The sequence below is a fragment of the Segetibacter sp. genome, assembly GCF_025963695.1.
Lineage (GTDB): Bacteria > Bacteroidota > Bacteroidia > Chitinophagales > Chitinophagaceae > Segetibacter.
In genome coordinates, this window is the sequence record NZ_JAOQAH010000118.1 from 1 (window position 1) to 41,515 (window position 41,515).

Sequence of the window (41,515 nt, forward strand, 5' to 3'; positions counted from 1 at the left end):
TCTTTGCCTAACTCACCTAATGCCCAATCGTCGTAGCTGTTTCCTAAAGTCACTGCAACCGCCTGTCTTTTTTCGAAGCCGTGCACCTGCTTCACGGTATCCTTTTCCCCCGGATGTAAAGCAGGGAAATAACCATTTGCATGATAAAAATCATCGAGTACAGTCTTAGGACCATTTACCCATGGAAGCATCGTAGCTTCCATAGCGTTTTTTTTCATTCCTTGATAAGCCTTCTGAATATCGAAGTTTTTTAACCCTTTTCGGTAAGCATCCAAAAAAACGATGGAAGAATGAAAACCATTCATACAAGGATTGTCGCCAAATAAAACCGGGAACGTTGGCATCCATCCGCTTTGTTCGTACATTTTTACGTACGAGTTAAGCATGTCCTCTTCCAGGGCAGGATTTAAAATTGTTCGTAGCGGATGCAGTGCCAGGTAAGTGTCCCACGACCAATCGTCTACATAAAACGAACGGCTATCTTTATTCACTTTTTTATTATAGCCACTATAATAAGATGAGTCTTCAGATATGTTAACCATTCTTTCGTAACACCTATACAGTGCGGTATAAAAAGATCGTTTCTGGGCTTCTGTGCCTCCTTCGACCTTTATTTGAGACAGCACAGTTTCCCATGTTTTCCTGCCATTTTCGGCTACAGCCTGAAAACTTTCAGACTTAATTTCTTTATCAAAATTCCTTTTTGCCTGTTCAGGACTTACATAACTTATCGCGTACTTAAACTCGACCTGCTTGGCGGTTTCAGGAAAACTGATAAAAGCTTTGGATCCCCTGTCTTCTATAAAATCGCCACTTTTAATTTCACCGTTTTTTATAAAACCTGTTTTTCCGGCCGTATTAAAAACTCCGTACAGGTAAACTTTGATATCGCCGTGATAACTTTCTATTCCTGTTACTTCAGTGGCAGACACAAATTTCCATTGAGAGGTTCCACCATTATAAACATTAAATAATATCGACTTATCTCTTATTGCAGGAAATGTAAAACGATAAATACCTGTTTTTTTGCCAGGTGTAAATTCAACAGTAACGCCATCATCAATTAAATAAGTGGAGTAATACCAAGGCCGATTTACCTCTAGTTGATGGTCGTACGTCATTCTTGTACGCCAGGCAGCCACTGTTACCGGTTTGGTGCTTGGTTTAATTGAAAAGACTTCTCCTAACCGGTGAGAGACAATATTTAATGGGAAACTTGATATCTGGTCATCGAGGTAATCTTTTCTCTGCGGAGCAACGCGAATCATTTGGTTTGGTAAATGAATGGTTGGCTTCGTTGGTTCGAGCAACTGGCCAACGTTTCCGATGGTAGGATCGATATAGTCGAGATTAGATTTTTGTAGCTTTTTACCTTTTTGGGCAAAGAGGGAATTACTGTAAGAAAAAATTAAAAGAAAAACAGAGAGGATAAACTGGTTAGGTAGATATGAACGCAAAGATTTGCCCATGCCAAAAAGTCCTACCTCTTTTGATCGGGCTTTTATAGAAGACAGTCTTTTTGCAGGAAGGTTTTTTTTTGGGCTATAGAAAAAACCAGCAAAAAATTGATGTGGCAAACGGATCATACAGGCAATCGTCTCGTTAATTAGAGTGCAATTAACCCGGCAGGCACTAATACAACCCTTAACAAACCCATTAATTGTCAAATTAATTTCACTCTTTCCTGTAATTATCCACAAAAAGAACAATTTAGAGCGTGCGTACGGGGGTTAGATCAATCGGCGTTGATTTATTATGATTTGATTTTACAACCATTGTCGTAAAAATATGAAGAGCATTAACGGAATTTAATCTGGAAAAGCGGGTGGAGAAAGGAAGAAAATGTAGAATTGGGGAACAGGGGCGCGGTGAACAGAAAGTACAAGAGTGCGACGCAATGGCAGCCAAATAGATAATTATAGCCTGGACAATAGAAATCCTTCATTCAAAAAACAGCTTGTAAATAAAGCCTAATGCCCAATGATGGCGGAAAATGACCGCTCAAATTCGAGCCCGTAATTTTCTTTGTACTCTTTTGTAAACTTTAAATAAGCGTCGCGGGCCATTCCGTGCCGGCCAATTGATACCAGTCCCCGGCACTTATATTCGAGGGCTTCTTCGTTTAGCTGGTCAAAGTAAAAAATACAATTAGCGAGTTTTATGATCCACTCTGCTTCAGTAAGAATGTCGGTAACAGAAATGTGCTTTAATACGGTATCAATTACAAACCCGGTAATGCCGGATTTGATATCATCGAGCCAATTATATTGTGCCTCTGGTAAAAATGCCCCTCGGCTGATAGTGTTGTAAAGATCTGTTATGTAGCTTTTATCGGTGGGCTGTTTGTTAGCCGCCAATTCTGAAAAGCGTTGGTAGTCGATCTTAACTGAATTATTTAAAATTTCAAACTTCCATTTCCCTGTTTCTTTACCTATATGATACTCGCCTACTTTATCAAGGACACCTTTAAGCTTTACAATGTTTACTGAAAAATTGTTTCGTGCATCTTTGACCGATTTATCACTCCAAAGTATTTCGTACAACTTTTCGGAAGAGATACCCTTTCCGTCTTTATAAGTATAGATAATAAGGAGAAGAAACAGTTCCCTTACCAACGGCGTAAACTGTTTGGTGATGTCAATCCCATTTTTATCAATTACCTCAAACTGGCCGAAAAAATAGATAGAGGAGGTTACAGGCAGTTGGCGGACGGTTTCAGAAACAGGTTCGACAACTTCAGCGGGTACAGGTGCAACCGGCTGTTCTTCTTTAACGGCATTAGGTGCCTGCCTGTTTTCTCAAACCGGTTTCGATTTTCTTTTAAACCTAAAAAAGAAAAATATTGCAGCGGCAATAACGCCAATTGCAACAAAGAAGTAAAGTAGATAAGAAGTCTTTGTGGTTTCAACTTTTGTAGCTGCTGTAAGAGAGTTAGGCGGAAAATCAAGCGTATATATTTTTACACTGGTTACATTGTTTTTAGAACTAAATAAAGTGACGGCAATCAACTTCTGGCTGGAAGGACAATAAAAAAGATCGGCAAAAGACTCAATATCATGAAATGCGTAGGGAATACTGTCGCCAACTGATTCGTAACCGGGGGCTGTCAGCGAACCTTTTATTAATTGCAATGATGAATGAAACCGGTCAATTGGATAAATTAAGGAATAAAAGTCGTTTGTGCCGGGAATGATGATCAAACTGTTTGCAAAACAAAACTGCTTACCGGGTTGATCCAATTGGTAGATTTTCTTAAACGAACTATCCCTGACGCTATAGGCCGTCAGCTCATAGTTATACTTTGGGTTAATTGTTTGATCGCCGGTATTACTTCCATAGCCACCGATAATGTAAGCTGTATCGGTCGCTGCATTTGTTCCAAGTGCTGCCAGGTATCGCGGCATGAAAAAATCACCACGTGTCTTAACCACCTGCCATTTTTTGCCCGGGAAGGAATACCGTTGAACCAGGTTTTTATATTGCAACTGCCCATAGCCAGCAATTACATATAGTGAAGAGTCTGCTGTGGAAACAAATTTATTAGCCTGCCAAAATTCGGTTAGGGCTGTGGCAGTAAAATTATCTGTCCAACTTTGGATAGCAGGCTTGTAAGTACTTACTTTCCTTTCGTCTATGTAAAAATTGTACAACTGGTTGGTTGCAGCATCAAATACAGATTGATTTCCGCGGGGTAAGTATTCGTGGCTTCTCAGGAGTTTTTGCCCGGCAAATTGCCCGCTTTTAAAAGATAATTGGTACAACGAGTCGCGGGATACAATGTAAAGGACCTCGTTGTTTTTATCGAAGGCAATGCTTGCAGTTGCAGTAGTTTCAAACGAACGTACCTGTTGCCAGTTCTGGTGTTTCGGCTTGATCCAAACAGGATTTTTTACGGTTGCAATATTGTTTTCAATATCGTCTGCTGTTTGCCCGCCAAAACTGTCAGCTAAGGGATAGAAATATCTTCGTTTTTTGCCTTCGTTAATCCTGATGTCTTTGACCCTCATAGGAGGGATATCAACAGTTTTAAAACCTTCAAAATCGTTGGTTCCAAAAAAAATCTTACAACAGGTGGAGTTAGTAAAAGCAAATTTTTGCTTGCAAATCAACTGGTCGTTGAGGTAAAAAAAGACTTCCTGCGACTTTTGATTAAACCGGATCTTACAGTGGTTCCATTTGTTGTATAACTGAGCCTGGTTTATTTTAAAAACAAATGAAAAATTTTCTCCGATAACAAAATTAAAATTGAGTAATCTCTGGTTGTAAACAATGTCAATATTCCGGTTGTCGTTAGTGATTAACCTTATAATATATCCGAAGTAGGTTTCGTAGTTTGGAGAAAAGTTGAAGTCGAAAGATATTTCGGTGTCGGCGCTTAAGCACAGAGGTTCGGTAGGGGTTAAATTTAGCGAAGTACGTTTTTCCGGCACAACCTCGTGACTTGAGAATTGTAATCCATGTGACTGTTCAAAAGCAATAACGGAAGAGAAAAGAAACCAAAGTAACAACAAAAGGTATTTACCCATACTTGATAAAACAGCTAATAATGCACAAAATAGCTATTTCTACCAGAAGCAACTGTTATTAATGTTATGGGAAATCATGTTGCAAAAAAGATGTTTTCGAATTTGAACCGTTGATTTTTATTACACCTGTAGATGGGTAAATCTATTTATCAAGGACTGACAACCACCCGCTTTACAAAAGCATTTGACTGTATTATGTTTTGGCTTATCGGCTTTCCATCCAATGTAATACCTTCAAATTTTACGTCTTCGATAGAGTGTGCGTCGTCATAACCCACTAGTGCTATCGACATTGGCATTTTACCGTTTACCTTAATATTTTTAAATGTCACTCCATTAATGTTACCTCGTTCTGCATCCCGAGACCAGACGGCCTTACCTATCCACACCGAAATAAACTTTTTCGTTTCATCCACCCTGATATTTTCGAAACGTATGTTGCTGATTTTTGCAGCGTCACAATGGTAAATCCTCATTGACCACTCCCTTCCGATATCGTGTATTATGTCGTTGTCTGTAAAAAGTACATCGTCAACATCTTCCCTTATTTCGGCTCCCACACTTAAAGCATGTGCTACCTGGTTCCAAAGAACACAATTCTTCACAAGCACACCTTTTACCACGCCTTGTCCTTTATCAGACTTAATGACAACCAGGTCGTCGAGGGTACGTATAAAACAATTTGAAACGGTAACATTTCTACTGTTACAGATATCAATGCCATCAGAGTTAGCCCTATAGCCCAAAATTTTAATATTTTCAATGCTTACGTTGTCCGACCGGCGAACAGGCACTGTCCATAAAGGCGGGTCCCTTAGTATAATTCCTTCCATTTTAATATTTAGCCCCGTTACCATAATCATATTGCGTGCGTGTGTTGGGCAAGCACTACCATCAATAATACCACGACCCCGAATGGTAATATTCTTTCCAGCCAACCGAATGGAAGGTGCATAGTTTCGTAACCCTGTCTCTTTATTTGTTGTAAATTTTTCTTCCGGTTTAATGATGGCCCGCACGATGGCCCCACCAGCTATATACACCGTTTTATTGTCACCAACAGCTAGTTCCCCTATATCATGAATGCCTGGACCAAAATAAATAACGTTAGGATCGTTTTTGGCAGGAATCCCTTTTTCCGGAGGATTTACAAATAAGTGCAAAGATTTAATGATTTCGCCGTTTACTTCAACAGTAAAACTGCCGGTACGAGTTACGGTAAACGATACAGATTTGTTTTTTATGGAAGGGATAATATTTGCAGATGCGGGTAGTATTTTAGCTGAGGTAACATGGGTTGGTGCAGACACTGTAACTACTACAGATCCACTCAACAGCTCAAATGAAGCAAAAGCCGCAAGGTCAAAAAAATCTGCAGAACGCTGTTTGTCATCCATACCCTTAAACCGGCTTTTTTCGTCGGCCGAAGCTACTTTCGTAATATAAACCGGTACTTTTTTGCCTGCAACAGCCACTGTAAATAGTTCGCTTAGTACTTCCCCTTTGGGTGCAGGATAAATTTTTACTTTGCCCGCCGCCTCGCCAAACATAACGTTAAACAATATAAGGAAGCTAAGGATCGAAGATGCTTTTAGCAAAAGGGAAATTTTCATGAAAAAGATGGACTTGGGAATAAAGTTCAGAATGAAGAACCGGATCAAAGATATTAGTTGCACTGCTTCCTATCATCATGCTTTACTAATTTACTCCAACCAACCAACCACCTTTTCACCGGCACTTTATGTTTTACAGTTAATTTTTGGTAGCCTGCATTTTAGCGTATTGCAACTTTTATTGCGTCGCACACTGCATCTCTTTTTCCTATAATCGGCGCCTGTTTCAACTTCAAAGGTTTTTTTTGCTGCGTAGCTTTCAACTGTACAAGTGAGTGACACAACAGTGCTTAATAGTAATTCTGAAGCCAGAACAACAAAAACAGCAAATTCTAATCCCTACGGATATTAGTGTACGCTTACTAACTCATACGTTTTGCCGGCCCGGGTAGCAAAGTCAAACAATTTCGTTTCTTTTAGATCCAATTTATTCAGCCTGGCTTTGTCGGAAATAATAGGTGCAGGCGTTTCACTTATAGCATAAAAGGTATTGGGGTTTTTGCCTGACGCAGGTTTTAGCGATGCACTGTTATTAATTTTTAGAGCGTTGGACACACGCAAACGACAGTTGCCGCCCAAGGTAGATTTAATAACGAGTTTTGCCAGTTTGCCATTTTTCCATTCCATTTTTGTTATTTCAAATCCGCCTCTTGCCTTTAAGCCACCGACACTTCCGCTCTTCAAGGCATCAGGTAAAGCAGGCAACAGGTGAATACTTCCGTCATGACTTTGCATCAGCATTTCAGCGATACCGGCAGTGCACCCAAAATTGCCATCAATCTGAAACGGCGGATGTGCATCGAACAAGTTGGGATAAGTGCCGCCTCCACTATTTGCGCCTTTATTTACGCCAACGGGAGTAAGCTGATTTTGGATGAGCTTATAAGCGTGGTTACCATCGAGGAAACGCGCCCACAAATTTACTTTCCAACCCATCGACCATCCTGTTGAAATATCACCGCGGTAGTTGAGAGAAGTACGTGCAGCATCAAAAAGTTCGGGCGTACGATAAGGTGAAACCTGGTTACCGGGAAATACTCCAAACAAATGAGAAACGTGCCTGTGTTGGTCCTTCGGGTTGTCCCAGTCTTCGAGCCATTCCTGCAACTGGCTGTATTGGCCAATCTGCATCGGGGGCAGTCGCATCAGCTTCGCTTTTAGTTGTTCAACAAAACTTTTGTCGGTATGTAAAAGCTCGGCAGTACGAATTGTATTATGAAAAAGCTCGAATACGATTTGGTTATCCATCGTAGCGCCGGCGGCAATTGACACTTTTGGATTTACAGAAGGATTATTTTCAGGAGACATCGATGGGGAGACAACCAGCCATTTGTGAGTCGGCTCCTCCACCAGGAAATCAACATAGAACTGTGCAGCACCTTTCAAAGCCTCATACACCGATTGAAGGTATTTTTTGTCGCCGTTGTACAGGTATTTTTCGAATAAGTGACGGCTGAGCCAGGCACCGCCCATTGGCCACATGGCAGAATAAATGGCATCGACCGGACCAGTAATTCGCCACAAATCGGTGTTGTGATGTGCAACCCATCCGCCTGCACCGTACATTACTTTTGCCGTTTCCCGGCCTGTTTCCGAAAGTTCCTTTACCATTTTTACCAGCGGCTCATGCATTTCGGTGAGGTTCGTTACCTCTGCAGGCCAGTAGTTCATTTCGGTGTTGATGTTAATCGTATACTTACTGCCCCAGGGCGGACTCATTTTGTCGTTCCATATGCCTTGTAAGTTCGCCGGCTGACCTCCCGGCTGAGAGGAAGAAATTAACAGGTACCGGCCAAATTGAAAATACAACGAGACTAGTTGAGGATCGTTGCCGGCAGCAAAATCCCTTATTCTTATATCAGTTGGATTTTTGACTGAATCTGTTGTACCCAAATCTAAACTTACCCTTTTAAAATATTTTTGATACGCAGCAACGTGGTTTTGCAACAGTTGTTGATAAGGCTTCTGCAGCACTTTGTTTAGATAACCCACTGCTTTTTTAGTTTCATCGCCGGTAATGTCTTTATAGTTAATGAAATTGGTAGCGATGGAAATGTAAACAGTAACAGCATCGGCCTTTGTTACGCTGACATTGTCATTGTTGGAAGTGACGGTGCCGCCTTCCGGTTTCATTCTTGCCAAAGCCTTGAATTTTACTGCTCCTTGCACCCCATCTTTTTCACCACTTATGCCTGACAACACCAGTTCGTTTGTTCCATTGACTGTAAGTGTAGCTTTTTGCTTGCTGGACATAGAAGCATTGAATGTGATGCTGGAAGGTTTATCAGCAGTAAGACGCATAATAATGGCCTGGTCTGGTTGAGAAACGAATACAGTTCTGGTAAACCTAACTCCATCGACTATATAAGAAGTTTTTGCGACGGCTGTTTCGATGTTCAATTCTCGATAATAGTTTTCGAATTGATCATGCCCGGGAAAGTCCAGAGTAAGATCGCCGGCAAGCTGGTAGTTCATGCCGTTATTTTTATTCGCCTTTATCTTTTGTGCTGCAAGTTTGCTCGCATCTGCGTACTTCCCTTCAAAGATCAGCCTTCTTACTTCTGGCAAAGCAGCTAGTGCTTCCGGTCCATTGTTGCGACTCGGTCCACCGGACCAAATCGTTGCTTCATTTAATTTAAGCACTTCTTTTTCCGGGTTGCCAAAAACCATTGCCGCCAACCTTCCGTTACCTATAGGAAGGGCTGCTTCCCAAACTTTACCGGCCGGTGTATTATACCAAAGCTTCATATGGGTAGTCTGCCCCTTTAAGGAAACGGCAAACGTCATAAAAAACAAAATAATTAAGTTCCTCTTGCTACAAAGACCAGAAAAACTTTTCAGTGCCTTATTTATCATGGGTTATAGTGTTCTTTTAACAGCTTTTGTATTATTAATTTTTCTTCTTATTTTTTTTCTTCCAGGCAGCGGTTATACGAATTTTCAGGAGCGCGTTACCCGACTGAGAGCTGAACCTTTACCAACGGCAAGGCTGGTGATCGTTTTATTCGGTTAAAAGACTTCGTGCAATATAATTTGCTGAAGCGGGAAAACTGCATAAAATTGTAATGAGGAAAATACATGACCCCGGAGATTTGATTGGGGCGCTATTTGACCACGATTTTGTTAGGACTATCGGTGAACAGAAAGCAACACGAGAAAAAGGAGTAAGTTTTTTTATTGATTTATAGCGTTTTTGTTTTAGCGCCAATGTTTAAAAATTTTTTAGAATGTTAGAATTTTTGGATGTCCTATTGTTTACTTACCTCTTAATAAAAGTGCGTCACCGAAGATTTTATAAAGTATGAAAGGTCTTTTTGCCGTTGGAACGATTGCTTCGATAATAGCTTTGGCAGTTATGCTACATCGGGGATATCAAAGGGAGTCTTCATAGAAAGATAAGAAATGCTAAAAGACTACCTGTTACAAAACGCCTGGTCTTTACATTTATAATCATCGTCAGGCACAGAGAGCAAAATACAGAGTCTTCGTAATTGGATGAAATAGTCTGAAAATGGAAAAAGAATGCTCTGTTCAATTTATCTTCTTTGCCCTTTGGGTGCAGTAAAACGTTGAAAAATACAACGTTTTGTAGTAAAAAACACCAGTTAAACAAAAGACCTAAAATTAGTGCTAGCTGGTTATCAGGCTTTTATGCCACTTTTTGGTTCCGGCATATTTTTCATAGTATAGGAGTACAAACATTTAGTTTTCTATAATTAAAAAAAGTAATCATGAAAAAAGTAATTGTTGCCTCTGTCGCCCTATTTTTTGCGGCAATCTCAACTGTGAACGCTCAAACAACTACTACTAATACTGGTAAAGAAACAACTGCCAATACCGGTAAAGTAGTTACGACAGGTGTACAACAAGACACGACAGTCAAAAAAACGCCTGTTGTAATAACAGATCTTCCTGCTCCGGTACAGCAAACACTTACTGGAGATGATTACAAAGGATGGACTCCCAGTAGTGCATTTTTGGTGACTTCCAAGGATAAGGAATATTACGAGGTTAAGCTAGCTAAAGAAGGTAGCACACCAAATGTAGTGAAGCTGAATAAAGAAGGTAAAAAAGTAGATTAAGCTATCACATTCGATATTTGTAAGAGACCAGGCTTAGCCTGGTCTTTTTGTTTTTAGCATAACTTTATCCACGCCTTACTAGTAGTTACAATTTTAAATTATGACTTTGCGTGAGGGATAGAAGCGGAAAGCCCGGAACGCAGCGTAGTGCAACGAAGCGAAGTGAGGACTTGCAGCGGATAGCCCGGCCCCTTGCGCAGCTTGGGGACACGCCCTCATGAATTTTATTTGAATTAACTAATTTCTGCTTAACTGTTTTTATAGCGTGCATGATATGAGTAACATTTTGTTGGTGGAGGATGACAGGACTTTTTCTAAAATACTAGAAGCTTTTCTTTCTAAAAGCGGATTTAACGTTGAGGCGAAATATGATGTGAAGACGGGTTTGGGTGCCATGAGTGAAAATAACTTTGATGTGTTGTTGCTTGATTATCGCTTACCCGATGGGACTGGTTTAGACTTTCTTACTTCATGCGAAAAGAAATGCCTTAATGTGCCGACCATCATTATGACCAGTTTTAATGATGTTAGAACCGCTGTAAAAGCCATGCGCTCAGGTGCTTTTGAATACATTATTAAGCCGCTTAACCCTGAGGAATTATTAATGGTTATTAATGAAGCGCTTAACAAAGACAAACAAAAAGCATCTGGTTTGCCATCACCCAGCGCATTTATTGAAGGGCAAAGCAAAGTTGCACAGAAACTGGCTGACCACATAAACCTGGTTGCCCCTACCGATATGTCTGTTCTAATTATTGGCGAAAGTGGAACGGGTAAAGAATATGTAGCAAAATCAATACACGAATTAAGCAAAAGAAAAAACCAGCCTTTTGTTGCAATTGATAGCGGTACGCTGTCGAATGACCTGGCAGCAAGCGAATTGTTTGGACATGTAAAAGGGGCTTTTACAGGTGCGTTGAGCGATAAGAAAGGCGTGTTTGAAATGGCTAATGGAGGTACTGTTTTTTTGGATGAAATAGGTAACCTTGGCTACGACGTGCAGGTAAAACTGCTGCGAATGTTGCAGGAGCGAACGATACAACCGGTAGGAAGCAATAAACTGATAGAGGTTGATATAAGATTGGTTTGTGCAACAAACGAGAATTTAGTTGCAAGTATTTCAAAAGGCGATTTCAGGGAAGATATTTACCATAGAATAAACGAGTTCAAAATACAGGTGCCCTCGTTAAGGGAACGTGAGGAAGACCTTGAATTATTTGTTACGCATTTTATACAACTTGCGAACAAAGAATTGGGCAAAGCAGTGAAAAGTGTGACGGATGAAGTGATGGACATCTTTAAGAATTACGACTGGCCCGGAAACCTACGGGAACTAAAAAATGTAATTAAAAGGATGGTGTTGCTTTCGAAAATGACAATAGCCGGTGAAGATACCCTGCCTGATGAAATGATTGACTCAATAAACGAACAACCGAAAAAACAAATAATGGATTTGAAGGCCATACAGGAAGCAGGTGAAAAAGAGACAATATCAAAAGTGTTGCAACAAACAAAGTATAACAAAACCAAGGCTGCCAGGCTTTTGAACATTGATAGAAAAACACTGTACTACAAAATGGAATTATATGGAATAGAATAAACCTTTTTAAACTGTTTTAAGGTCGCTTTCAAGTGTTTTCAAGAAGGTATTTAGCTCGCTCATAATACTATTAATATCGTCGGTAAAACCTTCTACTTCATTATCTCTTCTTATAGTTGCTTCACTTTTTCGCAAATGAGCAGCCAGTTTTCTATCCCCCAATTGCCCCATTCTTCCGGCAAGGCGATGAATAATTAAACTTGTTTTTTCTATATCATTTTTTTCAACTGCATCCCGCAACTCATCCATGTCGTACATCGTATCCTCATGACACTGTTTTAAAATTGAATTTACCTCATGCGAATCGCCTACCATTTCCTCCAGCTTCCGTACGTTCGGGCCCCCGCCTGTAACTTTTGCTTTGGTGTTTCGACCGAGTACATCAACCAATTCTTGTTCAGTAAAAGGCTTTAAAAGCAATTCATTAAATCCGCCTTTTAAAATGGATTCTTTTTCTTCAGGCAATACCTGCGCGGTCAGCGCAACTATCCTGGTATCGGCAGGTATTTTTCTTCTAAGTAGTACACAGAGTTCTGCACCGCTTATACCCGGCAACCTCATATCGGCAAAAACACATTTTACATCATTATCCCACGGTTCATCCAGAAGCTTTTCTGCGCTGTTGAAACAAGTGTGTTTAATATTATGCTTTGTAAGTATTATAGAACTAAGGCGGAGAATAAGTTCATCGTCATCTACTAACCAAACCTTTCCTACAAAAAATAGGGCATTGGCAGCGGGCTTAATCATTGTATCAGGAGGCAATTGGGCCGTGTATTCAAAAGGTATTACAACTTCGAATCGGGAGCCTTTGCCAGGTTGGCTTTGTACAGTAACCGAACCTTGCTGTGCCTCTGCAAGTTCTTTTACGATACTAAGCCCAAGGCCTGTACCATACTGACCTTTTGCAGAGCTGTTGCCGACTTGTTCAAACTGGTTAAAAATGTGCTTTACCTCTTCTTCGTTCATTCCTATGCCAGTATCTTCAACCACGAAAGACATCATTATCTGCCCGTCATTCCTGGTAGCTTCAACACTTAGTTTTACGCTTCCTTTTTCTGTAAATTTTATTGCATTACTTAATAAATTAAATAACACCTGTTTTAAGCGAAAGGCATCTCCTTTAACCTGTTCTGCTGATCCGGGCAAACTAACATCTAATTCCAGTTGCAATGTCTTTTCATCTGCAAGTAACCTCAAACCAGAAAAAACTTCTGTAATCACTTTTCTAACTGAAAAAATATTGCTCTCAAAACTAAACTTACCCGATGTAATTCTGCTATAGTCCAATACTTCATTTACAATTTGAAGTAAGTGTTGCGAAGAGTTATAGACAGCATTGATATTTTCGGAGTTATATTTCCCGTTCTTTAATTGTTGTTCCGAATAACCGATAATAGATTGTAAAGGCGTTCTGATCTCGTGACTCATATTGGCCAAAAACCTTTGCTTCGACATGCTTTGGTATTCCGCTTCTGCTTTAGCCACTTCCAATTCTTTTCGGTATGTACGGCTCCTTGTTACGTCTATTAAAATCAGGACGGCAAATACCGTTGCTATCAAAATGAACATAATAGTGATGAGTCGTGTATGATTGATTGTTTCACCGGCAAGCAAAACAGTCCACTCCGTTTTTTTCTTCACCTGTTCCAATTCCTGCTTTTCAACCTCAGTCAGTAGATTTAATAATTGATGTATTAATACGTTGTTTGCTTTCGACAAATCCTCTTCGCTCTCAACTAACCGGTTTAATTTTTGTACCCTCCGGCTTTCTATTTTTCTTAACGAAGCACCTAGTCTCGCCGAAGAAGTATCGCTTTTAGCAATTGAAACAGTATCAGTATGGTTTTTTACTTCTTCCTCAATAATAACCTGTGGTAGTTGCTGTGCCGCTACTTCTTTTTCTTTTTTTGGTTTTCTGAAAATCCTTTTTATCCACGATGATTTTTTTTGCGTTGGTTCAAACACTGTTTTAACAGTATCAGGGGGAATGATTGTAGTTGTTTTTATCTTCTTTTCACTGCTAATTACATCGCGGTCTACCTTCAACTTTTGAGTATCCATTTTTGCAGATAAATCTTTCAACTGGCGCTCAAAACTTTTATTCTGTTCAATCTGGTAACGGAGCTGTAAATAATCCAGGAACAGTTTATTGTCTGAACGTAACAGGCTGGAGATAGAATCAATACGAACCAATTGAAGGGGCTCGCCAGCTAAGAATTGCCGGAGTGTTTTAATGCTTTTATTAAGTTCTTTTGTGCTGTTTATAAATTCCTGCGAGGGTTTATCTCTTCCTTTTATAACCTCCGTCTGTTGCAAATGCGGAAGGCTGGATATATCCGTGAAAAGCTTTCTTGATATGCTTAATTTTTCATTAGGCATCGAAAGTTCCTTAACTATTGAGGTGATTTTTTCAAAAGCCAACCTGTTGACCGCCCACATCACTACCAAAGAAATAAATATCAAAGTAAATACAACGATAATTTTTCTTTTCATCGTTTCTACCAATGTAAAATGTCTTTCCATTCCGGCCTTTTATCATTTAATAGCAAGTGCTTTAACCAGCTATTCAAAAATAACTTTTAATCGGCAGGTTGGGTTTCAGACAGAAGACTTATATAATGATGAGTTGTTAAACTTGGAAGGGGCTGTAAGCAGAAAGCGATCAAATAAACCAACACCGGCACGAGACATGGAAGCAGTTGAACCGTAGGAAAGATTAACGTTAGCCATTTTGGTTTTTATGTTACCGGCTTCATTGCCTTCATTTAACATTGTTGCGTCGCACTTTTGTACTGAATCGCCTGGTGGAACAATTTTCGGGCACCTGCTACAAATGCTATGAAAGAAGACCGTAACATAGCATTTGTAGCACTATACCTTACAGATGTGTTCTATTTTATTAGTCATAGTTCAACCCAAAGCATGCATAAATAATTAAGGTCTGCCCTGCGGGTGCTCCTTTCTTAGTATGTTGTAATAGCAGAGACCTACGCATTTGTTGAAGAAACTACAACAGTACAAGGGTGCGACGCAACGAGGCACCATAGTAGTACTTGGGCTAAGTACAAAAACCTTCTAATTGCCTGTAAAGCGTAGAGCCTGATCTTATTCAGGAACTGCGCTACCTGAACGATAAGCGTTGATAGCGTTTACTAAAGATGTATGGAGCACACCGGAACCATACAAGTCTTTTTTTAACTGCTTACAACTTCGTTGCTACGCGTCATACTGTTTACAGCCATAAAAAATGCGAAAATTCTCCAATAGAAGTACAGTGAGAGACATAGCCATGTTACAAAAAACAGCTACTGATAATGGAAATTACATATTGTTGAAGCAGACTTTGCCAACTTATTTTGTCTCCCCCACAACTAATCCTTGTCCCGGAACCCATTTATCGTATTCCATCATTTCAGCGATTCTACGGGCTTCATCAGCTCCCTTCAGTTTTGCAATCAGGTGGAGCGCTCCATCAATACCTGCGGAGATACCGGCAGTTGTAATCACTTTCCCATTATCAACATATCGAACTCCGGTTAAAACCCTGGTTTTTGGAAAAGAGCGCCTGAGGTCTTCAATACTTAAATGAAATGTGGTGGCCGTTAAACTATCGAGTAAACCGGCTCTGCCAAAAATGAAAGCACCGGTACAAACAGAAAAAAAGTAACGTGTGTTTTGTTTCCTTGCTTTTATCCAATCAATCACCTCAGGATCCCTGGATGTGGGGGATGCATTACCACCAAAAACGGCCAGGATATCATAAGGTGGTGCATCCTTAATACTAAAATCGGGTGTTACGGTTAGTATGCCTTGCGACTTTATAGGCTGGGTTGTTTTTGAGACAGTAAAAACTTTGAAACCAGCATAGGAAAAAGCCTCCATCGGGCCGGCAAAATCAAGAACTTCAACACCATCCTGCAAATAAAAACAGATGATCATCTTTTCCTGGTTTTCTTGTGCATCAACAGCTGGTTTAGTAATTAACGTCATAGTGCAATGAGTACATTTTCCGGCGTGTGTATAGACAGAATCGTCGCATGTGCCACCACACGGAGGACATACATAGAGGGTGTTGCTGGAGGTGTTACTTTTTCCATAGGTTACCTTGGAAAGGATGAATAGCAGGATGACGACAGTATAAAAAAACTTTTGCATGATATCTTTTTCCAAAGGTCTGCATTAGCCTTTGCACGCACAAGGACAACTATGTGTACTATCAGGACAACTTATTGAAGACCGAAGGCAAAGCACCTGCATGCTTTTGTATAATGTTTCTTAATTGTGCCGCTGTAGTAAAGCCACACGCTGTAGCTACCGTTGCTACTTTGTTATTTTGCTGTAATAGTTGCATTGCTTTTTCTACCCGCAGCTTTTCAATATACTGTCCTATGGTAATTCCTGTAGTTGCTTTAAACAGTCGCGTAAGGTTTCTCGGACTGCTATGTATGATAGCAGCCAGTTCATCGAGGTTACATTTTGTATGTAGGTTTTGTGAAAGCCAGTCTTGCAGTACGTGTACACTCGTGCTCATGTGCTGCCGGTGTTGCAGGTAGATGCTTTGCTGCACTTCGTCACCATTACGCCGCATGTACACAACCATTTCTCTTGCCAGCTTAAAGGCAAACTCGGCCCCATGTCTCTGTTCTATAATATATAAGGCAACATCTATCCCGGTGGTTACACCCGCACTGGTAAAAATATTATTGTGTTGAACAAAGACTTTGTCCTTTTCAACTAAAAGCTTTGGATATCTTGATTGAAATTCATCCAGGTATTTCCAGTGAGTCGTACACTTACCGCCGTCCAGTAGACCTGCTGCTGCCAGCGCAAATGATCCTGTACAAACCGAGCAAAGAATAGCCCCTTGCTGGTGTGCATGTGTTAACCATCGAAAGAAAGCGGCATGATTGCCTTTGGTGAAAGTCTTCACTTCAAAGCCTGGAATGATAACGATATCTTCTGCCGTTATATCAACATTATTTAAAGGTCTGAGCTGATGTAGGTGCAATTTGGATGATAACCTTTGTTCAGGCTTTTCCGACACATAAATAATGTCGTAAGGAATACCATAAGTCTCCGCTTCATAAAATACCTGCAAGGGACCTGCAAGATCAAGTACATGTACATCTTCATTAATCACGAAAATAGCCCTGTTGCTGCTCATGCGTTTGTTGTTGGGCCAACTAAAGTAAGGTAGATCTCCTGGATATTGCTAATGTGTAATTTGATGTTGACATACATGCAGTTTTGAAATAAAGGGGTAAAGAATTAAACATTCAAACAAAGTTAGGCTTAGGCTGGTTAGTGCAAAGAAAGACTGCGGCATACACGCAAAAGCCTATTACCACCGGCTTCATTTTCCGTTACCTTTTTTGCCTGGATTGCCCTAAGCCTAATGATGCTTTCTAATTAATTTACAAGTTTAAATTAAGAGTTACCGAAAGCATTATGCACGATACAATGTTGTCGGAATATCATTCGCGGTTGAAGTGATTTGAGTATTGCGAAGCTCAATTTTTAGCTCTAATTTGTTTAAGGAGAACCGGCTTTAATAACGGAATATTAATATTAAGGTTATCATAGCTTAATCTACCGACTCTACTTTCGCCTCTTACTAAAAATCGAAAATAAAACTAACTGTATGTTTAAAAGTCTATTCATTCTTCTATTAATATTATTTGGCATTCTTTTCTATGGAAGAGCCCAAACTACGCAGGCTTCAATCTCGGGCGTAGTATTGAACAATGAAAAAAAACCGCAAATTGGCGCATCGGTGACGGTGCGTAACGAATCTACTGGCTTTACCACAAAGGCTTTAACCAATGCTCAGGGTGAATATACTTTTAAAGAACTGCCTCTTGGCGGCCCTTATACACTAACTGTTACTTTCGTTGGTTATGGAGAGCAGAAAATAAGCGGTTATACACTTAACCAGGGAGACGCAGTCAGGGCTAACATCGACATGCAAATCAGGGAGAATACGCTGGAGGTGGTACAGGTCGTAGCGTCCGGATTGAAAAATAAAATAGAAAATATTGGCGCAGCTACTGCTATCTCTGCCCGTACAATGACGAGGCTACCTGTCAATGGTCGAAATTTTACTACGTTGATGGACCTTTCACCATTAACTCGCGGTGGCAACATAGCAGGGCAACTAGGTTCTTCCACCAATTATACTATTGATGGTATGAATGCAAAAAATCCTACTTCAGCAGGATCAACTACGAGCCGTAGTGGTGCTCCTTATTCCATATCAATAGAAGCTGTTCGAGAGTTTAAAGTAGTTACAAACCAATATGATGTTACTTACGGACGAAGTGGGGGAGGAACTGTTAGTGCTGTAACCAAGTCAGGCACTAATACGTTAAGCGGAAGCGCATTTAGTTATGTCAGAGATAACCGGTTGGCCAGCAGTTATGATATCAGGGGCAACAAGCGTAATAATAACTATTCTACTAATCAGTACGGATTTTCGTTAGGTGGCCCCATCATTAAAGATAAACTCCATTATTTTGTTGCATGGGATCACCAGCAGGATAAAAGATCATTAGTAATCGCCGACGTACAGTCGCCGGCAGATGAAACGAGGTTTAACGTAACAAAAGCAACACTTGATAATTTTGTAAGTACTGCACGTAGCAGGTATGGGGTTTCTGATAAAGCACAGTACGGTTCATTTGATAAAAACCGTGGTTCAGATGCTGCTTTTGCCCGTTTGGACTGGCAAATCAACAGCCGAAACTTACTGACCATCCGTGATAATTACACCAACGACAGAAACAAACTAGGTTTAACAGATAATACGGCTATTAACTTATACGAATCAACAGGCAACGACTTTAACAGGGATAATAGTTTGCTCGCTACCTTACGTACTTCAGTTAGTTCACGGGTTACAAACGAATTGAAAGTACAACATCTCTACACCTTTCAGTCCAGCGAACCGGGAGACGATCTGCCAGGTGCAAACATACCACGGGCAATTGTAGAAAACGTGACTTCAACAATTGGTGGAGCTACAAGGTCAACTAATATTCAAATTGGCGGTCACAGGTTTGCTCAGGAAGATTTTGAAAACAATGTGTTGCAGGTAGTAAATAACTTGTATTATAACACGAATAAAATCAAATATACGTTTGGGATAGACGGAATGAACACTCGTTCACATTCCCGTTATGGTAGCGAAGTAAATGGACGTTTTCATTATATTAATCTTGCAGCATTTGAAAACAATACACCTTACAGGTATTACCGGGAAGTACCTATTGTTGCAGACCCAAGTGTAGTAGGCAACATTCAAAATATTGGAGTGTATACTCAAATGCAGACTACCCTCGCCCCTGGCCTTGACTTTACTGCCGGTTTGAGGTTTGATTATGCCCACTATCCTTCATCTCCTTTAAATCAACTGGTACTGGATGAGTTGAATTTACGTACAGATCATAAACTTAAATCTTCTGTAATTCAACCCCGTTTTCAGTTTACCTGGGACGTAAATGAAAAGCGCACTGATTTCATTCGTTTTGGTGCAGGTGTTTTTGCTTCAGATATTAATAACTACGCGCTGATCAATAACCTCGTCTTTGACGGTAAACATTCTGCTACCGTCGATGTAAGAGCGCCTAATATTCCCGGCGTTGATTTCAATGCATATCGTGCTGACCCTTCTAAAATTCCTGCATTAACCGATTTTCAGCTACCTACTATAAACACGAACGGTCCCGATGCACAAGTTCCGGTCATGTATAAAGCGAACATTTCTTATAGCCACTATTTTACTGCAAAGCTAAAAATGGGCATTACCGGTTTTGCCACACTGGGACGACATAATTATATGTATGTAGACCGTAACATGGCATCCCAACCTTTTTTTACTTTGGCCAATGAAGATAGCCGTGGGGTGTATGTGCCCTTAAACACGATGCCGGCAAATGGGGCAGGTGATTGGCTGGAGGGTCGAATTAGCAAGAAGTTAGGGCGGGTACTAGAGTTAAACAGTAAAGGTAAAGTAAACCAGTTCGCTGTAGTTGTTGACGGTACCTACCAGTATTTCAGAGATGGAGATATATCTTTTAGCTATACATGGAACGATACAAGGGATAATACGTCATACAACGGGAATGTAGCAAATACAGCAACCCTTTCGCTGCCTGTGAAGGATGATCCACGTGATTTAAGTAAAATGAGTTACTCCGATAATCACTTTCGGCATAAAGTAGTGGTTTATGGTTCATTACCCACCTTTTACGGTGTAAGTATTGGCATTCGCTACTCGGGAATCGGGGGAACACGCTACAGCTTACTATCGGGTGCAAACAGCAACGCCGATTTTGTTTCAGGTACTAATGACCTGGCTTTTATTTTTGATCCTAATAATCCTACTGTACCGCAGAACGTTCGGACAGGATTAACTGCTATTTTAAATAATCCTGATGCAAGCCCCAGTATCAAGAATTTCATTACTGAACACTATGGTAAAATTGCCGAAAGGAATGGCGGGGTGAATAATTTTTATGGGATTATTGACGTAAGAGTAAGCAAAAAGTTTAAGCTTTATAAAACCCATAACCTTGAGTTGTCTGCTGACCTATTTAACGTGGCCAACGTATTCGACAGAAACCGCGGTGTTAATAAATCTTTAGGCAACCAAAATTTGTATGCTATTGGTATCCCTGCCACCAGTACAAGTCCTGCGCTTCCAGCTTTTGATGCAACAAACAGAAGATTTAATTATAGAGTAAATACGGCAGGCATAGTAACTCCTTCCGGAGATCCGTTCCAGGTCCAAATTGGGTTGCGGTATAATTTTTAAACCTGTATTTATACTTCGATCGCTTTGAGAAATGCTTTTTCATGAACGTGGGTAGAGGGCGACGAGGGCACTTGGCAAGGTTTGAATTATAGGTCTCGTAATGGTAAGTGATTTACGACAGGGATAAACATTGCTTCAAACACACTTGTCGTTTGAAAATGAACCGGGAATCCCGATGTGAACCCTGTATGTCGGAAGACCCTGACAGTTATATTTCCTGTTTATGAAAAATTAAGCATTGCCTTTATTCCTTAGTTCACTTTGCAGCGCATATCTCGCTGGTACTCTTAGGGAGCGAACTCAAATTATTCCAAGTAATGATAATCGTTCTGCATTACAAACTCCGCAAGTAAGAACCCTAAAAAATAAAAAACGTTTTAGTATAGTTGCTTACGTAAATGCCATCAGTTAATGAAGAATTATGAAGGGAATCTGTAAAGACAGAAGCTGGTATAAATATTATAAACCATCTTTTGTAGGACTAAGCCTCGATTAAATACAACCGGCTTCGTCCATTAATGTATGCAAAGTCTTTTCATTCAATACGTTTACCTCATCTTAATTATCCTGGCATTGGTAATGTTAGCCAATAAACTTCGATTGGCTTACCCGATTGTACTTGTATTAGGGGGCTTGTTACTTAGTTTAACCTCTGTATTTTCTCGTGTAACAATTGACCCCGAGTTGGTTTTCTTAATTTTTCTTCCGCCACTGTTATATGAAGCAGCATGGGTAACATCATGGAAAGAATTTTGGAAATGGAGAAGAGTAATCACCAGTTTTGCCTTTCCCATTGTAATTATAACTTCATGTGTGGTTGCATTTGTTTCTACTGCTCTTATACCGGGCTTCACATTAGCGCTGGGCTTTCTTTTAGGAGGCATTATCTCACCACCAGATGCAGTTTCAGCGACTACTATTATGCGAGGCGTCAAAGTGCCAAAATCGCTCAGCAGTATCATTGAAGGTGAAAGCCTGCTTAACGATGCTTCGTCGCTAATTGTATTTCGTTTTGCTTTGGCAGCTGTCATAACCGGGCAATTTCATTTTGGTCAAGCGGCTTCCAGCTTTTTTCTTGTGATAGTTATAGGCACAATAATCGGAGTTTTAGTTGCATTTATTTTTTACGCCATTCATCGTTGGCTACCTACTACGCCGGGCGTAGATATAGTTTTGACATTAGTAACTCCCTACTGCATGTATTATGCTGCAGAGCACTTTCATTTTTCAGGTGTGTTGGCGGTGGTTAGCGGCGGCCTTCTGTTATCAAGTAAACGACAAACTATGCTTAATTACAGAAGCCGGATTGAAGGAGTGAACGTATGGACCAGCTTCATCTTTGTTTTGAACGGACTGATATTTTTGCTTATTGGTCTTCAACTGCCGTCGATTGCAAAACAGCTTGGCGACATTAGTTTAGGCACGGCTATATGGTACGGTTTGGCAATCTCTTTACTACTGATTGCAACCCGCTTGCTTTGCACTTTTGGGGCTTCTGTTTTCACAAAAGTTATGAGCAATTTTATAACGGTAGCAGACCCTAACCCGGGATGGAAAGGTCCATTTGTAATTGGATGGGCCGGTATGCGTGGAGTGGTGTCTTTAGCAGCAGCACTTTCAATACCGATAATAATTAACCAAGGACAGCCGTTTCCCTATCGTAACCTTATACTCTTTATTACCTTCATCGTCATTTTGGTTACATTAGTCTTTCAAGGGCTCACCCTTCCGTGGCTGATACGTAAGATAAAGTTGGAAGATAAGTACCGGGTTATACCAGGAGAAGAACAGGAAATCATTATTCAAAAGAAAATTGCAAAGGCTTCACTTCAATTATTAGAAGAAAAGTATGGTAAGGAGAGGGAACTAAATCAGCACTTAAAACCACTGTTTTTAAAATTTAAAACTGATATAGCTTTTTTTGAACAAGATGCAGATAAAAAAATTACAGACGGCAATACATTGAGAAGCTATCAACACATTTATTTAGAATTATTAGAGCAGCAACGAAGCGTGCTTAATAACATGAACAAGCATTCTGAATATGATGAAGGTTTAATTAGAAAATACCTTTCGCTAATCGACCTTGAAGAACTTAAACTTCGGGGGCAACTATTACAGTAAGAACGATATACCCTGCACCCTTTTTAGCCCTGCAGGGTAATGTTTGGCAACCAAACAGACAAGTATAGCTTTAGCGTACACAAATACACAGGTTAATTAAAACCGGCCTCCATCCTTGAGTTATTAAGTAAGCACCTAAATAATGAAGCTTTTAAGACTTACGATGGAGCATAGCGATAAAATGTACAAGGGTGCGACGCAACAGAAGTTTCGTAGTTATACTAATGTGTGACACATAAGAAAAAATACTTTGTTACACTGCTTTTCACATAAACTGTCTTAACCATTTCTCTACTGTCTGTTTATATGAGAGTCTTCAATTTTATATTCTTTTTCAATACCCTACATTTGGTAGAAGCTCTTTAAGCATTTGCGTTTTATACAATTCAAAATTGTGCTGTTCTACTCGCTAGCTTTTTTTTAGGGCCAGAAAAAACGGGCGTATTAATTTATCTCAAAGAAGTTACTAATCCCTAACTTTCCCGGCAGGAAAAGGATAAGCAAAACGAGACACCAATAGCTTATCCTTTTCCTTTTAACTTACCTTCTTAAAGAGGGGGTAAAGTATTGAGACGAATTTTTCGTGCTTAAAAAATTACAAATTCAAAACTTATTAAAATGATTGTTTGCAGGTCTCCTAAACGTACGCTATCTGTTTTGCTTACGTTTTTCGTTTCTACATTGTTTGCACAAAGAAGCCAGATTATTACAATAGAAAGTCAACACAACGTTATTGCATTACAAGTGGGAAACGACTTAAGGGTGTCGACCGCCTACTTTGGAACGAAACTAAAAGACACAAGTGAGTATAGGTTTGTACGCCCTATGTATAAAAGGGGGGATGATTACTCTGGCATACTAAATTCGGCTTATACACCTGCAGGTTCGCGCAACCTTGTAGAACCTGCAATTGAGGTAACTCATGCAAATGGGAATACTTCGCTCGATTTACATTTTGTAAGTAGCGCTGTTGAAAAGACTGACGCCAATGTTTCGGTTACAACTATTTTGCTTAGAGACTCTGCTTATGCGCTGGAAGTAAGTTTGTTTTTTAAAGTTTATTATAAGGAAGATGTAGTGGAGCAATGGGCCGTTATTAAGAACAAAGAAAAGGGGAATGTGACTTTACAGAAGTTTGCCTCAGCAAATTTATACCTAACGGCCGACCAGTACTGGCTGAAGCAGTTTCATGGTGATTGGGCAAAAGAAATGCAACCTGAAGAAACGCGTTTAACCGCCGGGATAAAAGTGTTGGATTCTAAGTTAGGGACAAGGTCTCATTTGTACCAGCCACCGACATTTATGGTTTCATTAGATAAGCCGGCTACAGAGGATGAGGGAAAAGTTTTATTGGGGCAACTGGAGTGGTCGGGAAATTTTAAAGTAGACCTGGAAGTAGATCCATTGAATAATCTTCGGTTGATTGCGGGCATAAATCCATTTGCTTCTGAGTACGCCTTGAAGCCAAACCAACAGTTTGAAACACCTGCATTCGTATTTACTTTTTCGGATAAAGGAACCGGGGAAGCAAGCCGCAACCTGCATCGCTGGGCCAGAAATTACAAGCTGTATGACGGCAAAGGAAGCAGGATGACTTTGTTAAATAACTGGGAAGCCACATTTTTTAATTTTGATGAACCCATTTTGGCCGGTTTGCTGAAGGACACTAAAAAATTGGGGGTTGACCTGTTTTTATTGGATGATGGATGGTTTGGGAATAATTATCCCAGGAACAATGATAGGGCGGGTTTGGGTGACTGGCAGGAAAATGTAAAAAAGCTTCCTCATGGTGTTGGTTTCCTGGTAAAAGAAGCACAAAACAATGGGGTGAAATTTGGTATTTGGGTAGAGCCTGAAATGGTGAATCCAAAAAGTGATTTGTATGTAAAACATCCGGAGTGGGTGATTAAGCAACCCAACCGCGAGGAACATTTATATCGCAACCAGTTGGTGCTCGATCTAAGCAATCCTAAAGTGCAGGATTTTGTTTTTGGAATTTTAGACAACCTGTTTACTAAAAACCCTGATCTCGCTTTTATTAAGTGGGATTGTAACGCGGTTATTTACAATGCATATTCTTCTTTTCTTGAAAAGCAATCGCATTTATATGTCGATTATGTAAAGGGCCTTTACAAAGTGTTGGATAGGGTAAGAGCTAAATATCCTACAGTGGAGATGATGCTGTGTTCAGGCGGCGGCGGAAGAGTTGACTATGGGGCGCTAAAATACTTCAACGAGTTTTGGTTGAGCGACAATACTGATCCGCTGGAGAGGATATTTATTCAGTATGAATATTCTTATTTCTATCCCGCCATTTCGCATAGTAACCACGTTACAGACTGGGGAAAGCAACCGCTTAAATATCGCACCGACGTAGCAATGATGGGTAAGCTTGGTTTTGATATTGTGGTAAGTAAGCTATCTCCCAAAGATTTGGAATTTGCACAAAAGGCAGTTAAAACATATGATACAATCAAAAACATTGTTTGGCATGGCGACCTGTATCGCCTTGCAGATCCGCGGGAAAATTCCTATGCTTCTTTGATGTATGTAAACGAGTCGAAAGACAGCGCTGTAATGTTTAATTATATAACCAGCAACCGATACGGTAACGGTAGTTTGTCGCCGATCAGGCTGAAAGGTTTGGACGCCGGTAAAAAATATAAAGTAAGAGAGATCAATATTTACGAGGAGCCTCGTGTGGGAAAACGGCCAAATAACAGCTACTCGGGCGATTACCTGATGACGGTCGGTTACAACCCGGGAGTGAGTGCAAACCGGATGAGTGTAGTTTTGCAAATAGAGGAAGCGAGATAGAAGCTTTACCTACTCATTAGAAATTAATAAAAAAGCCACGAAGGATCAATCGACGATCATTTGTGGCTTTTTTGTGGTCAGTGCAGTAATGTCTTCTCCCGCCATTTCTCTCAATGTAGCTTCAATCATTCTACTTATTGCATTCAATGCAAGGTCGTTTGGCGCTTCACCAAATGGCTCTTCAATTTCGTTTACTATTGCATCAAAAGCCATAAAAGTGTAAGAGATAAATACGACTATAATAGGTGTCATCCAACCAATACTATCAACGAGACCAAAAGGCAGTAAGAAGCAGTACAGGTAAACGGTTCTGTGCAAAAGTACTTTGTAGGTAAACGGAATTGGCGTACTTGCAATTCTTTCGCATCCTCCAATTATGTTTGAAAGGCCGTTTAAGTTGTCATCAAACGCCGCTACCGTTATTGAGTCTATTCTTCCTTCCTGCTTTGCTGTTTGAATCCATTTGCCAAGCTCCCGCATTAAAATAACCGGTTTAAAATGTGCTTGTTCAACATGTTTGCTAAGTGATGCCGGCAATAAACGTTGCAAATCTTCTCGTGCATCCGTTTTCCTTAGTTGATGCTTTAGTGTGTATACAAGGGCAATTAGTAGGTGAACAAAACCTTTGATTTCCGGAGAATCCTGAGAATATCCACTAAAAGTTATGGCTTGCCGGCAAAGCGAACGGGTATCAATAAGCAGCAATCCCCATAATTTTCTCCCTTCCCAAAAACGATCATAACTGGCATTGTTATAAAAACCAATAAATATGGCCAAAACAACGCCTATTAAAGTAAAGGGTGCAGCATTTAGGGGAATTTTATAATGCCAGAGAGTACCATGATAATAAACCACTAAACCAGAGAGCATAAAAAGCACAATCAGCCTTGGAAGGATCTCTGGTAGTACAGATTCTTTCCAGACAAAAAGTAGTTTAAACCAGTTTTGTTTATCCCGGATGATCATAAGTTTCTAAAGATTGCCTGTGCAAAGGACGGTTAAGTGTAATATTAAAAGGCTTCTTTTTTGAATTGATTGTTCATGCTGTTGGAATAATTTTCATTCCATAACTGTTTCATTTCAACAACTTCTTCTCAAAAACGCTGGCAGCTTGTGTTGTTATTTACTCAAGATTCTACTGGCACTACTTTTATACAAATAAACATTTTTACATATCTGATTGTTCCCTCCACATCATCAAACTCTAATGTATGAGCAGTATTTCAATATGGAAAGACAAAGCCGAAGAAACTTCATTCGTCCCGCTTCGCACTGATATTACCGTTGATGTAGCAATCGTAGGAGGCGGGATTACGGGGCTAACAGCAGCCCATATTTTATCAAAGGCGGGTAAAAAAGTGGCTGTGCTCGAAGCCGGAAAAATTGGTGAAGGCGCAACAGGATCTTCTACCGGTAACCTTTATTGTACTATTGGCAGCCCGGGATTGCACAATCTAAAGTCAAAGTTCAACGAGCAAAAAATAAAAGAGGTCGTACAGTCAAGGGCTGCGGCGGTTGATTTTATTGAGACAGTAATTACAGATTTGAGTATTCAATGCGACTTTAAACGGGTGCCGTGGACCCTGTTTGCTGAAAGCGAAGCCGGAAAATCTTTTGTGGAAAAGGAGAGAAAAGCGGCAGAGGAGGCGGGGTTAACTGTTACTCGAAATTTTGCAATTCCTATAAATGTCGAAACAGGTTTTACCGTAAAAAGACAGGCGCAGTTTAATCCTTTGGAATATGTAAAAGCGCTTTCGAAGAAGATTCAATCACCCAACTGTTCTATTTACGAGTTAACCAAAGTAGACGATGTAACTGAAGGCGAACCATGTACAGTATCTACTGCCGGCGGAAAGGTAACAGCTTCGCAAGTAATTATGGCAACCCACAGCCCAAAAGGTATTTATGCGGTGCATATGAATATGGGGCCGTACCGGGAATACGCTGTCGGTGTTACCTTAAATGGAAATTATCCTGCTGACGGCGTTTGGTGGGATATGTTAGCCCAGGAGCATTATTCCATGCGGACGTACGAGACTTCAAAGGGCAAAATCCTGATGGTTTTAGGGGAAATTCATAAAGTAGGGCAAAAAGATAATAACCACGAATGTTACAACAACCTGGAGAGATTTTTACGTGAGCGTTATGATGTGAAGTCGGTAGAATTTAAGTGGTCAGCACAGCAGTTTAAAGCCGCAGATGGGATACCTTATATCGGCTTGAGTTCCGGTAATTCAAAAACTTATATCGCTACCGGGTTTTCGGCCGACGGCTTAACTTATGGAACGCTCGCCTCGATGATTATTTCTGACCAGATTTTGGGAAAAGAAAATAAATGGGCTAAAACCTACGATGCTTCACGCATCACGCCGCTGGCTTCTGCAAAAGATTTTATTAAGGAAAATGTAAATGTTGCATTTGAATTTGTAAAAGATCGGTTTACAAAAAATGAAGCTGGTGAATTTTCAGAGGTCGCCGCCGGCCAGGGTAAAGTGATGGAAGTAGATGGTAAGAAATGCGGCGTTCATCGTGACTCAACAGGAAAGCTGCATGTTGTATCAGCAGTGTGTACACACATGGGTTGCATTAATCACTGGAATGAAGTAGAGCAATCGTGGGACTGCCCTTGCCATGGAAGCAGATTTTCAATAGATGGTGAAGTGCTGGAAGGGCCGGCTTATACGGCATTGAAAAAAGTGATGGTTTAGAGAAGTTGGGCAAGTTGCGTGTTGCAAGTTGCCGGTTTCCTGTTACCTGGATAGATGTGCCATACCTTACAGGTGTGGCACATCTTGCTTCTTGCAAGTGCAGTAGAGCTGACTAGAATAACAAGAGAGGAACATACAACTTTCGGCAAAACAGTAAACCTTTTGTTACCTGATACCGTTAACGACAATAATATTATTATATAATGCTGCATAATAAAACTGTAGATGACCTGCTTCAAATAAAAGAAATCTACCTTGAACCGGAAGTGAGAAATTACAAACGTGGGCTGGAAATACTGGCAAAATATCCCGACGCAAAACTGATAGAAGTGCCGTCTCATTGGAAAATACCTGAGCTTCATGGAAACCAGGGATCAATAGAAGACTGGACGAGGATTAAGAAAAATATTATTGTTTTGGGTACAAAGAAATCGTTGAGTTGCAGAGCTAACACCAGAAGTTCTCATTGGGTTGCTCCTTCTCAGTCGAATGGTTGTACGATGTCTTGTTCGTATTGTTATGTGCCGCGTCGTAAAGGTTTTGCCAACCCAATTTCCGTCTTTGTAAATATTGAGCAGATTTTAAACTACCTGCGCCGACATGCCGCAAAGCAGGGTGAGTTGAAAGCACCGGACCACATTGATGATAAATATTGGGTGTATGAAATAGGGGAGAATGGTGACTGCAGTGCTGATGCAGCTATTAGTGATAATGTAAAGGATCTGATGAACCTGTTCAAAGAAATTCCGAATGCCAAACTAACCTTTGCGACGAAGTTTGTAAACAGGGAAATGCTGACTTACGATCCGCAGTTGAAGACAAGAATTCGTTTTAGCCTGATGCCTCACAAGATGAGTAAGTTGGTGGATGTACGAACAACACCGATAAGTGACAGGATAGATGTGATCAACGATTTTGTAGATGCAGGTTACGAAGTGAACGTAAACTTTGCGCCCGTCATTTTTTATGAGGGATGGGTTGATGACTGGCAGTTAGTTTTTGATGAAATAAATGACAAGCTGAATGAAAAAAGCAAGAAGCAATTGATAGCTGAAATTATTTTTCTTACGCACAACGAGCAATTGCACGAGGTGAACATGGGCTGGCATCCTAAGGCTGAAGAAGTTTTATGGAGACCAGAAATACAGGAAGTGAAATATAGCCAGACAGGCGGAAGAAACGTGCGATATAAGCGGGGACTAAAATCTGAGCTGGTAGATACATTAGTAAATATGGTGCATAAGGAAATGCCATATTGCCCTATTAGGTATGCGTTTTAAATTAAATCTTTCAACACCCATTTTTGGCCGCGCCCTAATTCATGGTAAAAGGTTAAGCCCTGGGCTTCGTTCTTGCAACGCGACTCCAACCGCTGTTTCAGAAACTGCTTTGTAAGTTTCAAAGTTCCTTCGCCCACGAATCCAACCGGCTGATTGTCGCTTGTGCAAGAACTGTTGTCTTAAATAACCCCCGTTCTAACCCGCACTTTATTAATAGATATAATTAAGCGTTGCAGGAGGTGATTCGGTATTGCCCCTGCTATGAAATGTTTCCTTTTTGCCGGCTAGCCTGTCGGCGTTGTACTTGTACCCGCACCCGAACAGGCGGGTATAGTTCCGTTTGCTGAAACATTATGGCACCCTACTTCGGTTGTTTTTTTGCCATACTACACCAGGGAGAAAAAATACTAAGACTACATGAGGTGGAAGATTTTTTTGTCGTCATACTCCAAATGCCTGGGGAAAGCTTACAATGAAAGGATGCTTATTTGTTTTCTATAGGTGGTTTCAATCCTGCTTACATTATGAATATAAAATAGCCGTTGAAATAATCGGTCGATTTTGAAAATTGGTTAAAACTGTTTTTATACCTCTGAAAGCTTTATTAGATTTATTGGTATCTTGAAACCCATAACGATTGTAATCATTTGAAAAATTGAATAATGAATAATGCTTTCAGCAGAAGACAATTTCTTAAGCAGGGCGGCGCCGCGGCTTTTAGCCTTGCCTTCCTTCCGGCTATTGCTGGAAAAGTAGCACCAAGCGATAAGTTGCGAATAGCGCATATTGGCCTTGGTGGAATGGGTAACAACCACCTGAAATGGTTTGCCGGTTTGCCTGAAGTAGATATTGTCGCTCTTTGTGATCTTGACCAGGATCATTTGAGTTCTACTATGAAAACCCTTGAAACGCTTCGCCCTGGTAGTAAGGCGCAAGGGTATGCAGATTTTCGGCAGGTGCTCGATCGTAAAGACATTGATGCGATTACTTGTGCCACTCCCGATCATTGGCATGCACAAATAGCAATGCTTGCTTTTGAGGCCGGCAAGGATGTGTATGGAGAGAAGCCTCTTTCTTACGACGTGAAAGAAGGGCAACGAATGTTGAAGAGCTTAAACCGGCATAAGCGCATATTTCAGATGGGTACTCAAATACATGCCACCGACAACTATCACCGGGTTGTAGAGATTATTCGCAGCGGAGCGATTGGAAATGTACATACAGTACGGTTATGGAAAACAGGTTTGCCGCCGGAACTGGGTCCTGCTGTTATCCAGGCTCCGCCGCCAACTCTTGACTGGGACATGTGGCTTGGCCCAGCACCTTATGTCGATTACACTCCTCAACGATGTCACTTTACTTACAGGTATTTTAAAGATTATTCAGGTGGCGTGTTTGCCGACTTTTGGAGTCATATTGCCGACGTGGTTTTTTGGTCGGTAGAACCAAAGGGACTAAAATCAATTTATGCAAGGGGTGAAGCGTCAAAAGGAATCGACGATGCACCTTTATGGGTAGATGTAGATTATGAATTTGAAGGCCTTAATCTTTACTGGACACACCTACCCCCCAATGTACCAGGAGCTGCAAAGCGTCACATTGGTGCATATTTTGAAGGTGACAAAGGCACCCTGATTTGTGATTATAACACACGGGAGATTACTATTAACGGGCAAACTGTTACAGATATTCCTGAGGTTCCAATTACAATAGTGCGGTCTCCGGGTCACCAGCAAAACTTTGTAGATTCAGTTAAATCAAGAATACAACCAGAGTCTAATCTTGAATATGCAAGAAAGATGGTTTTGCCAATGCATCTCGGTCTTATTTCTTATCGCCTTAACCGGAAATTAAACTGGAATAGCAAGAGAGAAAAGTTTAGAGATGATAAAGAAGCCAACACCTACCTGCATCGGGAATACAGGAAGAAGTGGGATCTGTTGTAGAGGATAGAAATATGGCAAAGCGGCTGAAAAAAGCAACAAAAGTACAAGTGTGCGACGCAACAATGCCCGTACAAGCGATACAGGTAGGCTACATAAAAAAGAAGCAGAATTAATGACGTTTATCTTTTGCCACGTCTTGTAATGGGCTTGCCATACTTTTTCTTCATCTGATCTCTCCGGCTAACCTTCTTATTTATTTTGCTGTTTTTAGCCGATTTTTCATGAAAGGATGCACCTCTTTCTTCCTTTTTAGGCACCTTGATCTGTATTTCTTTTGTAGACACTTTCGGCTGCTCATCTTCGGTAAGCAGCGAGGATATTTGCAAGTGTGATGGCAGGGTAGCCGTGGAAATTTGAAACTTCATCAGACTCTCTATTGCTTCCCTTTGCTCTTGTTCCCTTTCTGTAATAAAGCTGATCGCTATGCCTTTTTTGTCTGCACGACCAGTTCGGCCAATGCGGTGAATATAATTTTCAGGAACAGGGGGAAGATCGAAATTAATTACATGTGTTACTTCTGCAATGTCGATACCACGGGCAACGATATCAGTTGCAATAATGAATTTATAAGTTCCTTCCTTGAATTGTTTAACAGTATTGAAGCGATGATTTTGTTCCTTATTAGAATGTATAACTCCGGCGATGCCAGGATAATCAGGTTCGAGTTCTTCGTATAGTTCGTCTGCCAGCTTTTTTGACGCGGCAAAAACCAATACTTTGGTCATCGTTTCATCTTCTGCCAACAACAATTTCAGCAGGTTTACTTTGGTATAAAAATTTGGTACTTCGTAAGCGGTCTGAATAATGTTTTCAACGGGTGTTCCTGCAGGTGCGGCTTCAATTCTTATAGGTTCGTTGAAGTAAGCATTCATTAAATCTTCCACTTCTTCTATGAGGGTTGCGGAGAATAACAGGTTTTGCCGTTTGGCCGGCAATAAGTCTAATATGTTTTTTAGCTGCGTTCTAAAACCAAGGTTTAGCATTTCATCTACTTCATCTATTACCAGCTTTTTTATCGACTTTACTTTAAAGGCTCCTGCCATTGCCAGATCAAATAACCTGCCTGGCGTAGCCACTAACACATCTAACCCATTTTGTAACTCCAGTTTTTGTGTACTGATATTTGCGCCTCCGTAAACACCTATAACATCAAGGCTTAAATAAGGAGTTAACTTTTTTACAGCTTCCACAACCTGCGCTACCAATTCGCGGGTAGGTACTACGATGAGTATTTGCGGGTCTTTTTCTTTTGAGTATTTCCAAAGGTTTAAAAGTGGAAGCAAATAGGCGAACGTTTTGCCCGTTCCTGTTTGAGCTATTCCGCACACATCCGCACCACTCATTACTACAGAAAAAACCTTTGCTTGTATGGTAGTCGGAGTTGTATAGCCGAGATCAGTAAGTGCATTTACAAGTTGTTTATTGAGATTAAAATCCTTAAATGTCATAGGTAGTAAATAAAGGGCAAAGGTAGGGTAAGTGTAAAGAAGGGGGAACTAACGGTTAATGATGGAAGTATCAGTGAGTCTGATTTGCTTATAAATAGAAAAGCCGCTGTAAAGATGTAAAGCGGCTTTTCTCATTTTGAATAATTTGCTTAAAAAAGCTAATTAAACTTTTCTGACATAAACTCGAGCAATTTCTCATCGCTCATTTTATTGGAAGTGCTTTCTTTAGCAACGGCGTTTTTAAATTGCGGAGTTTCTGACATGAAACGAATAAACTGTTCCTGTGCTGTTCCTGTTCCTGTTACGTGCACTTCATCTACATTTTGCATGAAGGAGGTTATTTCCTTAAATAACTTTTGCATTGAACCCTGTTCTGAATTATTTGCTGCATTTTCATTTGAGTTCTTGTCCTGGCCATTTACTTTGGCATGTCCAAGTATTACAAAGTTTCCTGTATCAATATTTTCTCTACCAACAACAATCGCCTGATGAGAATCCATCCAAACGCCAAATTGTTTTTTGTTCTTAGACATTTTATTTATTTTGACAATAGGCGGCAACAACCATACCCTATAATATTGAAGTTGCTTTTCTGCCACATTTAGTTGTAATAAGCCCCAGGTAAGGGATAAAGTGCCATATGAGGAGTAGAGTGGTTCTTCCTGTTAACTTATTTGTAACAACTGAAGCAAAACTGTTCCGATAATTTGCAGACTTATTAGACCCTATGCTACCTCGCAGACCCCGGACTAAGATAGCTACTACCATAATTTGTTTAGTATTGTCCGTTTCTGCTTTTAATCAGACCATTAGCTTGTCCGTTAATGTATCGGATGTCTCTAATAATAAAGTGCCAAATGCTACAATCAGCATCAATCAAAAGAAATTTAAAACTGACTCAACGGGTAAAGGAACTTTTGCAATAGTCGCAGGCACAACCAATCTAGCCGTTACTTCTGTTAACCACCATCCTTATGCGCTCAAGCTGTTTACAACTGCCGATACCACCATCTACATTGTCCTTCAAATGCGGGCAAGCCTTCTGGGAAATGTTACCGTAACTACCAGTCATAATGTTGTACGGAACCAAACAGGCGTACAAACCATTAGCGGAGCCCAACTACGAAAAATACCGGTAGTACTTGGAGAAATTGATCCGTTAAAAACAATCACATTACTGCCGGGGATTAAGAGTGGCGGCGAGGCAAGTGCAGGTATATATGTACGTGGCGGTGGTCCCGATCAAAATCTTGTTTTGCTTGATGGAATACCCGTTTACAATCCAAATCACCTACTCGGCTTCTTTAGTATTTTTAACGGTGAAGCTGTTAAAAATGTAGAAGTAATAAAAGGAGGTATTCCGGCCGAATACGGGGGTAGGTTAAGTAGCGTAATCGCTATCGATACAAGAGACGGTAACAAGGACTCCATAAAAGGAAGCGGGGGGATAGGCTTAATTTCAAGCAGGATATCCGTGGAAGGCCCGTTGGTTAAAGGGAAATCTTCTTTCATCATAAGTGCAAGACGCACCTACATAGACCAGGTGGCACGTGTAGTTGCAGCGGAAAGGGTGGGAGGTAACGGTTACTACTTTTACGACATCAATGCAAAAGCTGACTATATTGTCAATAGTAATAATCACCTTGCTTTTACTTTATATACAGGACGCGACAGGTTTTCTTTCGACAATAGCCGCACACAGCCAGCCGGTCGAAGTACTTTGTTCCAAACTTATTGGGGCAACACGCTTGCAGGCATTTCATGGAGGCAGCAGGTAAGTAAGAAATTGAATCATGAAACATCTGTTGTCTTCAACAACTTTACACTTGATAGTCGCTTTGGTGCCCCGGCAAGTACTTTTCTGTTCACTTCGGGGTTACAAGACCAGCAACTAAAAACAAACTGGCTGTACACCCACAGCGACTGGCTAAAACTTAAAGCAGGTGGGCAATATATCTGGCACCGGTTTAAGCCGGGTGCAGGAGGAATTACTTCCGGTATCCAGGAGTTTAAATCGCAGGTGAGTGATCAATATGCAAGGGAAGCTGCAGCGTACATCAGTTCTGATGTCAATGTAACTCCCGATCTCAACATAATAGCAGGTCTTCGATACAGTTATTTTAACCAGGTAGGACCAACGCGAAGAATCGCGTACGACAACGATGGCATACCAACAGGCGAAGTACAACAATTTTCAAAAGGGCAAAGCATTGCCAAATATCATTATCCTGAACCCAGGCTGAGCATCTTATATAAGTTACCAAACACTGCCAGCATCAAGGCATCTTACACCCGCACTATTCAATACCTTCATTTAGCCACTACAAGTGGGGCTACTTTCCCCAGCGATCTTTGGGTACCAAGCAGTGAGCTTATTAAGCCTTCCAATGCCCAACAAGTGTCAGTGGGGTATTTTAAAAACTTCAAAAACAGCACTTACGAAGCAAGCATAGAAACGTATTACAAGGTCATGAACAACCAGATAGAATTTAGGCCTGGTGCTCAATTGCTGCTTAATCAAAACCTGGAAGGTGAAATGATTTTTGGTTCAGGTAAGGCATACGGAGTAGAGCTGTTTGTGCAAAAAAAACAAGGAAAATTAACGGGTTGGGTTGGTTACACGCTTAGTCGGGCAGAGAGAAAATTTGCACAACTGGGCGACGGTAAATCTTTTCCATACCGGTACGACCGCACACACGATCTCAGCATCGTGGCTAATTATCCAATCAATACCCATTGGGAAGCTTCTGCTGTTTTTGTGTATGGTACGGGCAATGCACTTACAATGCCTACAGGTCGCTTTACTTATAATCTTGGTTACAATCCGGGTGACCGCCAACCCATTTTTACAAACATTAACCAGTACGACAAGATTAACGATTACCGTATGCAGGCTTACCACCGAATGGATGTAGCTTTCACCTATACCCGCAAGCCAAATAGTACAAAACGTATTAAAAGTAGTTGGAACTTCAGCATCTACAATTTGTACAGCCGCGCCAACCCATATTTCATCTATATCGAGGTCGATGACGAGAAAAAAACGGTTCAGGGAAAACAGGTGTATCTCTTTCCCATTGTACCTAGTGTAACATGGAACTTTAAATTTTAACCATGAAAAACAAATTGGTTAGGCAAGCTGTGCGAAGTCTTTTTTTATTGGTCAGCAGTAGCACGAATATCAGACTTCCGTTGCGACGCTCCGTTCCACTACAACTTTTCATAGCAGCATTCATGTTTTGCGTGGGCCTTACAGCCTGTGAAAAAAACATTGATATCAAACTAAATAATGGCGAACCCTTGTTGGTTGTAGAAGCCTATATCAACAACCAAATGCGCGAATACAACTATGTTGTACTAAGTCGCAGCCTCGAATACTTTTCAACCGATTTTCAAAGCACAGCTGTTTCTAATGCCACTGTTACCATAACCGAAGGCGAGCTGGTTAATCAACAATATGTTTGGAACCCTGCCAGTAAAGTTCAAATGTCGGAGGCTAATCTACCTATCGTTCCTGCTAATTTTAGAAAGGGTGTTTACTTCGATCCACGCCTGGTAACCAATCCTCAAAGTGCGTTAATTGGGGTTCCTGGTAAAAGTTACCTTCTCGAAATTTCTGCGGGTTTAAATAAATATACTGCGGTTACTACCTTGCTGACGCCTGTACCTATTGATAGCCTTACAGCCGGTTATTCGTACCGCGACACCGAAGACAACAACAAATTGAAGTTTCGTATTACAAATCACTATAAAGATCCCGACACATTAAATAATACCCAGTTTTACTATTATCGACACCCCGAAAATCGACACAATTTTGGTTGGGGAGGAATATCAAGAAGCCGGGCTTTTGGTGTTGATGACGTTACAAACGGGCAAGAAATACATCTTACTCATCCGCGTGGTTTTCTTGTCGGAGATACAGTAAATTATTACATGGCAAGTGTAACACGGGATGTCTACAATTTTTGGGACACTTACAGCAAAGCCCGAAATAACAACGGGCCTTTTGCCACGCCGGTTACGCTAAAAACCAACATGACCGGAAACAATGTTACCGGTTGTTTTAGCGGATTAAGTTTGAATTCCAGGACGATAATTATAAAGTAGAGCGCTTGATTTTTGAACGTTTAGTTCGGTAAAATCTGTTATTTCCGCCATCGTTTTACGTCTCTCGTTGTTCCAATTTACTTTAACGCTTTCTTACATATGACAGCATGGCAAATGGCAACAAACGGATTATGAATTGTGTTATCAGTGCATGCAAATTTCAGATGCTTTTCTACCTACAGATATAACAATTTCCCCCGAAAAACCTGCTAAGCTTTGGATGCCTAAAAGAGTTCTGTTTACTCCCGATGCATTAGATGAACCTTTTGGTCAAAAGATATTAGAGCGGGTTAAGCAGTACAACCTTCCCGTTGAAATATTGAAGAACAACAGGGTAACAGGATTGCGCGGGGAGACAGAAAGAGAAACCTATAAACTTGCCAAAAGTACTTTGGCTATTGTGAATGCTTCACCGTCGGCTTTCAGGCTTCGTCCTATTCCACCGTCTGCAGATTTCCAGTTCCACCTTGCAGAAGGGTGCCCGGCTCATTGCCAGTATTGTTACCTCGCTGGTAGCTTACAGGGGCCTCCTGCCATTCGTGTATTCGCTAATTTGCCTTTGATTTTAAACAACACGCAGAATTACAAACTTCCCAATAAGACTACCTCTTTTGAAGCAAGCTGTTATACTGATCCACTAAGTATTGAACATCTTACCGGCAGTCTTGCTGAAACAATCGAGTTTTTCGGAAAGCAGGACAATAAACATTTAAGGTTCGTTACCAAGTTTGATGCAGTCGATCCTTTGCTCCATTTAGATCATAATGGTAATAGCCGTTGGAGAATCAGTCTAAACGCTCATTCCATTAGTCGCCGGCTTGAAGGTGGTACAGCTTCTATCTCTGCCCGGATAAAAGCCCTGAGAAAGCTGGCACTTCCCCGCTGCCAAGGCGGAGGCAATTATCCTATTGGCGTTGTGCTTGCTCCAATAATGCCTATCGAAAACTGGCAGGAAGAATACGGTGTGCTCCTGGATGAATTAAGGCAGCACCTTGATTTTCCGGTTAACCTGACCTTTGAGTTAATCACTCACCGTTTTACCCCGGGGTCAAAGCAAGTGCTTACAGAATGGTACCCAAACACAAGCCTTGAAATGAATGAAGAAAACCGTTCTAAAAAGTTGAACAAGTTTGGCGGAACCAAGTATGTTTATACAAAAGATACCATGAAGGAAATGAAAGCATTCTTCTATGGTGAGATCAATAAGAAATTTCCGGAAGCAGAGATTTTGTACTGGACGTAGAGGCGACTTCAAAGCGATCATTGCCAGTGAACTAATCATCATTTCTACCAGTGGCAAAAAGCTGCTGTTTATTTAAAGATTTCTGTACAGGTTTCAGCTGAAGAACACCTGCAAAGGGGTTTAAGTGTTCCGATAGGATTACTTAAATCTAGTGCGGGGAGCAGGACTGTGTCAGGGAACTGTGAGAAGTTGCACAGCAAAGGAACTTGCAGTACATTGGAAGACAAAAAGCATGGCCATTTTTACAGCGTTGGTGACCGTGAAATAGCACATCTCAAAACTTTTGCAGTGGTAATGGGGATTTTATTAAACCTGAAGTTTTTCAAATGGCATAACTTGATAATCGCTTTAACCTTGCCACCGGTCTGGTCACAGTATAATAAATACAAGAAATGAAAAAAACAGTATCCCTAATTATTATTTCAATGTTTGTAATTCTATGCGGGCAAACTAACAAAGCTATTGCTCAACCTGTCTACGGCGCCTTGAATGACAGGTTTAGAAAATCGGAAAATGACAATTTAAACAAACCTTACCAGGGGATAGTTACCTCAAAGGGTATAGAAAAAGGATTGTTCCCAATTAAATCAACAGGAGTAACCACGGAACCGATTAAAAAGGCAGGTGAAATATTTTTAAAATCGCTGAACAAAGAACAATTAGCAAAAACGCAATTTGACATTCAAAATAATGAATGGCAAAAGTGGGCAAATGTGGACAATGGTTTGTACAGACGGCAGGGAGTTAGTATTAAAGAAATGACCAAAGAACAAAGAAAATTTGCGTTTCAGCTTATGCAAAGGGCATTAAGTGCCAAGGGTTTGCAACTAAGTAAGGATATTATGAAAACTGATCAAACTTTGAGAGAGCTGAACAACGATAACCCAATTTACGATGAAGAGCTTTATTTTTTTACGATAATGGGCAAGCCCTCAATGACCAAAGCCTGGGGCTGGCAAATAGATGGACATCATTTGGTTATCAATTATTTCATTTTAGGCGACCAGGTTGTTATGACACCAACCTTTATGGGAGGAGAACCGATCATCACAACTTCGGGGAAATATAAAGGGAATGTAATCTTTCAAGACGAACAAAATATTGGATTGAAGTTTATGCAATCCCTTTCGGCTGAGCAGCAAAAAGGAGCTACTTTATCCTTGGATAAAGGAAGAAATAATATTGCAGCAGAAGCTTTCTCGGATAGCAAAACAGTGGATTTTCAGGGCTTGTCAACAGCACAAATGACTGTAGAACAAAAAGGGAAATTATTAGATTTAGCAAAGCAGTATATTTCTAATATGGAAAATGGACACGCCAAAGTTAAAATGGAGGATATAAAAAAACATTTAGACAATACATGGTTTGCCTGGATTGGTAAGACCGATAAAGATGCTGTTTTCTATTATCGCATTCACAGTCCTGTAGTATTGATAGAATTTGACCACCAGGCACCGATCGGAATACCGGGGCAAGGTCGTGAAGCAACAAAAAATCACATCCATACAATAGTTAGGACACCTAATGGAAACGACTACGGAAAAGATTTATTAAAACAACATTTGGAACAATCTCACAATCACCAATAAAAATGCGAACCGGCAACATGGCTTAGGCGTTTAATTGTTTTGATAGGATCACTAAAACTAATGCTGGTGGCAGGACTGTCACGGGAAACTGTGAAAAGTTGTACAGCAAAAGAACCTGAAGCATTAGAAAGCAAAGGGTCTTATAAAATTGCAGCTAGTAAACTTTATACTGGACATTGTCCTGTTACAATCAATGGTTTAATTTGCCCTTTGGAAGACTTGAATCAACAAGTACCTAATAATCCTTCATCACTTCGCCCAATTTTAAGGGACGAAAAGAATTTTTTGATCTTCTGGATTGCGCTGAATTAAGATAAAAAGTACAAGAGTGCGACGCAACAAAAGTTATTAAGTAGGACGAGGCTTGGTAAAAAAACTAGTTAAGTTATTATCAAAACAATTTGATAGCGCTTTCTTAAGATGATCTTTTGCAGCAGAAAAAACCGTGGTGCAAAAGAGCATTTTCATTTTATTTAGTATTGATATCAGACTTTTCAAAATTGCGGTAAGAAGCAAACGATCAAGCCTTACTCTTGCTGACAGCTTCCATAAGACCCTTTATGTAACCCCAGGCAAAAAGGGACCCAATAGTGCTGTAACCTGGAAACTCATTGCTGTCACCTGCCATAGTAGGAACATGATCGGGTCTTATAGGACCTCTGAAACCAATATTGTAGTAAGCTTCCATCGCTTTGTACATATCAATCTGGCCTTCATCGTGAAATGTTTCTGTAAAAGCCTCGCTAGGTATTTTTCCACTCAGGTCCTGCACATTTCTAAAATGAACAAAGTGAATTAATTTCTTTTTTCCAAAGTATTTCACAGTCTCGGGAATATTTGCTCCCATAAGAGAGAAATTGCCCTGGCACATAGTAATGCCGTTACTAGGACTTGGATAAAGGTTTATTAAACGCTTAAAGTTATCGACAGAGGTCATGATACGGGAGATGCCTTTAATATTGTCGACCTGGGGATCATCGGGGTGCATGGCCAGTTTTATACCTACTTTTTCAGCCTCAGGAATAACAGCTTTTAAAAAATACTCCAGGTTTTTCCATAGAGTTTCTTTGGTAACCAGGCCATATTGTGTCGGCGGTGCATTTTTGATAGTTTCATAATCAAAAGCAGTCATCAAAGCGCCACCGCGACCTGGTCTGGCATTATCAGTTCTGTACCAACCAATCGCCGGCATCCAGTTATAGCAGATTGTATCAACACCAGCCTTGGACAAACTCTTCATTAAAGTGATAAAATTTGCAATCTCTTCATCACGTCCAGCCAGTCCAAGTTTTGTTTTTTCTCCCAGTGAAGGCGGACCTTCCACTACATTGAAATTTAATCCTACTTTGCTCCATGCTTCCTTTACCGCCAATACAGACCTTTCCTCAAACGGCCGGGCCGTATCTAAGCCGACCATTTTTGTATTTATTCCTCCCACCGCTCCAAATACATTCATTTGTTTCAGCAAAGCAATCTTGCGATCATTCATTCCGCTGAAATAGGCTTCACTTGCCTGCATACCTGCATCTTTTGCCAGGTCTGATACACCTGATTTAATATGACCCTTTTCTGTGATAATGGGAGAACTGGCAATAGAAGAGGTAAACCCTCCAA

The 41,515-nt window shown here is 40.6% G+C and carries 25 protein-coding genes; 13 read left to right on the forward strand and 12 right to left on the reverse strand.

The window, feature by feature from the left end:
- The 5 genes from JWR87_RS19625 to JWR87_RS19645 all read right to left on the reverse strand — a co-directional run.
- Positions 1–1,700, reverse strand: a 1,700-nt coding sequence (locus JWR87_RS19625; RefSeq protein ID WP_297823488.1) for a GH92 family glycosyl hydrolase, incomplete at its 3' end; no start/stop codon positions are given.
- Positions 1,701–1,970: 270 nt separating this feature from the next.
- Positions 1,971–2,615: a hypothetical protein gene (locus tag JWR87_RS19630; protein ID WP_297823490.1), complete on the reverse strand. Its 645-nt coding sequence runs from the start codon at positions 2,613–2,615 to the stop codon at positions 1,971–1,973.
- A gap of 183 nt (positions 2,616–2,798) precedes the next feature.
- The gene (locus tag JWR87_RS19635) at positions 2,799–4,526 is read right to left on the reverse strand and encodes a hypothetical protein (protein ID WP_297823492.1); all 1,728 of its coding nucleotides are present in this window, start codon (positions 4,524–4,526) and stop codon (positions 2,799–2,801) included.
- Positions 4,527–4,675: 149 nt separating this feature from the next.
- On the reverse strand, positions 4,676–6,139 hold the full coding sequence (locus JWR87_RS19640) for a glycosyl hydrolase family 28 protein (RefSeq protein ID WP_297823495.1): 1,464 nt from the start codon (positions 6,137–6,139) through the stop codon (positions 4,676–4,678).
- A gap of 348 nt (positions 6,140–6,487) precedes the next feature.
- On the reverse strand, positions 6,488–8,887 hold the full coding sequence (locus JWR87_RS19645) for a glycoside hydrolase family 95 protein (RefSeq protein ID WP_297823497.1): 2,400 nt from the start codon (positions 8,885–8,887) through the stop codon (positions 6,488–6,490).
- 983 nt (positions 8,888–9,870) lie between these two features.
- Between JWR87_RS19645 and JWR87_RS19650 the strand changes: the two genes are divergently transcribed.
- Together JWR87_RS19650 and JWR87_RS19655 are read left to right on the forward strand one after the other, a co-directional pair.
- Positions 9,871–10,221, forward strand: coding sequence for a hypothetical protein (locus JWR87_RS19650; RefSeq protein WP_297823499.1), 351 nt, complete (start codon positions 9,871–9,873; stop codon positions 10,219–10,221).
- Between the two features lie 274 nt (positions 10,222–10,495).
- Positions 10,496–11,821: a sigma-54 dependent transcriptional regulator gene (locus tag JWR87_RS19655; RefSeq protein ID WP_297823501.1), complete on the forward strand. Its 1,326-nt coding sequence runs from the start codon at positions 10,496–10,498 to the stop codon at positions 11,819–11,821.
- A gap of 6 nt (positions 11,822–11,827) precedes the next feature.
- Here the strand turns inward: JWR87_RS19655 and JWR87_RS19660 are convergent, their stop codons facing one another.
- The 3 genes from JWR87_RS19660 to JWR87_RS19670 form a co-directional block, all read right to left on the reverse strand.
- Complete coding sequence (locus JWR87_RS19660) at positions 11,828–14,347, reverse strand: ATP-binding protein (protein ID WP_297823504.1); 2,520 nt, start codon at positions 14,345–14,347, stop codon at positions 11,828–11,830.
- A gap of 828 nt (positions 14,348–15,175) precedes the next feature.
- Entirely contained in the window at positions 15,176–15,979 is an 804-nt protein-coding gene (locus tag JWR87_RS19665; RefSeq protein ID WP_297823506.1) for a DJ-1/PfpI family protein, read from the reverse strand.
- Positions 15,980–16,040: 61 nt separating this feature from the next.
- Entirely contained in the window at positions 16,041–16,988 is a 948-nt protein-coding gene (locus JWR87_RS19670) for a DJ-1/PfpI family protein (RefSeq protein ID WP_297823508.1), read from the reverse strand.
- A 477-nt stretch (positions 16,989–17,465) separates the two neighbouring features.
- On the opposite strand from JWR87_RS19670, the gene JWR87_RS19675 reads away from it, so the two are divergent.
- The 3 genes from JWR87_RS19675 to JWR87_RS19685 all read left to right on the forward strand — a co-directional run bounded on the left by JWR87_RS19675 (position 17,466) and on the right by JWR87_RS19685 (position 25,577).
- Positions 17,466–20,636: a carboxypeptidase regulatory-like domain-containing protein gene (locus JWR87_RS19675; protein ID WP_297823510.1), complete on the forward strand. Its 3,171-nt coding sequence runs from the start codon at positions 17,466–17,468 to the stop codon at positions 20,634–20,636.
- A 522-nt stretch (positions 20,637–21,158) separates the two neighbouring features.
- Positions 21,159–22,760 carry a Na+/H+ antiporter gene (locus tag JWR87_RS19680; RefSeq protein ID WP_297823512.1) on the forward strand — a complete coding sequence of 534 codons (1,602 nt, stop codon included), beginning with the start codon at positions 21,159–21,161 and terminating at the stop codon, positions 22,758–22,760.
- A gap of 618 nt (positions 22,761–23,378) precedes the next feature.
- Positions 23,379–25,577, forward strand: a complete 2,199-nt coding sequence (locus JWR87_RS19685) for an alpha-galactosidase (RefSeq protein WP_297823514.1) — start codon at positions 23,379–23,381, stop codon at positions 25,575–25,577.
- A 45-nt stretch (positions 25,578–25,622) separates the two neighbouring features.
- On the opposite strand, the gene JWR87_RS19690 is transcribed toward JWR87_RS19685, so the two are convergent.
- The gene (locus JWR87_RS19690) at positions 25,623–26,543 is read right to left on the reverse strand and encodes a bestrophin family ion channel (protein ID WP_297823515.1); all 921 of its coding nucleotides are present in this window, start codon (positions 26,541–26,543) and stop codon (positions 25,623–25,625) included.
- A gap of 245 nt (positions 26,544–26,788) precedes the next feature.
- On the opposite strand from JWR87_RS19690, the gene JWR87_RS19695 reads away from it, so the two are divergent.
- The 3 genes from JWR87_RS19695 to JWR87_RS19705 all read left to right on the forward strand — a co-directional run bounded on the left by JWR87_RS19695 (position 26,789) and on the right by JWR87_RS19705 (position 31,511).
- Positions 26,789–28,285, forward strand: coding sequence for an FAD-dependent oxidoreductase (locus JWR87_RS19695; RefSeq protein ID WP_297823517.1), 1,497 nt, complete (start codon positions 26,789–26,791; stop codon positions 28,283–28,285).
- Between the two features lie 203 nt (positions 28,286–28,488).
- Complete coding sequence (locus JWR87_RS19700; RefSeq protein ID WP_297823519.1) at positions 28,489–29,565, forward strand: spore photoproduct lyase family protein; 1,077 nt, start codon at positions 28,489–28,491, stop codon at positions 29,563–29,565.
- 662 nt (positions 29,566–30,227) lie between these two features.
- Positions 30,228–31,511 (forward strand): Gfo/Idh/MocA family oxidoreductase, encoded by a 1,284-nt coding sequence (locus JWR87_RS19705; RefSeq protein WP_297823521.1) that lies wholly within the window; start codon positions 30,228–30,230, stop codon positions 31,509–31,511.
- A gap of 119 nt (positions 31,512–31,630) precedes the next feature.
- On the opposite strand, the gene JWR87_RS19710 is transcribed toward JWR87_RS19705, so the two are convergent.
- The gene (locus JWR87_RS19710; RefSeq protein ID WP_297823524.1) at positions 31,631–32,959 is read right to left on the reverse strand and encodes a DEAD/DEAH box helicase; all 1,329 of its coding nucleotides are present in this window, start codon (positions 32,957–32,959) and stop codon (positions 31,631–31,633) included.
- Positions 32,960–33,117: 158 nt separating this feature from the next.
- Positions 33,118–33,492, reverse strand: a complete 375-nt coding sequence (locus tag JWR87_RS19715) for a hypothetical protein (RefSeq protein ID WP_297823526.1) — start codon at positions 33,490–33,492, stop codon at positions 33,118–33,120.
- A 281-nt stretch (positions 33,493–33,773) separates the two neighbouring features.
- Here JWR87_RS19715 and JWR87_RS19720 point away from each other — a divergent pair, with 281 nt between their 5' ends.
- From JWR87_RS19720 to JWR87_RS19740, 5 genes are all read left to right on the forward strand, one after another.
- On the forward strand, positions 33,774–36,071 hold the full coding sequence (locus JWR87_RS19720) for a TonB-dependent receptor (RefSeq protein WP_297823528.1): 2,298 nt from the start codon (positions 33,774–33,776) through the stop codon (positions 36,069–36,071).
- A gap of 2 nt (positions 36,072–36,073) precedes the next feature.
- Positions 36,074–37,069, forward strand: a complete 996-nt coding sequence (locus tag JWR87_RS19725) for a DUF4249 family protein (protein WP_297823530.1) — start codon at positions 36,074–36,076, stop codon at positions 37,067–37,069.
- Positions 37,070–37,220: 151 nt separating this feature from the next.
- Entirely contained in the window at positions 37,221–38,312 is a 1,092-nt protein-coding gene (locus JWR87_RS19730) for a spore photoproduct lyase family protein (RefSeq protein ID WP_297823532.1), read from the forward strand.
- Between the two features lie 392 nt (positions 38,313–38,704).
- Positions 38,705–39,901, forward strand: coding sequence for a DUF3500 domain-containing protein (locus tag JWR87_RS19735; RefSeq protein WP_297823534.1), 1,197 nt, complete (start codon positions 38,705–38,707; stop codon positions 39,899–39,901).
- A 60-nt stretch (positions 39,902–39,961) separates the two neighbouring features.
- Positions 39,962–40,213 carry a hypothetical protein gene (locus JWR87_RS19740; RefSeq protein ID WP_297823536.1) on the forward strand — a complete coding sequence of 84 codons (252 nt, stop codon included), beginning with the start codon at positions 39,962–39,964 and terminating at the stop codon, positions 40,211–40,213.
- Between the two features lie 208 nt (positions 40,214–40,421).
- Here JWR87_RS19740 and JWR87_RS19745 read toward each other — a convergent pair.
- Positions 40,422–41,515: mannonate dehydratase (locus JWR87_RS19745; protein ID WP_297823538.1), on the reverse strand; the 1,094-nt coding region annotated here is incomplete at its 5' end.

Coding starts and splice junctions, on each gene's coding strand:
- JWR87_RS19675 (WP_297823510.1), top strand. CDS start 17,466: ATGTTTAAAAGTCTATTCATTCTTCTATTAATATTATTTGGCATTCTT.
- JWR87_RS19705 (WP_297823521.1), top strand. CDS start 30,228: ATGAATAATGCTTTCAGCAGAAGACAATTTCTTAAGCAGGGCGGCGCC.
- JWR87_RS19670 (WP_297823508.1), bottom strand. CDS start 16,988: ATGAGCAGCAACAGGGCTATTTTCGTGATTAATGAAGATGTACATGTA.
- JWR87_RS19730 (WP_297823532.1), top strand. CDS start 37,221: ATGCAAATTTCAGATGCTTTTCTACCTACAGATATAACAATTTCCCCC.
- JWR87_RS19645 (WP_297823497.1), bottom strand. CDS start 8,887: ATGAAGCTTTGGTATAATACACCGGCCGGTAAAGTTTGGGAAGCAGCC.
- JWR87_RS19700 (WP_297823519.1), top strand. CDS start 28,489: ATGCTGCATAATAAAACTGTAGATGACCTGCTTCAAATAAAAGAAATC.
- JWR87_RS19650 (WP_297823499.1), top strand. CDS start 9,871: ATGAAAAAAGTAATTGTTGCCTCTGTCGCCCTATTTTTTGCGGCAATC.
- JWR87_RS19655 (WP_297823501.1), top strand. CDS start 10,496: ATGAGTAACATTTTGTTGGTGGAGGATGACAGGACTTTTTCTAAAATA.
- JWR87_RS19715 (WP_297823526.1), bottom strand. CDS start 33,492: ATGTCTAAGAACAAAAAACAATTTGGCGTTTGGATGGATTCTCATCAG.
- JWR87_RS19665 (WP_297823506.1), bottom strand. CDS start 15,979: ATGCAAAAGTTTTTTTATACTGTCGTCATCCTGCTATTCATCCTTTCC.
- JWR87_RS19690 (WP_297823515.1), bottom strand. CDS start 26,543: ATGATCATCCGGGATAAACAAAACTGGTTTAAACTACTTTTTGTCTGG.
- JWR87_RS19660 (WP_297823504.1), bottom strand. CDS start 14,347: ATGGAAAGACATTTTACATTGGTAGAAACGATGAAAAGAAAAATTATC.
- JWR87_RS19735 (WP_297823534.1), top strand. CDS start 38,705: ATGAAAAAAACAGTATCCCTAATTATTATTTCAATGTTTGTAATTCTA.
- JWR87_RS19695 (WP_297823517.1), top strand. CDS start 26,789: ATGAGCAGTATTTCAATATGGAAAGACAAAGCCGAAGAAACTTCATTC.
- JWR87_RS19725 (WP_297823530.1), top strand. CDS start 36,074: ATGAAAAACAAATTGGTTAGGCAAGCTGTGCGAAGTCTTTTTTTATTG.
- JWR87_RS19640 (WP_297823495.1), bottom strand. CDS start 6,139: ATGAAAATTTCCCTTTTGCTAAAAGCATCTTCGATCCTTAGCTTCCTT.
- JWR87_RS19680 (WP_297823512.1), top strand. CDS start 21,159: ATGCAAAGTCTTTTCATTCAATACGTTTACCTCATCTTAATTATCCTG.
- JWR87_RS19740 (WP_297823536.1), top strand. CDS start 39,962: ATGCTGGTGGCAGGACTGTCACGGGAAACTGTGAAAAGTTGTACAGCA.
- JWR87_RS19635 (WP_297823492.1), bottom strand. CDS start 4,526: ATGGGTAAATACCTTTTGTTGTTACTTTGGTTTCTTTTCTCTTCCGTT.
- JWR87_RS19710 (WP_297823524.1), bottom strand. CDS start 32,959: ATGACATTTAAGGATTTTAATCTCAATAAACAACTTGTAAATGCACTT.
- JWR87_RS19685 (WP_297823514.1), top strand. CDS start 23,379: ATGATTGTTTGCAGGTCTCCTAAACGTACGCTATCTGTTTTGCTTACG.